Below are 57,671 nucleotides of genomic sequence, written 5' to 3' on the forward strand. Positions count from 1 at the left end.
GGGGTTTACAATAAAACAACCGGGAATTATACTTATACTAACGTAGCTGGGTATTTTGAAATTGATGACGTATCGGAAAATGACGTTATTTATTTTTACCAATTAGGTTACGAAAACAAACAACTTGTTATTAATAATTCTCATTTAAATAGTACTGTAAATATTAGTTTGTTAATATCTTCAGCATCGCTAGATCAAGTTTTAATCGTATCAAAAGTAAATACTTTAAGTACATTTTTAGATGTCGATATAAAAACAAACCCTGTAAAATCTTCGCAAGAAATTTTAAGAAAAGTGCCAGGTTTAATTATTGGGCAGCATGCTGGTGGTGGTAAAGCCGAGCAAATATTTTTAAGAGGGTTTGATATTGATCATGGTACCGATATAGCCATTAATGTAGATGGTATGCCGGTAAATATGGTATCGCATGCGCATGGTCAAGGTTATGCAGATATGCACTTTATAATACCAGAAACTATTAATAATATAGATTTTGGTAAAGGTTCTTATTATGCCGATAAAGGAAATTTTAATACGGCTGGATATGTAGATATAAATACAAAAAAAACAATCGATAATAATCTTGTATCGTTAGAAGCGGGACAATTTAATACCTTACGTGCTTTAAGTATGGTAAAATTAGTAGATCTGGAAAATAGTTCTGCTTATTTAGCTTCAGAGCTTATGCTTTCTGATGGCGTTTTTGAGTCGCCTCAAAACTTTAATCGTATTAATATTATGGGGCGATATAATTTTAATAATTATAAAGACCAAGAATTTAATATCGCTCTTTCTCATTTTCAAAGTAAATGGGATGCTTCGGGGCAAATTCCTGTGCGAGCAGTAGAAAGCGGACAAATTGGACGTTTTGGTGCTATTGATGATACCGAAGGCGGAAATACAAGCAGAACAAACCTTTGGTTAAACCATACTAAACAGTTAAATGAACATTCGGCTTTTAAATCATCAGCTTATATAACTAAATATGATTTCGAGTTGTTTTCGAATTTTACATTTTTTCTAGAAGATCCTGTAAATGCAGATCAAATTCGTCAATACGAAGATAGAACCATTATAGGCGCACAAACAGCTTTAGAGAAATCGTTTCATCTTGCAGACCACAATGCACAATTAAAATACGAATTGGGTGTTGGTTTTAGGTATGATGATGTTAATGATGTACAGCTGTCTAGAACTAAAAATAGACAAGAACTGTTAGAGCGTTTAGCTTATGGAAATGTAGATGAGTTTAATGGGTTTTCGTTTGCTAATATCATGTACAAGAAAAATAAATGGACCATTAATCCGGGGCTGCGTTTAGATTATTTTAATTTTAACTACGAAGATTTATTGACAGAGGCATACGATAATAAAAGTGAAAGTAAAGTTTTATTAAGCCCGAAATTAAATTTCATATATGCACCATCATCAAAAATACAATGGTTTGCTAAAACAGGATTAGGGTATCATTCTAACGATTCTAGAGTTGTTACAGCAAATAATGGTAAAGATATTTTACCAACAGCCTATGGTACAGATATTGGTGTAATTACAAAACCTGTAGATAGGTTAGTTATTAATGCTGCTTTATGGAGTTTATTTTTGCAACAAGAATTTGTTTATGTTGGCGATGCTGGTATTGTAGAGCCTAGCGGAAAAACAAAACGTTATGGTGTAGATTTTGGTTTGCGTTATCAATTTAACGATTGGCTATTTTTTAATACCGATGTAAATTATACCTATGCTAGAAGTAGTGAAGAGGCTAGCGGTCAAGATTACATTCCATTGGCGCCAGATTTAACATCTTCAGGGAGTTTAAACTTTAAAAATTTAAATAATTTTTCGGGCGGGATTAGTTATAGAATGATTGGTGATAGACCAGCAAATGAAGATAACTCGATAGTTGCTGAAGGCTATTTTATTACCGATTTAAATTTGAATTATACACATAAAAACTGGACGTTTGGTTTAGTTATTGAAAATTTATTTGATAGCGAATGGAAAGAAACTCAATTTGCTACAGAAAGTAGATTGTTTAACGAACCTGCATCAGTTGAAGAAATACATTTTACACCAGGAACACCTTTTTTCTTAAGAGGTAAAGTATCGGTTAATTTTTAAAAACAAATCTTTTATAAATACCAAAAAGCGCGTCTTATATTTAAGATGCGCTTTTTAGTTTATCGCTCTAAAACTTTAATCATTTTAAACGATTTTAAAAGATGAAATAAGCCTGGTAAAATAACTAAACCACCAACAATTAAAGATATGCCAAGAACATTAATAGTTTTTTCTGGAGCAACCGTATCTAATATACTTATATCGGTTATAGATGTAATTATTAAATTAGGGTAATGTGTTATTATAGCAGCTAATAGTATTAAAATAACTTGAGTGCCAGCTAAAGTTCTGCTAACAATTCGTCTTGCTTTTTTTATGCTTTTTAGTAAAGGAAAAATTAAAATAGCAGAAACTAAAACTAAACCTATGATATATGGGTTTTTTATAAAATCTGTAACAAAGGTAATATTGTAAATAAAGCCATAGCCTAAAACTAAAAAACCAATAAATACAACAGCTAGTGTAGCGTGTTTAGATTTGCTTACAAATATATAACGGTGTTTATTTTCTACTTCGCCAATTAATAATATAGATGTTAAAAAGGCACAAAGTGCAGCAAAAAAACAGCCCACTAAAATTGAAAAAACATTAAACCATGGAGTTACAAATAATTGATAAAAGTTATAATTTTCATAATTATCTGTAATAATTAATTCGCCAGATAACATAGAACCAGCTGTCATGCCTAAAAAAATAGGGGTAACTAAGCTAGAAAATCTAAACATCCAATCGTATAAAATTTGCGATTTGTCTTTATAAGCATCATAGTGCCTAAAAACAAAGGCAACACCTCTTAAGGTTATTCCTAATAAAACTAAAGTTAAAGGGATATGTAAATATATAACTAAAACATTGTAAAAATCTGGGAAACCAACCCATAGTATAACGACCATAATTATTATCCAAATATGGTTAGCTTCCCACACAGGCCCCATAACACGGTAAATAGTTTTTTTTGTTAATACTTGACTTTTTTTTGTAGCGAATAACTCAACAATACCAGCTCCAAAATCGGCACCAGCTAAAATAACATAAAGTAATAACGATACTAATAAAAATGTTAAAACAACATATAACATATTAAACTAATTCAGAATTATTAAGCGATTTAATTTGGCGTTTCATTAGCCAAGTTACAGCAATGGTTAACACGCTGTAAAGCACGACATACATATAAAAACTAAATACCATGCCAGGCATTGGTGTTACAGCATCTTTAGTGCGCATAATGTTGTGTATAATCCAGGGTTGCCTACCAACTTCGGTTACAATCCAACCAGCTTCAAGAGCTATAAAACCCATTGGGGCAAGCCAGGTAAAAAGTAACCAAAATTTGTTGTTTTGCCACCATGTTTTTTTTCTTAAACTTATAAAAAATAGAATACCTACAACTAATAATAAAGTGCCAATACCAACCATGGTTTGAAAAGCGTAATGAACAATAGCGACGTTAGGTATAACATCTTTAGGAAAATCGTTTAAACCTTTAACTTCGGCATTAAAATCGCCAAAAGCTAAAAAAGAAAGTGCTTTGGGGATTTCTATTTTATAACTAACCGCTTGTTTTTCGTTATCAACAATGCCTCCAATATATAGCGGTGCGCCTTTTTGTGTTTCGTAATGAGCTTCCATAGCTGCTAACTTAACAGGTTGTCTAACAGCAATGTCTTTAGCCGATAGGTCGCCACTAATAGGTTGTAAAATAGCAGCAAAAGCACCAAAAGTTATGGCTATTTTAAAAGCTTTTTTATGGAGTTCGGTATGTCGTTTTTTATATACTTGATAGGCATGAATTCCTGCTACAGCAAAACCAGTTGCTGTAAAAGCAGCTAATGTCATGTGTAAGGCTTGGGTAAACCAAGCAGGATTAAGTAAAGCGTCTACAGGATTGATATTTAAAAATTCGCCATTTATATAATCAAACCCAGAAGGGGCGTTCATCCAACCATTTGCAGATACTACTAAAATACCAGAAGCAACACCAGCTATGCCAACTATAACACCAGTAAACCAATGGAACTTTTCAGGTATTCTATTCCAGCCATATAAATAAAAACCTAAAGCAATGGCTTCAACAAAAAAAGCAGCACCTTCTAACGAAAAAGGCATGCCAATAATGGGGCCAGCATGCTTCATAAATTCAGGCCAAAGCAAACCCAACTCAAAAGATAACGCAGTACCAGATACAGCACCAACAACAAAAAATATAGCAACGCCTTTTTGCCAAGACTTAGTTAGTTTTAAATAAATAGGGTTTTTAGTGTTTATCCATTTTTTATGGGCTACAATCATAAAAAAAGGCATAACCATACCAATACAAGCAAAAACAATGTGAAAGATTAGCGTAAATGCCATTTGTAGTCTAGCGGCATCTAAATTGTCCATAAAAATAGGATTTTAAGTGGTTATACAAAGATAACTCATGCTGTTGATTTGGCTTGTATTAAAATCAGCATTTTTAACTTATTTTTCCTTGTTTATTAAATGCTAAAAAGGCGTTTGTAACTTTTGTTTATATTCAATTAGTAAAACTTTAACATTTTATTAGAAAGGAGCCTTTTGTTTTATTGACTCTTTAACTAAAACACAAAATCTTTCTTTATACATTTGTTTGGTATTTTTTTTGCAATACATTTAAAAAAATTAAAAATGAAAAAACACGTAATTTTTATTCTTGCCTTATTTGCGTTTACAATAGGGCATTCTCAAATATTAGAACCTGTTAAATGGTCTACATTGGTAAAAAAAATATCAAATTCAGAATATGAGCTTGTTGCAATTGCTAATATTGATGATAAATGGCATTTATATTCTCAAACTGTTCCTGAAGGTGGACCAGTTTCTACACAATTTTCGTTTGAAGGAAATAATAAATATTTAAAAAAAGGAAATACTAAAGAAGAAGAAGGGGTTATAGTACACGATGTTACTTTTAATATGAAAGTTAAATATTTTGAAAATAAAGCTAAATTTACACAGCGCATAAAACTTAAAAGTAAGCCACCATTTACAATTAATTCTGAAGTTAGTTATATGGTTTGCGACGACTCGAAATGTATTATGCCAGACCCAGCAATTTTAGTATTCAATTTACAGTAATTTAAACTAAACCACCATAAATTAAATGATAAAGCGTTACTTTATTCTTTTGGCCTTAGTAGTATGTTCTATTGGTCATTCTCAAATATTAGAACCTGTTAAATGGAAAACGTCTATAGAGAAAATTACAGAAAATGAATATAATTTAATAAGCACAGCTGTTATTGAGCCAGGATGGCACTTGTATTCCCAAGAGGTGCCACAAGACGGCCCTATACCAACAACATTTATTTTTGATGATGCTAATGGTGCATTTAAATTTATAGGAAACACAACAGAAGATGAAGGTCATATTGTTGACGACCCTGTTTTTCAAATGAAAATTAAGTTTTTCGAAAAATCGGCTGTTTTTATTCAAAAAGTTCAGCTTAAAGGTCGTGTTAAAACGGTTAATGGTTCGGTAGAATTTATGGTTTGTGATGATACGAGGTGTCTACCACCAACCGAAGTAGAATTAGTTTTTAATATAAATGGAAGTGTAGCCAAAGAAAATAAGGCTGTAGTTACCAATCAACCTGTTGATAATGCATCGGTAAATAATATGCTTTACGGTATGACACCTAAAGACATTACATTAGTTTCTGGCGAAATACAAGAAAAAAAATCTCTATGGACTATTTTCGGACTAGGTTTTTTAGGCGGTTTATTAGCCTTATTAACACCCTGTGTATTCCCAATGATACCGCTTACCGTAAGCTTTTTTACAAAAAAAGGTGGGCAAAATAAAAGCTCGGGAGTAGGAAAAGCGTTGTTATATGGCTTTTTTATACTATTAGTATACTTAATATTAAGTATACCTTTTCATTTACTAGATTCTGTAAACCCAGATATTTTAAACGAAATTTCAACTAATGTATGGCTAAATGTTATATTCTTTTTAGTTTTTATGTTTTTTTCTTTTTCTTTTTTTGGTTATTACGAGTTAACATTACCAGCTAGTTGGACCAATAAAACCACACAAGGCGAAAATGCTGGCGGTTTTATAGGTATCTTTTTTATGGCATTAACATTAGCCATTGTTTCATTTTCTTGTACCGGACCAATTTTGGGCTCCTTGCTTGCAGGATCCTTAACAGCCGATGGAGGTGCGTGGCAACTTACGGCTGGTATGGCAGGTTTTGGCGTGTCTTTAGGTTTACCATTTGCTTTATTTGCAATGTTTCCTAATATGATGAATGCTTTGCCAAAATCTGGTGGTTGGCTTAATACTACAAAAGTTATTTTAGGATTTTTAGAGTTGGCTTTAGCCTTTAAATTCCTTTCTAACGCCGATTTAGTAAAACATTGGGGACTTTTAAAAATAGAACCATTCTTGATACTATGGATTGTTATTTTTGCAGGTTTAGCCTTATATCTATTTGGAAAAATAAAATTTCCTCACGACTCTCCAATTAAAAAATTATCTTTTGCAAGAATAGCAGGAGGTATTTTAGTAGTTGCTTTTACAATATATTTAGCATCTGGGTTTAGAGTAAATAAAAATACGAATACATTTACATCTCTAACCTTATTAAGTGGTTTAGCGCCTCCTGTTGGCTATAGTTGGTTTTATCCAAGTACATCAACAAATAATTTAAAAACGTTTAAAGATTTAAAAGCAGGTATTGCTTATGCAAAACAGGTTAATAAGCCTATTATGATAGATTTTACAGGCTACGCTTGTGTTAATTGCAGAAAAATGGAAGAACATGTTTGGCCATTAGAAAAAATTGACAATTATCTAAGGAATGAGTACGTTTTAATTTCGCTTTATGTAGATGATAAAAAAGAGCTTCCAGAAGATGAGAAAGTTGAAGTAAATAGAGTTAATGGCGGTAAGCGTTTACTTAAAAATTACGGACATAAATGGGCTAATTTTCAAACTCAATTTTTTAAATCTAATTCTCAACCTTATTACGTTTTATTAAATTCTGATGGCACTCAGGTATTAAACGAACCTGTAGGTTATACGCCAAATGAAAATGATTATGCAGCATTTTTAGAAAGTGGACTAAATACTTTTAAGAATAATATAAAATAAGAATGAATAAATTAATATACATACTTTCAGTAGCACTAATTTTTGTGTCTTGTAAAAAAGACGATACCAATAATAATTATGTATCACTTTCAGGAACCATAACAAATGCAATATCAGACTCATTAGTGGTTGCTCAAAATCAAATTATCAAGTCTATAAAAGTAAACTCAGATGGTACTTTTTCCGACACACTAAAAGTAGAACCCGGAAATTACGTGTTGTTTGATGGTAAACATGAAGCCTACATATATTTAAAAAATGGTTTTAATTTAAACATTACAGTAAACACCCAAACTTTTGATGAGTCTATATCCTTTAAAGGAAAAGGAGAAGAGGTGAATAATTATTTAGCCGAAAAAGTGTTATTACAAAATGAGTTTCTTAATTACGACGAGCTTATGCGAGCAGACAAAGCCGTTTTTGATGAAAAAATAAACTCAAGTATTAATCAATTTCAAGTACTATTAAGTAAGGTGCAAAATGTAGACAGTTTATTTGTAAATAATGAAGAAAAAAATTTTGAAGCCATAATAAAACAAATACAATCTGTTTATAGTAAAAAAAACAAACTACTTGTTTTTAAAGGTAAACCATCACCAAAATTTAATAATTACGAAAATTATAAAGGCGGAACAACATCGTTAGACGATTTAAAAGGAAAATATGTATATATAGATTTATGGGCAACTTGGTGTGGGCCATGTAAAGCAGAAATTCCGTTTTTGCAAAACGTAGAAAAAGCATATCATAACAAAAATATAGCATTTGTTAGTATTTCTTTAGACCGAGAAAATGCCTACCAAAAGTGGAGAGATATGGTTAAACAAAAAGAAATGTCTGGTATACAATTGTACGCTAAAGGCGACCAGAAATTCGCGAGAGATTATAATGTTTCATCAATACCAAGATTTATTTTAATTGACCCTAAAGGGAATGTTATTGATGCCAATGCACCCAGACCATCAAGTAAAAAGCTAATAACTTTGTTTAATCAATTAAACATATAGTTTTTTTATATGTAGTTTTTAAGGTATTTGTAAGTATTTAAAAGACTTTTAATTTAACTTAGTAACATAAGTTACTTAATAATTTTTTTAATAGAATTAATATTGCTTATTATTAATTTAATTGTAAGTAACCTTATAAAATAATTAAAAAACACATGTCTAATACCAATATAAAGTTTTCTAGTTTAGAAAAGTATTTTGAGCCATATCGCAATAATATTGTTGGTGTTAACCAGTATTTTGATTCGCCTTACGGAAGAAAAAAAATTATATATGCAGATTGGACAGCAAGTGGTAGATTATATAAACCTATAGAAGAAAAGTTAATTAACAATATAGGGCCTTTTGTTGCTAATACCCACACAGAAACGTCTATAACAGGTTCTGCAATGACTTTAGCTTACCATGATGCAAGGCAAATAATTAAAAAACATGTAAATGCTTCAACCAACGATATTTTAATAACTGTTGGTACAGGAATGACTGGGGCTATAAATAAGTTTCAGCGTATTTTAGGATTAAAAATTAGCGAAAACTTAAAAGAAAACACTAAGGTTCCTGAAGAAAAACGTCCAATAATTTTCGTGTCGCATATGGAGCATCATTCTAACCAAACATCATGGTTAGAAACCATTGCTAGAGTAGAAGTAATACCATCTAATAAAGCGGGTTTACCTTGTTCAATAAAACTTAAAGCGCTTATAGAAAAACATAAAAATTGCCCTATAAAAATTGCAGCAATAACAGGATGCTCTAACGTTACAGGAATTCGTACTAATTATCATGAAATTGCAAAAATCATGCATCAAAACAATGGTTTATGTTTTGTAGATTTTGCTTGTTCTGCACCTTATGTAAATATAAATATGCATCCAGAAAATGAAGATGAATATTTAGACGCCATAACCTTTTCGCCTCATAAATTTTTAGGAGGTCCAGGAGCTTCTGGGGTATTAGTTTTTAATAAAAAATTATATAAAAACTTAGTGCCCGATAATCCAGGAGGCGGTACTGTAAGTTATACAAATCCTTGGGGAGACCACGATTATATTGATGATATTGAAACAAGAGAAGATGGCGGAACTCCAGGTTTTTTACAGGCTATAAGAATAGCACTTTCAATTCAGTTAAAAGAAGATATGGGGGTGCAAAATATTTTAGATAGAGAACACGAATTGAATACTATTATTTTTGATAGACTAGCTAAGATTGATAATCTGAAAATTTTAGCCCCAGAACATAAAGATAGGTTAGGAGTATTTTCATTCTATATAGATCATGTGCATTATAATTTAATAGTAAAGCTTTTAAATGATAGGTTTGGGGTTCAATCGCGCGGTGGTTGCTCTTGTGCAGGAACTTACGGGCATTATTTATTACATGTAGATCAATTAACTTCTAAGGCTATTGAAGAAAAAATACTAGAGGGTTGTTTAATGGAGCGACCAGGGTGGATACGAATGTCTATTCATCCAACAATGACTAATGAAGAAATAGAGTTTATTTGCCATGCTATTAAAGAAGTAGCTGTAAATTGCAAAGCATGGGGAACAGATTATGAATATAACGCCATAAAAAATGAATATATTCATAAAGAAAACCAAAATATAGAAAAAAATATAACTAAAAACTGGTTTAAATTATAAGCGAAGATTTTTATTAAATAGGTAGAATAATTGCTATTAGCTTATTAGCAGTTAATTATGGTACAGAGTTGTGTTAGTTTTTTTAGCCAATAAAATAGCTTTTTATCTAAAAAAAACTAACACTCTTTCTTTTTAGCTTAAATTTATACTGTAAAACTTCCTAAGTTATATAACCTTAAATATTTAATGAAACTATTAGAAAAATTAAGATACTATTCTTTTTGGGGACTAGATATTTTAAAAGGAGGCAAAGTTAGATCTCATTATAAAGACATAAGATATATTTTAGAAAACTATAATACTGAGGCTTCAAAGAAAAGAAGAGCACTTCACTTAAAATGTTTACTTAAACATGCAGTAGAAACAGTTCCTTATTATAAAGAAAATAAAGGGTTAAATTTAGTTGAAGACTTCCCTGTTGTTAATAAAATTTATATAAGGAATAACTATAAAAATTTTGTTTCAGAAAAATATAAAGATAAATCCAGCTTTGAAGTTAGTACGAGTGGTTCTACAGGGACACCTTTTTCTGTATACTTAAATAAAAATAAGAAAAATAGGAATACAGCTGATGCCATATACTTTGGAGAAAAGGCGGGTTATTTCATAGGGCAAAAGCTTTATTATATGAGATCTTGGGGTAATGTGTCTTCAAAAGGGAAACTATCATCATTTATTCAAAATATTAAAAAAGTAAATGTTAAGTCGGTTGAAGATGAGAATTTTTCTAATTTGGTAGACCACATGAGAACAAATAATTCAACAAAAGCTATCTTGGGTTATTCTTCTGCTTATAAGGAAATTTGTAAATACTTAGATAAGACAAATTCTGATCCAATTACAGCAAATATTACCTCTATGATTGCTAATGCAGAAGCTTTAGGAAATTATACAAAAAAATCTATAAAAAAATATTTTGATTTTGATATACTTTCTAGATATTCTAATATGGAAAACGGAATAATTTCTCAACAAATTAAAGAAGAAGGCAGTTCCTACCATATTAATTGGGCTAGTTATCATGTAGAAATATTAGATATGAAAAGTGATAAACCTGTAAAATACGGAGTGCCTGGGCGTGTTGTTATAACAGATTTATTCAATTATCATGTGCCTATGATTAGATATGATACAGGTGATATAGCGGTAATGGGAATAGATGAAAATTATTTTAATGGTGCACCATCATTTACTAAAATTGAGGGGAGAAGAATGGATGTAATTTATGACACCAAAGGGAAACCAATGACATCTGTTGTTTATGAGTTAGAGCATTTTCCGGAATTTAAACAATTCCAATTAATTCAAATAAATAAAAATACTTATCTGGTGAAATTAAATTTAGATGAAGTTTTTCAACATGAAGAAAAATTAAAGAAAATGTTACAAGTTTATTTAGGTGATGATGCTATTATAAATATTAAATATGTTGATGATATGCCTCAATTATCCTCAGGAAAACGAAAATTAACTATGAATAAATTTTTAAGTGTTTAAAAGAGTTATTATTTATCAATAATCTTAACCTCAAATAGTTTATCCCAACGTTTACCAGTTACAAAAATAGTTTTTGTTTTTGGGTTATATGCAATACCGTTTAAAACATCTAAACCATCATGTTGCTTAACTTTGTTCTTTAAAGGTTTAAAATCTATAACACCAATTACGGCTCCATTTTTTGGGTTAATTATAGCAACACCATCTTTTTGGTACCGATTTGCATATATTTTTCCGTCAATCCATTCCATTTCATTAATGCCAATAATTTTTCCTTTATTGGTAAAAACTTGAATATATTCTTGTTCTGTTAATGTTTCAGAATTTAACAACCATATTTTTTCGGTACCATCGCTTTTGTATATCGTATTGTTAAAGTTACATAAACCCCAACCTTCTTTACTGTTTCCGTATTTAAAGCTACTAAGTTTTTCAAAAGTATTAACATCGTAAACAAAACCTGTGCCTTTTTGCCAAGTAAGTTGGTATACTTTATTATTTAAAATGGTTAAACCTTCACCAAAATATTCATCAGCTAAATCGATATTTTTAATAATTTTTCCGGTTTTATAATCAACTTTTCTAAGTTTTGATTCTTTTAATTGCCCTGTACTTTCGTAAAGTGTATCATTATAAAACTCTAGCCCTTGCGTATACGATGTAATATCATGCGGATATTCATTAATAATTTTATAAGTGTATACTTTTGGTAACTCGCTATTTAAAATAGTAATAGTAGATGTTGTGGTTTGTTTTGTGTTATTAAAATAAACAGTAGCCTTAATAGTTTGTTTACCTAATTTAAAATGGTTTAAAGCAGAGTTCTCTTTAATTTTTTTTCCGTTTAATGTATATAAAACAGAGTCTATCGTGTGAGCCTTTTTATTAGTTAAAGACAGTTTTAGTGTTTTGTTGTTGGCAATATTGCCTTTTTCGGCATTGGTTTTTATAGTGAAATCACTTTTTTTTTGACTAGAGTTAGATCCGCAAGAAATAAAAAAAATGCTTAATAATATGATTGTTAGATATTTGTATTTTTTCATTTTACTTATAAATTTAAAGCAAGATATTTATTTAAAATCGGTTAAAAAAATCATTGTGAAAATTTTAAAAGTTTGTATCTTTGCAGCCGGCAAGTCCTACACAACCAGCTCCTGTTGAATCCTCCAGGTCGGGAACGAAGCAAAGGTAAATGGTCGTAGCGGTGTGATGTAGGTAGCTTGCCTTTTTTTGTACCATAAATTTAAATCTTGAAAGCTTATGCGCCTCAAGATTTTTTAGTTTATTGCGTATTTTTAATCATGCATACCTTCATGATTATTATTGTATTTTTAAAGGGTTAAATTATATAAGTAAATGTCTAAAGTTGTTTTAATTACTGGTGGTTCTTCTGGCATAGGAAAATCTATTGGCGAGTTTTTAGTAGAAAAAGGGTATATTGTATATGGTACTAGCAGGAGTCCAGAAAAATATAAAGATAGCAAATTTCCTATTTTGGCTTTAAATGTAAAGGAGGTAACTACAATTTTATATACCGTTAATACTGTTATTAAAAAGGAGGGTAGATTAGATGTTGTTATTAATAATGCCGGTGCAGGTATTACTGGACCTATAGAAGAAACCCCTAATGAGGAAATAAAAAACAATTTTGAAACTAATTTTTTTGGCCCTATTAATGTTATAAAAGCAGTTTTACCGCAAATGCGCAAACAACAAGGCGGTTTAATTATAAATGTTACATCTATTGCGGGGTATATGGGTTTGCCATATCGTGGTATTTATAGCGCCAGTAAAGGTGCGTTAGAGTTATTAACTGAAGCTTTTAGAATGGAGTTAAAAGACTTTAATATAAAAATGACCAATGTAGCGCCTGGCGATTTTGCAACAAATATAGCTGCTGGCAGATATCATGCACCGTTACTTGAAAATTCGCCATATAAGAAACCTTATGGAGACACCTTAAATTTAATGAATACGCATGTAGATAATGGTAGTAACCCTAATATTATGGCTAAAGCCATTTATAAAATAATAAATACAACTAATCCTAAAGGTCACTATAAAGTTGGAGAGTTTATGCAAAAATTCTCGATTGTTTTAAAGCGTATTTTACCAGATAAGGTTTACGAAAAAATGTTAATGAATCATTATAAATTATAAGCTTACCTGTTTATAAGTCCAAGTAATTGCTCTTCAAACTGTACAGAGAAAATATTGGTATTACTATTTACAATACTTTTGTTTTTGGCAATTAATATGGTTTTTGTCATGGGGTAAACGGCTAACAATTCGGTAGATTCTTCTGGGTTTTGAAACTTAAATTCATTTTCGCTTATAAAACCATTATCTATTAATAGTTTTTTTGATTTTTCTGAGTCATAACTATCAATGTTTATAGAGATAAATGTAACTTCAGGATATTTTCTTTTAAGTTCTTTTAGTTTATAATGACTTTCTTTGAAATGCTCGTAATAAGTGTGAGACCAAAAGCTTAATACAGTAGGAGAATTTATTTTACTACCAATTTTAAAAACATCATTATTATAGCTTACAATTTTAATATCTGGCACTTTACTGCCTTCTTTTAGTCTGTTAAATGATGTTGTATAGCGTACCATCATTTTTTTGCCTTTTTCACTTTTACTTTTTTCTAAATAAGATTTTAAAACCGTATTATTAAATTTTTCGTTTTTACTTTTGGATAAGTATCCCATTGTAAAATGGTATAATAGCTCATCTTTTAAAGCAGTATTAGAAATTAAGCTATCAATAAGTTTTAATCTGTCTAAGTTAAAGCACAGCGATTTTCTGTCAAAACATGCGTTAGCATCATGTTTATCATGCGCTTTAAGGGATAAATTACTTAAGTTGTATCTTAAAAATTTATTGTAATTATGATGATTACTTAAAAAATCGTCATTATAGTTAATTTGTTTTCTATAGTCGTAAAAATCATCGGGTAACGACTTTAATATAGCAGCTTTGTTTTCTCCATAATGAACAAACGGATAAACTTCTTTACTAGAGTAGTACGAATAATCAATATTAGCGTTGGCTATTTTTAAAAACAAAGAAGAAGGATTATATTTATCTTTAAAAAGCTGTAATGCTTTTACTTTTGATAGCTTTAAAGAATCTGCATGTTTTTGGAATGTAGCTCCGTCAAGTTGACTTAATTTAATAATATACTTTTCTTCATCTTCATTTTTAAGAAACTCATTTATAAAATAATTATTTTTTTTATCGCCTTTACCACTATAAACTAACGACTCGTCAAAATCTAAAGTGTTTAATCTAAACAATAAACTATCATTTGGTTCTAATAATATTAATTGATATTCGCCACCGTGCCTAAACGTATACAAACCTTGATTAAGACTGTCAATTTTGTATAAAAACCTGTTTTTTCTATCTAAATTTACCGTATCAATAATGGTTTCGTTTTTAGATAAAACAATATAATTTGTATTTGGGTTAATTATTTCGCCACCTAAGTAAGCATAATCTACAACTGTTTCTTTGCTGTCTTTTTTGCAACTAAATAATGATAAAATAATACAAGCAATTGTAAAATAAAACTTCATAAATCCCTCCTGAGTCGTTTATAACAACAAAAATATGGCTTGTAATTAAAAAGTCCTGTTAATGCGTTGTTAAATGTTTAACAAACAAAATAGTAATTAATACTAAAAAATAGGCTTGTTTAGTTTTCGGCATACCAATGTAATTTTTTACTTTTGCAAAAAATTAAATAATCCTTTATGTTATCAGTATCAAATCTTTCTGTTCAGTTCGGTAAACGTGTTCTTTTTGATGAAGTAAATACCACTTTTAATAATGGTAATTGTTACGGAATTATTGGCGCAAACGGATCTGGAAAGTCTACTTTTTTAAAGATTATTTCGGGCAAATTAGAGCCCACTTCTGGACACGTATCGTTAGAGTCTGGTAAGCGTATGTCTGTTTTAGAGCAAAACCATAATTTATATGATGAGCATACGGTTTTAGAAACCATATTAATGGGAAATAAACCATTATTTAAAATTAAATCTGAAATTGATGCACTTTACGCAGATTATTCTGATGAAAATGCAGAAAAAATAGGGGAGCTTCAAGTTAAATTTGAAGAAATGGATGGTTGGAATGCCGATAGTAATGCGGCCTCTATGTTATCTAATTTAGGTATAAAAGAAGAGTTTCATTATACTTTAATGTCAGATTTAGATGGTAAGCAAAAAGTACGTGTATTATTAGCTCAAGCTTTATTTGGAAACCCCGATGTGCTAATTATGGATGAGCCTACCAACGATTTAGATTATGAAACTATTTCGTGGTTAGAAAACTTTTTAGCTAATTACGATAATTGCGTAATTGTTGTATCGCACGATAGGCACTTTTTAGATGCTGTATGTACACATATTTCAGATATTGATTTTGGCAAAATAAACCATTATTCTGGTAACTATACATTTTGGTATGAGTCTTCGCAATTAGCAGCCAGACAACATGCACAGCAAAATAAAAAGGCCGAAGAAAAGAAAAAAGAATTAGAAGAATTTATACGTCGTTTTTCTGCCAACGTTGCTAAAAGTAAGCAAGCAACCAGCAGAAAGAAAATGCTAGAAAAGCTTAATATAGCAGATATTAGAAGAACAAGCAGACGTTACCCAGCTATTATTTTTGAACGCGAAAGAGAAGCTGGCGATCAAATTTTAAATATAGAAGGACTTTCTGCTTCAATTGAAGGCGAAGTTTTATTTAAAGATATCGATTTAAATTTAGCTAAAGGCGATAAAGTGGTTGTGTTTTCTAGAGATTCTAGAGCAACAACAGCTTTTTATCAAATTATCAATGGTAAAGAAAAAGCCGATGCTGGTAAGTTTATGTGGGGTGTTACAACCACACAGTCATATTTACCTTTAGATAATAGCGAATTTTTTGATAATGATTTAACACTTATAGATTGGTTACGCCAATGGGCACAAACTGAAGAAGAACGAGAAGAAGTTAATATTCGTGGCTTTTTAGGCAAAATGATTTTTAGCGGCGAGGAAGCCTTTAAAAAATCGTCGGTACTATCTGGAGGAGAAAAGGTAAGATGTATGCTATCTAGAATGATGATGATGAGGGCAAATGTTTTACAATTAGACGAACCTACTAACCATTTAGATTTAGAGAGTATTACAGCATTTAATAATTCGCTTAAAAATTTTAAAGGCACTATTTTATTTACTACACACGACCACGAGTTTGCACAAACTGTAGCTAATAGAGTTATAGAATTAACACCAAACGGAATTATAGATCGTTACACAACGTTTGATGAATATATGCAGGATAAAAAGATTAAGGAATTGCGAGATAAAATGTATACAGTAACCGCTTAATCAAGCTCTAACTCTGAAGCTAAGTTTTTAATAATAGGTGTTGCTTTTTCAAGTTCGTCTTTATGAACGTGAATTTCTTGTAACCCTTGTATTGATGAGCCAAAACCAGCTAATCGGCCAGATTCAGACTCGTCTTTAATAACAGCGCATATATTAAAATTTTGTAATTCGTTAAATATGCGTTGAACTTCTATAAAATTTCCAGAAAATACTCTTATATAGTTAGACATGGCTTAAAGTTTTAAAAAGGTTCTTCTTAAATATACAAAAAAATAAATAATTTTTATAAAAAAAAGCCAGCTAATAGCTGGCTTTTAATGTTTAATATTTTAGTTAATTATCTTAACTCTGCACCAAGTTGTTTTTCAAAACTACTTTGTAATTTGTTCATGATTTTATCAATCTGTTTATCGGTAAGTGTTTTGTTTTCATCTTGAAGCGTAAAACTAACAGCATAGCTTTTTTTACCTTTTGGTAAGTTTTTACCTTGATAAACATCAAACAAATTAATATCTCTTAATAGTTGCTTTTCACTTTGCTTCGCTATTTTGTATATAGCTTCAAAAGTTACATTTTCATCTAAAAGTAACGCAAAATCACGTTTTACTTCTGGGTATTTTGGTATGTCTTTAAATTTTACTTTATTGTGCTTCACTAAATCTAAAATGGTGTCCCATTTAAAATCTGCATAAATTACTTCTTGGCTAATATCAAAATGCTTTAGTACAGACTTTTTTACTAAACCAAAATCTACAAGCTTGTTTTTACCTAAGCCTAAGCTTAAACCTTCAGAAAATAAATCGTTTTTAATAGGCGCTTCTTTAAATCTAGATATTCCTAATCGTTCTAGAATTGAAGTTATTATACCTTTCATTAAAAAGAAATCGCTTCTTTTTGTTTTCTCGTACCAGTTTTCTAATACTTTGTTTCCTGTTATAAAAACAGATAAGTGTTTAAACTCTTCGCGTTTGTCTTCATAACCATGGTATGTTTTTCCAAATTCAAATAATTTTAAATCTGGGCGTTTTCTGTTTATATTAAACGATATAGCTTCTAACCCAGAGAATAATAATGATTGTCGTAAAACAGATAAATCATTACTTAAAGGGTTAAGCATGGTAATATTGTGCTCGTCTTTAAGCTGTTCACTTAAGGCAATATAGTTTGGTGTGGTTAAAGAATTGGTTAAAGTTTCATAAAACCCTTGAGCAACTAATTGATTTCCAATTATATTTTGAATTTTATAATCTTCAAAACGGGTTGTAGAAGAGATTGATGCGTTAAGTTTTTCGGTAGTTTTAATATTGTTATATCCGTAAACTCTTAAAATTTCTTCAATAACATCGGCTTCTCTTTCAACATCATTTCTAAAAGCTGGCACGGTTAGGCCTAATCCGGCTTCGGTAACGTTATTTACTTTAATTTCTAACGAGCTTAAAATGCGTTTAATAGTTTCTTTAGGAATTTCTTCTCCAATTAATTTTTTTGCATTTTCAAAGCTTAAACGTACTTCAAAATCTTTAATTTTATTTGGGTAAATATCAACAATATCGCTTGTTATTTCACCACCAGCAAGTTCTTGTATTAATAAAGCTGCTCGTTTTAATGCATATTCGCAAATATTTGGGTCTATACCACGCTCAAACCTAAATGAAGCATCAGTATTTAATCCGTGGCGCTTAGCAGATTTTCTAACGCTAACAGGGTTAAAGTAAGCACTTTCTAAAAATATACTAGTTGTGCTTTCTGTTACACCAGAATGTAATCCGCCAAATACACCTGCAATACACATGGGTTTATCGGCGTCGCAAATCATTAAATCATCTTCATGTAATTCGCGTTCAACACCATCTAGAGTAACAAATTTTGTTCCTTTTTCTAGAGTTTTAACTTCAATTTTATTTCCAGAAATTTTCACAGCATCAAAAGCGTGTAAAGGTTGCCCTAAATCGTGTAAAACATAATTTGTGGCATCTACTACATTATTTATTGGGGTTAAACCAATAGCTTTTAAACGGTGCTGAAGCCAAGTTGGAGATTCGGCTACTTTTAATCCTGATATGGTAACACCGCAATATCGTGGCGCTTTATCTTTATTTATTACATCTACATCTATTTTTAAAGTGCGATTTTCTACGTTAAATGCACTAACAGAAGGCGTAATTAGCTCTAGATTAATATCTTTTTGAAGTAATCCTGCTTTTAAATCGCGTGCGGTACCTAAATGGCTCATAGCGTCTGCACGGTTTGGTGTTAAACCAATTTCAAAAACTTGGTCGTTTTCAATTTCAAAAACATTAGAAGCAAGCGTTCCAACTTCAATATCGTTATCTAATACTAAAATACCGTCGTGCGATTTTCCTAAGCCTAATTCATCTTCGGCACAAATCATCCCAAAGCTTTCTTCGCCTCTAATTTTTCCTTTTTTTATGATCCAAGACTCGCCTTCCTCAGTATAAAGTGTTGTGCCTATTGTTGCTACAGGTACTTTTTGCCCAACAGCTACATTGGGTGCTCCACAAACAATTTGCAATGGTGTATCTGTACCTATATTTACTGTTGTAACTTTAAGTTTATCTGCATTAGGGTGTTTAATACAAGTTAAAACCTCGCCAATTACAACACCTTCTAATCCGCCTTTAACCGATTGGTAGGTTTCTAAACCTTCTACCTCAAGACCTAAATCTGTAAGTAACTCGCTAGTTTGCTCTGGTGTCCAATCTGTTTTTAAAAATTGCTTTAACCAGTTGTATGAAATTTTCATCTGTTGATTTTTATTTTTTTTAGGGTCAGATGCAATGCCTTTTTAAACGCTTTAATGTTTTATTTTTGTTACTAGGCATTTCATAAATTAATATCCTATTATGAATGCGCAAAGATAAAATATTGCAGTTAGCATTCAAACAAACCCTAGTTTTTTGTTAGTATATTGCTGTAATTTCGATTAATAAATTTTAAAATCATTTTATGAAACAAATTATAACATTAGTCTTGGTTCTTTTTATGTTTTCTTGTACTAGTAAAAACAAGCTAAAAACTTTAGAAAAGGGTATGTATAGGGCCGAGTTGAAGGTAGACGATACATTAAAATTACCATTCAATTTTAAAGTAGTTACTAAAGATGAATTGCATGTTTATAATGCAGAAGAAGTAATTGAGGTAACATCTATTTCGTATAAGAACGACTCCATTTATATTCAAATGCCAGTTTTCGAGGGGTATATTGCAGCTAAACTTGAAGAAGATTTTTTAAAAGGACATTTTGTAAAACCTAGTTTAAATAGAGTAATGGCTTTTAAAGCAGAGAAAAGTGAAACTAGGTTTGATACGACAACGGAGTTAACAAAATTTAATGTTTCTGGAAATTGGGAAACTACATTTAGCCCAGATTCTGATGAAGATACTTATTTCGCTAAAGGTATATTTAAACAACAGGGCGCTATAGTAACAGGAACCTTTAGAACAACAACGGGCGATTATAGGTTTCTGGAAGGTGTTATAAATAATAATAGATTACAGTTATCTACTTTTGATGGGGCACATGCCTTTTTGTTTACTGGTAGCGTTACAGATAGCACTATAACTGGTATGTTTTATTCTGGTAGCCATTGGAAAGAACCTTTTATTGCTAAACGAAATGATGCTTTTAAGTTGCCAGAAGCGAGTACGCTTACTTTTTTAAAAGAAGGTTATAATAAAGTGTCTTTTTCTTTTCCAGACACGCAAGGAAATATGGTGTCTTTAAAAGATGAACGTTTTAAGAACAAGGTTGTTTTAGTTCAAATTATGGGAACTTGGTGCCCAAATTGTTTAGATGAGAGTAAGTATTTTGCAAGGTATTATAATAACAATAAAAATAAAGATTTAGAGATTGTTGCTTTAGCCTTCGAATATGTTAAAACTGAAGAAAAGGCTTTAAATAACATTAAGCGTTTAATAGAAAATGTGGGTATAAATTATCCTGTTTTATTAGCACAGTATGGTTCTGCTAGTAAGGTGAAAGCTAATGAGAAATTACCAATGCTTAATCATGTATTATCCTATCCAACTACTATTTTTATTGATAAAAAAGGAGTGGTTAGAAAAATTCATACAGGTTTTAATGGCCCAGCAACAGGTGATGAATTTGTGAAATTTAAAGTTGATTTTGAAGGATTTGTAAACAGTTTGTTAAACGAGTAATTTTTGTTAGAGTTTTTCGAGCATTACATTAAAATCGTATTGCAAATCTTCATGTAACTTGCTAATTGTTTTTTTTGCTAGTATAATTTGTCTATTATACATGTTTTGTAATTGAGTGCTTCGTTTTATACTAGGTTTAAAATTTTTAAGTTTTGCACAAAAATAGAGTAGGAGTTCTACTTCGCTTTCTTTTTTTTGCGAATAGCGAATATATTTTTTTACGTTTTTAAGTATTTTACGCGTACTTTTTCTAATATAAAAATAGCTGTTGGTGTTTATGGTTTCAAACTCATTGTCTATGTAGTTTTTAATGGTTTCTATGTAGCCAGTTTCATTATGCGATTCAAAAAGTAAATAGGTTAGTAGCTCTTTGTTTTCTTTTTTAAAACGTGCAAGTCGTAAACATAGTTGCTGAGTTTCTTGAAGCGAAAGCATATTTAATTCTTTTTTAATTTCTGGAAGTGTAACGGCTTTCATTTAATGTTATATTTTTATTATAAATATAAAAAAACCATTACAAGTGTAATGGTTTGATTGTTTTTTATTTAAAAGCAGTGTTTATCTTAATTTTGGATAATTACTAGGGTTTAATTCGTGCATAATATCATAAACACTTTCAAAAATATCTTCAGCAGATGGTTTTGAAAAGTAATCGCCATCATTACCATAAGCGGGTCTGTGTGGTTTAGCGGTTAATGTTTTTGGGCTACCGTCTAGATATTGAAATGCATTTTGTTCATTTAATATTTTATCTAGTATATAAGCAGAAGCGCCTCCTGGTACATCTTCATCAATGATAATAACTCTATTCGTTTTAGCTATACTTTTTACAATATCGTGGTTTAAATCAAAGGGCATTAACGACTGTATGTCTATAACTTCGGCATCAATTCCAACTGCTAATAAGTCTTTTGCTACTTGCTCAACAATACGAAGCGTAGAACCGTACGAAACGATTGTTATATCTGTACCTTCTTTAATGGTTTCAACAACTCCAATTGGCGTTTTAAGGCTGCCTAAATTATTAGGCATTTTTTCTTTAAGTCTATAGCCATTTAAACATTCTACAACTATTGCAGGATCATCACCAAGTAAAAGTGTATTGTAAAATCCGGCAGCTTTAGTCATGTTTCTTGGTACTAATAAATTAACACCTTTAACTAAGTTTAAAATACCACCCATTTGAGAACCAGAATGCCAAATTCCTTCAAGTCTGTGGCCACGTGTTCTAATAATTAAAGGGGCTTTTTGTTTTCCTTTTGTTCGGTAATGAACTGTAGCTAAATCGTCGCTAATTATTTGTAAAGCGTATAAAATATAATCTAAATATTGAATTTCTGCTATAGGTCTTAACCCTCGAAGCGCCATACCAATACCTTGACCTATAATGGTTGCTTCTCTAATTCCTGCATCGGCTACACGTAGTTCTCCGTGTTTTTCTTGAAGCCCTTCTAGGCCTTGGTTAACATCTCCAATGTTACCAGTATCTTCTCCAAAAACTAAAGTTTTTGGATTGTTGCTAAATATAGCATCAAAATTATCTCGAAGAATAATTCTGCCATCAACTTGTTCTGCGTTATCGTTATAAGTTGCTTTTACTTCTTTAACTCTGGTGTTAGATTGTTGTGTTTCAGTATATAAATGCGAACTAAATTTTGGTTGTACATGTTCAAAAACAGCATTAATCCAGTTATTTAGTGTTTTTTTCTCAGGAATAGACTCACCAACAATGAATCTTAACGCTTTTCTGGCATGAGATAAAATATCTTTTCTAGTTGGTTCATCAATTTTTACTAAGCTATCTTTAAGTTTAGAAATAAAGATTCCGTTAATACTAGAAGATTCAATTTGTTTAAAAATTGATATTAATTCTTGCTGTTCTTTTTTTATAGGTTTTAAAAAGATGTTCCAAGCATTTTTTTTAGCTTCTCTTACATCTCTTTTTGCTGTTCTTTCAATTTCAATAAGTGCTTCGTTGGTGGCAATACCGCTTTCAATAATCCATTCTCGTAATTTTACATTGCAATCGTTTTTTGCTTCCCATTCCAGACGTTCTGTATTTTTATAACGTTCGTGAGAGCCCGAGGTGGAGTGTCCTTGTGGTTGTGTTAGTTCTTGTACGTGTATTAAAACAGGAACGTGTTCTTCTCTTGCTATAGCTCCAGCTTCTTGATAGGTTTCTATAAGGTTGGCGTAATCCCAGCCTTTTACACGTAAAATTTCGTAGCCTTTATTGTCTTTATCTCTTTGAAAACCTTTTAGTATTTCAGAAATATTTTCTTTAGTTGTTTGGTATTTAGCATGTACAGATATGCCGTACTCATCATCCCAAACACTTATTATCATTGGTACTTGTAATACGCCAGCAGCATTTATAGTTTCAAAAAATAGGCCTTCACTAGTACTTGCATTGCCAATAGTACCCCAAGCTACCTCGTTACCTGCTTTAGAAAAACCAGTTGTATTAATACCTTTAACGTTTCTAAAAATTTTAGATGCTTGCGCTAAACCTAATAGCCTAGGCATTTGGCCTGCAGTTGGCGATATATCTGCACTAGAGTTATACTGGTTTGATAAATCTTTCCAGCTTCCGTCGTCATTTAAACTATGGGTAGCAAAATGGCCTCCCATTTGCCTACCTGCCGACATAGGTTCTAACTCAATATCTGTGTTAGCATATAGGCCAGCAAAAAACTGTTCTGGTGTAAGTTCTCCAATAGCCATCATAAAGGTTTGATCTCTGTAATACCCAGATCTCCAATCGCCTTTTTTAAAAGATTTAGCCATGGCTAATTGTGGCACTTCTTTGCCGTCTCCAAAAATGCCAAACTTAGCTTTACCTGTAAGTACTTCACGACGCCCTAGCAAACTACACTCGCGACTTATTAAAGCAATCTTGTAGTCATTAATAACTTCTGCTTTAAAATCTTCGAATGATAAATTGTTTTCTAAGTTAGTTACGGGTTGCATAAGTTCATATGTTTAGTTTTGCAAAAGTAGTTAATTATGGCCTATTTTGCAATTAATTTTAGTGTTAAAATATTAGTGAATTCTTAATAATTCGTTAATAAAAAGGGTTTTATTAAGAAATATGTATTTATAAAAGCTGTTTTTTGATTATTTTTCAAACAAAAACACTAATACCATCGTCTTCTAAATAAGCCTAAAAGTGCTTGTGGGTCTGCTGTAAATTTAAAACGGATGCTTTGGTCGTAATTTGGCTGGCCAATTTCCCATCCTAAATTTGAATATATTGGGAGGTAAATTTCAAAGTAGTCGGTTACTAAATTAATTCGTATTCCTGAGTCGTAAACAAAATTTGGTGATCTAGATTTGTTTTTAACAAACCCTATGTCGCCATAGGCTAAAATGTATTTCCAGAGTGTTGTACTTGTGTTTAAAGAGGTCATCCATTGGTTAGCAAAAGGGGTTTCAAGTTTAGATTTAAAACCGCCTTCGGCTTCGATAAATTGTTGACTAAAAATCCCTGAGGCCTCAGAGCGTCCTAAGTAGTTGTAGTCAAATAAATAATCTGTGGGTCTGTCTAGAGCGAAACTAAAAAAATCTGAATTTGGGTTGGTTTTATTACTAAAAAAGGCTCCAGCAAAAGCTCTTATATTTAATTGTCTGTTGCTTTCAAATAATTGCCTAAATTCATAATTGAAAGATATTTTGCTGAATTTTTTACCTAATTGAAAATCGGTACTCCACTTATTAAAATGAATAAGGTTGTCGTTGGAGTTAACATATCTTATATTGAAAATATTATAGTTTGGTTCGCTTGTGGTTAATACATTGTTTATGTCTTTATCTCGATGAATGTTTACATGTCTTATGCTTAACCATTGTCTTTTGTTTGATCTAAAATCATTATTATCTCTAAAAAGAAATTGAATAGAAGGTGTTATTTGCCTAACAAATAAGTTTTCTGCATAGGAGTTGTAGCTAGCGGCAATTCCATAATGTATGGTGTATAGGTTTTTGTTTTGGATATAATGACTTTTAAATATTGAAGCTGCACCAGTTAAAGATTTTGATTTTAACGAATAACGTGGTGCTATTTTATAGTTAAACAGTTTTCTTAAAACTGTTTTATTGTAAATTTTTGCGCCTAAAGTTACACCATCATATATGTTATTAAACTCTCCAATAGGCATAAAAAATACTTGATTGTAGTAGGGGTCTTCAATGTCTTGAAATAACCTAAATTGTAAGGGTTTGTTGTTAAAAAAAAAGCCTTTTAAGGATTTCCAATTGTCTCTTAAATTAAATTCTGGAATGGTGTTGTTATAGTTAAGTACAAGCTTGTTAGCGTCTAGTTTTGGTATGGTAATGGTTTTACTGTTATTTATATTTTCAATCCATGTTTTTGATATAATACTATCGTTATTAAGCGTATACAAAGAAACAGGCATTTTGTTTGTGCTTTTGTTCTTTATAGTAAGGGTTATAGAGTCTTTGGTTTTTGTAACTTTTTTTATTTTAAAGTCTATTTTTTTTCTTGTGGTTAGATAGTCTTTAAAAAACCAATCTATATTTTTATCTGTTTTAGATTTTATAAACGTTTCAAATTCTTTCGTTGTTGTTGGTTTTAATTTATTGGCTTTTAAAAATGCTTCAATACTATTTTCAACAATATTTTGGTTTACAAAATCGTCTAAATATTTTAAACCAACTCCTGCTTTAAATTTGTTAGCAATGTTTTTATTGAATTTTAATAAAGAGTCTTTAGCCATAGATAAAGGTTGGTCTCTATTTGTTCTGGCCATTAGCATATACGATAATACATATTTATCGTTAAACTTCATATCGGCTGCATGAAAAGATCGAACGCCCCAAAAATCAGCAATTGAGCCAAGAAATTTCATGTTGGGGTAGTGTTGGTCAACATACTTCATTAGGTAATATATTTGTATACCGTCTATTAACCATTGTTCTTTTCGTGGGTTTATTAAAAGTGTATTTTCTAGATAGTTGTGTAAGGCTATCTTTAAAAATTGTAACTCGTACTGAAAATTATTAGGATAAGGTTTAATAAAACTTGGTAAAAAGTTTAAGCCATAAATAGGATCCTTATTATAATCTATTTGAGTTAGAAGTAATTTTTTATGCGGGTAATTTCCGAAGTTACTGGTAATAAATGTTTTAATTTTTTCTGTAATTAAAACTTTATCTAAAACCTCTAAACCCTGGTCGTTTATATTTGAAATTATAGAAAAATCGCCATCTTGTATGGTTTTGTAGGTTGATGATTTGTTTAAAAAAAGTTTATTAGTAACTCTGTTTTTGCCTTCTAGTTTAACTATTTGTTTGTTAGGTAGTTGTTTGTTTTTAATGACATCTAACTCTGAAGTTAAAGCATAACCATTGGGGTATTCTATTTCTAGCGTAATGTCTGATTTTGGTATAAATAAATCGTCTAGATTTTTATTACTATAATATTGCCATGAGCCATTATAAATAGCAGGTGTTATGTACCAATATCTTAAGTTAATATCTCCAATATCATCAATACCATAATTTGTAAATTTGGCATTTGGAATTTTTACCAAGTACTCTAAATTAATAGTATAAGACTCTTTTGCCTTTAAGGGTTTGTTTAATTTAATTTCAAGAATATCGGTTTGGTTTTTAAGTTGAGTAAATGTTAAATCTTTACCATTTTGTTTTATTGAAGTAATGACTGAAAAACCTCTGTCTTCGTTTTTTGCAAGATGAAAATCGTTGTTATATTCATCGGCTATTCTTATGGCTAGGGGTGTTTTTTTTGTTGAATAGCTATTATTCCAATCGTGAAGGAAAATGGTTTTTAATTCATCATCTGTTGTGTTTTGATAATGAATGGTTTGAGATATGTTTATTTGTTTTTTATCAACATTAAAAATAGCTTTAATGTCCATTTTGTTTTGCCCAAAACTAGTAAAGCAATTTAATAGAAAAATGATACAACTATAAAAACAAATTTTCAATTATATATAACATTAATGGTTAATAAATTCATGTAAGGCACCGCAATATAATAAAATATAGCGGCTTATAGCCTGACATGAAAGTTATTATGTACAGTAGATTGGCTGCGCATAAAAAATAAAATAAAAATTATTTTAAAAATTAGGACTATAGCCAGATTCTTTATAAAAATTATCTAGAATATTTATTACTTCGTCTTCGGTATCAACTAAATGTATAAGGTCTAAATCGTTTGGGCTAATGTTTTTAAACTCATTTAAAAGTGTTTTTTTTACCCAGTCTATAAGGCCTTCCCAAAAATCTTTTCCAACTAAAATGATAGGGAATTTGCCAATTTTATGTGTTTGAATTAGGGTAATAGCTTCGAAAAGTTCGTCTAGAGTTCCAAAACCACCAGGCATAACAACAAAACCTTGCGAGTATTTAACAAACATTACTTTTCTAACAAAAAAGTAATCAAAGTCTAAGCTTTTATCGTGGTCAATATACGGGTTGTCATGTTGTTCAAATGGTAATTCAATGTTTAGTCCTACCGATGTTCCGCCACCTAAATGTGCGCCTTTATTTCCGGCTTCCATAATACCTGGTCCGCCACCAGTAATAACACCATATCCGGCTTCGACAATTTTTTTAGCAACACTTTCTGCTAGTTTATAGTATTTGTGGTCTGGTTTTGTTCTTGCAGAGCCAAAAATAGAAACGCAAGGACCAATTTTACTCATTTTTTCAAAACCATTTACAAATTCGCCCATAATTTTAAATATGGCCCAAGAATCATTAGTTTTTATTTCATTCCAACCTTTATGGTGTTTTTCTTTTCTCATAATATATTTTTGTGTTTTCTTTCCGTATGATGAAAATTTTATTTGTTTAAAATGCAACAGGCTAATTTAATTCTTTTTTAAGAAATTTTGCTGTGTAACTTTTTTTATGCTTGACTACTTTTTCTGGGGTGCCTTCTACAACTACTTGTCCGCCACCTTTACCACCTTCGTAGCCTATATCTATAATGTGGTCTACTGTTTTAATAACATCAAGGTTGTGTTCTATAATTAATACCGTATTACCTTTGTTTGCTAGTTTGTTAAGTACAAGCATAAGTACTCGAATATCTTCAAAATGTAGGCCTGTTGTGGGTTCGTCTAAGATATAAAAGGTGTTTCCGGTGTCTCTTTTGGAGAGCTCTGTGGCTAATTTTATACGCTGAGCCTCTCCGCCAGAAAGGGTTGTACTTTGTTGTCCTAATGTAATGTAGCCTAAACCAACATCTTTAATGGTTTTTAGTTTTTTGTGAATTTTTGGGATGTGTTCGAAAAAATTTACGGCTTCATTTATAGTCATGTTTAAAACATCGCTTATGTTTTTGCCTTTATATCTAATTTCTAGGGTTTCTCTATTAAAACGTTTGCCTTGGCAAGTTTCGCATTCTACATATACATCTGGAAGAAAATTCATTTCAATTACTCGTAATCCTCCGCCTTGGCAGGTTTCGCAACGTCCGCCTTTAACGTTAAAACTAAACCTACCAGCTTTGTAACCTCTAATCATGGCTTCTGGTACTTTGGCAAATAGCGCTCTAATTTCGCTAAAAGTGCCTGTGTAAGTTGCAGGATTACTTCGAGGGGTTCTGCCAATAGGCGATTGGTTTATGTCTATAACTTTATCAATATATTCTAGGCCTTTAATGCCTTTGTATGGCATTGGTTTTTTTACTCCATTAAAATAATGTGCATTTAAAATAGGGTAAAGCGTTTCGTTTATTAGTGTAGATTTTCCGCTGCCAGACACTCCTGTAACACCAATCATTTTTCCAAGAGGAAATTTAACCGAAATGTTTTTTAAATTATTTCCAGTACAGCCTTTAAGTTCTAAAAACTTGCCATTTCCTTCTCTTCGAGTTTTAGGAATTTCTATTTCCTTTTTACCATTTAAATAATCAGCCGTTAGTGTATTGTGTGTTTTTAATTCGTCTGGATTTCCAATACTAATAATGTCGCCTCCATATTTACCTGCTTTAGGGCCAATATCTATAACGTAATCTGCGCGTTCTATCATGTCTTTATCGTGCTCGACTACAATTACCGAATTGCCAATATCGCGAAGCGATACTAAAGAGTTAATTAGTTTTTCATTGTCGCGCTGATGCAAACCTATACTAGGTTCGTCAAGAATATAAAGTACACCAACAAGTTGCGAGCCTATTTGTGTTGCTAACCTAATACGTTGCGCTTCGCCACCAGATAATGATTTCGAGCTTCTGTTTAGCGATAAATAATCTAAACCTACATCTAGTAAAAATTGAAGTCTGGATTTAATTTCTTTAACGACTTCTTCTGCAATTCTTAATTGTTTGTCTGAAAGGTGGTTATTTAAGTTTTTAAACCATTCTGAAAGTTCAACAATATCTGTATTTGCAAGTTCAGCAATGTTTTTATTGTTTATTTTAAAATATAGAGATTCCTTTTTTAGTCGAGAACCATGGCAAACAGGACATTTAACTTTGTCCATATAATCTTTAGCCCAACGTTTTAAGGATTTTGATTCGGCAGTTTTGTATTGGTTTTCAATAAAATTTGCAACGCCCTCGAAATCTATTTTGTAATCTCGTGTAACACCTAGGGTTTTACTCTCAACAGAGAATTTGTCATTTCCGCCGTATAAAATTATTTGCTTGGCTTCTTCTGGGATATCTTTGTAGGCATCGGTTAATTTAAAATTAAAGCGTTGGGCTATGGTTTCAAATTGTTTGAATATCCAACTATTTTTTTGAGGGCCGTGTGGCGCTAATGCACCTGCTTTAATAGATAATGTCTGGTCTGGTATTATTTTATCTGGGTTAATTTGATACAAAGTGCCTATGCCATTGCAGTTAGAGCATGCGCCTTTTGGAGAATTAAACGAAAAATTATTTGGTTCTGGGTTTGGATAAGAAATACCAGAACTAGGGCACATTAAACTTCTACTAAAATAGCGTGTTTCGTTGGTGTCTTGGTCGATTACTAATAGTACATCTTCACCATGGTACATGGCTGTGTTTATAGTTTCGGTAAGGCGTTTGTCGTTATCTGCACCATCATTAATAACTAATCTATCTATTACAATTTCTATGTCGTGAGTTTTGTAACGGTCTAGTTTCATACCTTTTACAAGGTCTCTAATTTCGCCATCGGTTCTTACTTTTACAAAACCTTGTTTAGCAATTTGCTCGAATAACTCACGATAATGCCCTTTTCTAGATCGTACAACAGGAGATAAGATATTTATACGTTTACCTTTAAAATCTTTTATAATTAAGGCTTTTATTTGCTCGTCGCTGTAGCTTACCATTTTATCTCCTGTGTTATAGCTGTAGGCATCACTTGCTCGTGCAAATAATAGGCGCATAAAATCGTAAATTTCAGTTATAGTACCTACGGTAGAACGTGGCGATTTGCTGGTTGTTTTTTGTTCTATGGCAATTACAGGTGAAAGCCCGTCGATTTTATCAACATCGGGACGTTCTAGGCCACCAAGGAATTGTCTGGCGTAAGCTGAAAAGGTTTCGATGTATCTGCGTTGGCCTTCGGCATAAATGGTATCGAATGCTAATGAAGATTTTCCACTACCAGATAAACCTGTAATCACTACAAGTTTTTCGCGCGGAATAGATACATCAATATTTTTAAGATTATGTACTCTAGCTCCTTTAACTTCTATAAAATCTGTGAATTGGCTCATAAAATCGCAAAGTTGCGAAGTTACGCTTTTTGATATTAAAAATAAAGTAGGTTTGTTTTGTTGTTTGTTAAATTCTTGATAAGTTTTTATGTTAAAATGTGTCTTGTAGAGGCTTGTGGTTATAAAAAAAATGGCAGGCTATTTAAATAGCCTGCCATTTTTTATTTGTTTATTTATTGCGGTTAGTTAACTGTTACCATTTCGCCAGATTCTAAAGACTCTGTATAATTGGCAGTAACTTGTTTTAAATAATTGAAAAACTTTTTTCCGTCTTTTCTTTCTAAAACTACATGAATGTCGCCATTTTTATCAATTACTTTTTTTACAATTACTAACTCGTTATACACACTTTTATAATTTGCTACGCCACCTCGTTTAACTATAAAATTAAGTCGAGGAAAATCTATATGTTTAAAAGCAACTGTTTTAGGAGTCTTTATTTTTAAAACATCGCCTACTTTTGGGTTTGTGTTATTGTATGTTGTTTTGGTATTAGCATTAGCAAACAAGACGCCAAAAACTAAAATAATTGTAAAAAGTAAATTTTTCATAGTATAATTTTTAAGGATTAGAGTTACTAATATATAAACTTATAGACATTTATTTTTGGCGACAATACGCTTTTTGTTTTTGTGCAAACCTGTATTTTTTTAGGTAAAAAATAGTGTTTGGTGTTATTGCGTGTATTATACCCTAAACGCAAGGTGGTATTTTGTTTTTGTTTTTATTGTTTGTGTTGTTTTACGTTAAGTTTTTATGGGTGTATTTTTGTTTGAAATTGTTTTGTTTTGATTGTTGATTTAACAAAAAATTAACAATTTTGATTAACTAGAGTGTTTGGTTGAATACTTTATTTGGCTGATAGTTGCGCAAGGGATAGTAGTGGAAAACCCACAGCGAGGTACGAGCGAGGATTTGCAACGGATAGCCCGACCCTTTTGGGTTGCGCCAAAAAAAAATTATTTACTTGTTTTAATATCGTTTATTTCTAAGCCTAAAAATAGTAGTTTGTGAAATGTTGGTAGTTGTACGCCTGTTTGTGTAACTGTCCAATGATTCCATGACGCTTCAAGTCCGTTTATGGGTAGGATAGAGGTCCACATTTTAAAGGCTATTGGTTTGCCAGAGTTGTCGAGTATCCATAGATAGGAGTCTCCAGGTGTTGATCCGCCAGAGGTGTAAGTTACTAAAAGGGCTTCGTTATTGTTTTTTGTTTTTATAAGTTGCCGCTTTACACCTGTATCGAAAACTTTGTATGGAGCAACTAGCCAAAAGGAGTCGTTATGGAAATATCTAATGGCTTTTGTTATTAACTCTTGTGCCATTTCGCTTTCGGTTTTAAAACTGTGTATGTAGGCTTTATGGTTTTTGGGGTTGTTAAAATCTAAAACGACCTTGTTTTGTTTCCAGAAAACGGTACAAATGTTGTTTGCTTTATCCCACTCGTAATGGTGTCGTTTTTTAAAAGTCCATTCTATATAATTGGTTGTTTTATAGGCTTGATGATCTAATGCATTTAGCATTTTATGGGCTAAGGCATCGGCTTGTTGGCCTTGTATTCCTGTAGGTAAACCTTCGTTGTACTTAAAGTATAAATAACCAAAAAATAAAGCGCTGGGAAGTGTTAAGAATATAATAATTCCGGCAATTATTTTTAATATTTTTTTTGGTTTAATTGCCATAAAAAACAATCGTTAGGTTAAGTTATTGCTAATTTATTAAATAAGAACGATTAAAAAAAAAGAAAAGGTTAAAAACCAATGGCTGTATCGTCTCCTCGGTAATCTGCACCGCCTTCGTAGCTGTTATCTTTTAATACAAGTATGCCATCTACTTTGCCTATAACTGGTGAGTCTTTTTGGTTTATTTTGTAGCCTAAAGTTTCTAATTGTTGTATTAGTGTATTGTTAAATTTATTTGGTTCCATTCTTATTTCGTCTGGTAGCCATTGATGATGAAAACGAGGTGCATTTACTGCTTCTTGCATAGTCATGTTGTATTCGTGTACATTTAAAATAGTTTGAAGTACAGAGGTAATTATGGTTGAGCCTCCTGGGGTTCCTAGTGTCATGTATAGCTTATTGTTTTTTTCAACAATGGTTGGTGTCATGGAGCTTAGCATACGTTTTTCGGGCTCAATTTTATTGGCTTGGGCACCAATAAGACCAAACATATTTGGTACTCCTGGTTTACTGCTAAAATCGTCCATTTCGTTATTTAAAAAGAAGCCTAATTCTGAACAATATAGCTTCGAGCCATAAGCACCATTTAATGTGGTTGTTACAGCAATAGCGTTACCAAATTGATCGATAATAGAAAAGTGTGTTGTTTCGTCGCTTTCTACAACCTGTATGTTGCCATGCGATACATGGCTTGATGGAGTTGCTTTGTTAAACGAGAAATTACGCATTCTTTTGTTTAAATAGTTATCTTGAATTAGGGTGTCTATTGGAATTTTTACAAAATCTGGATCGCCTAAATAATAGCTCCTATCGGCATAGGCACGTCGTTCGGCTTCGGTAATAACTTGTATGGCTTTTAATGAGTTATGCCCGTATTTGCTTAAATTAAATGGTTCTAGCATTTTCATAATTTGCGCTAAACATACTCCGCCACTAGAGGGTGGAGCCATAGAAATTATTTTTAAGTTATCGTAATTAAAAGTTACAGGTGTACGCCACTTTGCTTTGTAATTTGCTAGGTCTTGTTCGGTTAGTATGCCTCCGTTGTCTTGAATAAATTTAGCAAGTATTTTAGCAGTTTCTCCTAGATAAAATTCATTTTTTCCATGTTTTAAAATACGCTCTAATGTTTTAGCTAATGCAGGGTATTTTATAGTATCGTTTGCTTTCCAAGAATAATCAAAAAGCATAGAGTCTTTATTAGCTTTAGAAAAAAGAGGTTGGTATTTTTTTATTGTTTTTTCTTGCTTTTTTGTAACTATAACACCGTTTTTAGCTAGCGCAATTACAGGGGTTATAATGTCTTTAAATGGCAAAGAGCCAAGTTTTTCATGAATTTCAAAAACCCCCGAAATAGTACCTGGAACTCCCACAGCCATAGCGCCTAAAGTACTTTTGTCTGGAATTACATTGCCATTTTTGTCTAGATACATATTTGGTGTAGCTGCCATTGGTGCTTTTTCTCTAAAATCTATAGACCCTATATCTCCGTTTGCTTTTCTGTATACCATAAAACCACCTCCGCCAATATTTCCAGCAAATGGATAAGCTACGGCTAAGGCTAATTGGGTTGCACACATAGCATCAAAGGCATTTCCTCCTTTTTTTAAAATATCACTTCCTATTTTAGAGGCCTCTGCGCGAGCAGAAACTACCATAGCGTTTTTTGTAACTAACCCTTTTACAGGTGCAGGTACTTTTTCTGTTTTTTTACAAGAAACAATTAAGCAAAGTAACACCGTAATATTTAAAAAATGTTTAAGCATATATATGTTGTTTTAGTGTAATTAATTTTTGTTCTGATGATAAGATAAGCTCATCAAAAAAAAGAGAAAATTCATTTTCAAATTCGGAATAAAAAGTTTCGAGTTCAATAACCGCTTCATTCATATTAGAGCGGTTTTTGGTACGTCTGTTCATGCCTTCTAAAACCCTTGTAATACCTTCTATTGATGCATAACTTAATAACCAATTATCTGCAATCATGTAGGGCATCATTTTTTGGATTCTTAGCGGTAATATGTTATAATTTAAATTTAAGGCGTCGTAAAAATTATTAACATACTCGTTTAGAGGTGTTTTGCAGTAATGCTTCCAGTTTTTGGCTAAAAAATGGTCGTAAAGTATATCTACAATAACCCCAGAGTAATGCCCGTATTTTTTATGAAGTCTTTTAGTGCTTAATCTAAATGTTTTATGGGCATCGGTATAGGAATCGATATGCCTATGTAGCAATATACCTAATTGAATTTCTTTGGGGTATTTTTTATATTGTTTCCCTTTAATACCGTCGGCAATAAAATTTCCAATAGTAACTAAATCGTTTTCGCCAGATAAATAAATATGTGCTAAATAGTTCATTGCTGAAATTTACGAATTCTGTTTTAAGAATTCCGATTTTGAAATACTATATTTGTTTTTTAATAAAAATAATATATGACACTTATAAAATCAATTTCAGGAATTAGAGGCACTATTGGTGGGCAAGTAGGAGAAAACTTAACGCCTATAGATGCTGTAAAATTTGCATCGGCCTATGGCGTTTGGATAAAACAGCAAAGAGAAAAAGAAAACTACAAAGTGGTGGTTGGTAGAGATGCCCGTATTTCAGGAAAAATGATTCAAAGCCTGGTTATGAATACCTTAATTGGTTTAGGTATTGATGTTGTTGATGTTGGTTTATCTACAACTCCAACAGTTGAAGTTGCTGTGCCTATGGAACATGCCGATGGCGGAATTATTTTAACAGCAAGCCACAACCCAAAACAATGGAATGCATTAAAATTATTAAATGCTAAAGGCGAATTTTTAGATGCGGTTGAAGGGGCAAAAATTTTAAAAATTGCTGAAAGCGATGATATGAATTTTGCCGATGTTGATAGTTTAGGAAAAATAACAAAAAACAAAGCTTATATAGATTTACATATTATTGAGGTTTTAGATTTAGATTTAGTAAATGTAAAAGCTATTGAAGAGGCACGTTTTAAAGTTGTTGTAGATGGTGTAAACTCTACTGGAGGTATTGCTATTCCTTTGTTATTAGAGCGTTTGGGGGTAGATGTTGTTAAGTTATATTGCGAACCAAATGGGCATTTTCCGCATAATCCAGAGCCTTTAAAAGAGCATTTAACAGATTTATCGGCCGAAGTTAAGAAACATAATGCCGATTTCGGAATTGTTGTCGATCCTGATGTAGATCGTTTAGCCTTTATGGATGAAAATGGTGATATGTTTGGAGAAGAGTACACACTTGTTGCTTGCGCCGATTATGTGTTAAGCAGAACCCCAGGAAATACTGTAAGTAATATGAGTTCTACAAGAGCTTTACGCGATATTACCGAAAAGCATGGTGGTAAATATGAAGCTAGCGCAGTAGGAGAAGTTAATGTGGTTAAACTAATGAAAAAAAATAAAGTAGTAATTGGTGGCGAAGGTAATGGCGGTATTATTTATCCAGCGGCACACTATGGTCGTGATGCACTAGTAGGTGTAGCGTTATTTTTAAGTTTACTTGCCAATAAAAATATAAGTGTAAGTGCTTTAAGAAAAACTTACCCTAGCTATTTTATGAGTAAAAAGAAAATAGAACTAACCCCTGGGCTTGATGTAGATGGTATTTTAAAAACCATGGAAACACGTTACCAAAAGGAAGAGTTAACAACTATAGATGGGGTTAAAATAGATTTTTCTGAAAGTTGGGTGCATTTACGTAAAAGTAATACAGAACCAATTATTAGAATTTATACCGAAGCAAAAACCCAAGACGAAGCCAATGCTTTAGGTGATAAGTTTATAGCCGAAATTGGCGAAATAGCAGGTGTTTAATTGTCTTAGCTATGTTATAATATATTATTATCCACGCTAATCTAGTTTAGATAGCGTGGTTTTTTTTTGTTGTGCTATTTGCAATTTATAAAGCAATTAGTAATTATTAATAAATAAGAGATTAGATGTTTAAAAGAAAAATTGAGCGTTGTTTTGTGGTTTTAATCTTGATGTTTGGATTATTATCGTGTAAAAACGATAGCATAAAAAAGAACTCTAATAAAGTTACTGGAAATGTTACATCTAATTTGCAGGTCGACCATTTGAATATTTGGGTTAAAAACCCTAAAAAGGCAAAGAAAGCATTAACAGATGTAGGATTTACTTGCGTGCCAGATTCACTTTCTCAAATTCATAACGGGCAAGGTACAGCAGGAAAGTATTTTCATTTTTTAAACGGTTATCTTGAGTTAATTTTTGTTAACAATAAAAACGAATTAGAAGAAAATTGCAAAAAAAATAAAGAATTAGATTTTGTAGAAAGAGCAAATTTTAATAATAATGAAGCCTCGCCATATAGTATAGCTTTAAAGGTTAAAGATTATAATATAGATAAAATACCTTTTAAAAAAGTAGCTTATCACCAAAACTGGATGGCAGATAAAATGAATATTTATTCGGCTAAAAATTCTAAAATACAGCTAAAAGAACCATCAATTTTTGTTGTTTATCCTGAAATTGAATCAGAAACATTTAAAACATTAGCACATTTAAAAAATATACCAGAGAAATACGCATTTGCTAGAACATTTTATAAACACCCAAATGACGCAAAAAAAATTACAAAAATTGTAATAACATCTTATGGGTTGAATTTAAAATCCGAAACTATTAAAGCAGTTAACAAAATAGAAAACGTAACTGTTAAAAACGGTTCTGAACACATAATGGAGTTGTTCTTTGATGAAAATGAACAAGAAATAACAATTGATTTAAGACCAGAATTACCATTGATAGTATATTTGTAAATAGATTGAAGCGTTTGTAATTTGTTAATTATAAACGGTTAATATTAAAAATAATTTTATGAGTTTATAGGGAAAAGAGTAATTGCGTATTAATAATGAAAGATCTATTTAATCATATTTGTAATTATTGTAATTTAGAAAAAGAAGATTTTCTTGAAATAGAACCATTTTTTAAAACCAAGACAGTATCCAAAAAAGAAATAATTTATACCTCAGGAGGTAAAAACTTAAAACATTATTTTGTGTTAAGTGGTTGTTTGCAAATGTATTATATTAATAATCGTGGTTTCGAGCAAACCTTGCAATTTGCCATAAAAAACTGGTGGATTACAGATTACTTGGCATTTCAAAAAAATCAAAGTTCCGAATTTTACATACAGGCCATAGAACCTTCAGTTATACTTGAAATTTCATATGCAAAGCAAGACGCATTGCTATTAAAATTACCAAAATTAGAAACCTACTTTAGGTGTATTTATCAAATTGCCTTAGGCGCAGCGAATATGCGAATAAAATATATTTTTAGTTACTCTAAAGAAGAAGTGTATTTTAGATTTAGAGAAGCTTTTCCAGACTTTGTTAATAATGTTCCGCAATATTTAGTGGCAACTTATTTAGGATTGTCGCCAGAGTATGTTAGTAAAATTAGAAAAAAAAAGATTAATTGAACCAGTTCAATTTTATTGTAATTTATCAAGCTTAGCTTTGTTCTATTAATAAAAAATAAAAAAATGGAACAAAGAATTCAAATAGACCAATTACAACCAGAAGCTTTTAAAGCAATGTATGAGTTAGAAAACTACCTTGCTAAAAGCCAACTTACAAAAACGCATAAAGAGTTAATAAAAATTAGAGCATCGCAAATTAATGGTTGTGCGTTTTGTATAAATATGCATACTAATAGTGCTTTAAAAAATGGCGAAACTAGTACGCGTATATTTCTTTTAAATGCATGGAAAGAAACTACACTTTTTACAAAAGAAGAAAAGATAATTTTGGCAATTACTGAAGAGGTAACATTAATTCATAAATCAGGACTCTCAAGCACAACTTATAATAAAGCGCTTGATGTTTTTTCAAAAAAATATATAGCGCAAATTATTATGACTGTAACCGTTATAAATGCTTGGAACCGTATTGCAATTAGTACAAATAAACCTGTTTAGTTATGAGAAAAATAAAGCGTACACTTAGTCTATTGTTGTTTATTACTGCTTTGCTTTTAAGTTGTAATTTAGAGAAATCTAAACCTAAATTAGAGCAGCAAAACGAATTAATATCTAAAAACACACCGAATGCAGATATAAAACACATAAAACCTTTTAATAAAGCATTACCAACTATTGGACTTTTAATGTATAATGGCGTTTTGCAAAGTGAAATTATTGCAACATCAGATGTGTTTTCAAAGCCAGATGCCGTAAATGGAAAACCACTTTTTAATGTTATAACTATAGCAGAAACAGAAAACTATATTGTTACAGAAGAAGGTATGAAGTTTATTCCAGATTATACGTTTAAAAACTGTCCTAAATTAGATGCGCTTTTTATTCCTAGTGCTTATAATATGTACGCGCAGGTTAATAATAATAACATTGTAAATTTTATTAGAGAAAAAAATAACGAAACAACATATACAATAAGTAATTGTGCTGGCGCTAACTTAATTGGCGAATCTGGTATTGCTAAAGGGCATAAAATAGTTACTTGGATTGGAGGTGGCGAAGAATTACAGAAAAACTACCCAGACTTACTAGTACAAAACGATAGTTTGGTAACTTATGTAAAAGACGGTAAGTTTTTATCATCAAACGGTAATTTGGCAAGTTATATTCCTGCATTAAATTTGCTAGAAATACTAACAAGTAAAGCGCAACGAGAATTTGTTGAGAGTTACTTGTATTTAAATAGACTTCAAAATTGGAAAAAATAACTTAATGTGTTAATTATGTTAGTTTTAAAGTGTTTTATTTAACGTATTAACTTTAATTGTTTTGTTATTTTTAAGTGTGCATGTAGTTGGTTTTTTGTAATTGATTAAAGTGATTGCAATATCTTGTTATAAAAACTTTAAAAAATACTTATATTGTTCTCGACTAACAAGATTAAATAGCACATGAAAAAACTAGCATTACATTGGAAGATTATTATAGGAATGGTTTTAGGAATCATTTTTGGGTTTATAATGAATACCGTTGATGGCGGTAAAGGATTTGTAACCGATTGGATTTCGCCATTTGGAACCATATTTATTAATCTTTTAAAGTTAATAGCTGTACCATTAATTTTAGCATCGTTAATTAAAGGAATTTCAGATTTAAAGGATATCTCTAAAATTAAATCTATGGGCTTGCGTACCATAGGTATTTATATTTCTACCACGGTAGTGGCTATTGTTATTGGTTTAAGTATTGTTAACTTGGTAAAGCCAGGTAACGGAATGCCACAAGATACGATTGAAAAAATTAAGCTTAAATATGAGAATGATGCTGGCGTTACAGATAAGTTAATGAAAGCCTCGGCACAAAAAGAAGCTGGGCCTTTACAAGCCTTAGTCGATATTTTTCCGAGTAATATATTTAAAGCATTTGCCGAGGCTTCTATGCTTCAAGTTATATTCTTTGCCATTTTTGTTGGTATCTGTTTATTACTTATTGGAGATAAAAAAGCAAAGCCTTTAGTTAAGTTTTTCGATTCGTTAAACGAGGTTGTTATGAAAATGGTAGACTTAATAATGCTTTTTGCTCCATACGCTGTTTTTGCATTGTTAGCAAACGTTATTATTGCTTTTGATGATGTTGAAATTTTAATTAAACTGCTTTATTACGCGTTTTGTGTTGTTGGTGGTTTAATTTTAATGATTGGTTTTTATTTACTTTTAGTAAGTATATATGCTAAAAAATCGCCTTTATGGTTTTTGCAACAAATAAGTCCAGCGCAACTTTTAGCTTTTTCTACAAGTAGTAGTGCTGCAACGTTACCAGTTACTATGGAGCGTGTAGAAGAGCATTTAGGAGTAGATAAAGAAGTGTCTGGTTTTGTATTACCAGTTGGAGCAACAGTAAACATGGATGGTACAAGCTTGTATCAAGGTATTGCAGCGGTGTTTATTATGCAAGTTATTTGGCCCGAAGGTTTAACTTTTACCAATCAATTGGTTATTGTACTTACTGCTTTATTAGCTTCTATAGGTAGTGCTGCAGTACCAAGTGCTGGTATGGTAATGTTGGTTATTGTTCTAGAATCTATTGGGTTTCCTGCAGAATTGTTGCCTATTGGTTTGGCTTTAATTTTTGCGGTAGATAGGCCACTTGATATGTGTAGAACCGTTGTAAATGTAACTGGCGATGCTACTGTATCTATGATGGTTGCTAAGTCGTTAAACAAATTACACGACCCTAAACCTAAAGAGTGGGATGATAATTACGATGCTGTAAAATAGTATGAACTTTGGCAAATAGGTGCGTTAGGGATTGTAGCGGCATCCTTTTTTGAGGTACGAGAAAAAGATATAGCGAAAAGCCCGACCCTTGTGGTAACGCCCCCAAAAAAAGAAGCTTTATTAGAATTTTGGGATGTATTTTAAATCCTTTAAATTTATATCAACCGAAAAAATATAAATATGAACGTTTGTTTTATAATGTATCCGTGGGAAGAAATTGATCCTGAAAATGATACAACCCTTGCTTTAATTAAAGAATGTGTTAAGCGAAATCATGGTGTTGCTATGTGTGTGCCTGCCGATTTAACCATTAGAAATAGTGTAACGACTGCAAATTGTAGGGTTATTGGTAGGATGGATAAAACTCCAAGTTCGTTAAAATCGTTTTATAGAAAAGCCGAGCTGCGTGAAGAAATGCTTCCGTTGGCTGGCTTCGATGTTATTTTTTTTAGAGCCAACCCGCCTTTAGATCCTATTATGCTTAATTTTTTAGACTCTGTTAAAGACGATGTTTTTATAATGAATTCTTTACAAGGTATGAGAGAGGCAAATAATAAGCTGTATACCGCTGCCTTTGGCGATGCACATAGTAATATTATACCAGCTACGCATGTGTCGAAAAGTAAACGTTACTTAATAAAACAGATTAAGGAATCGAAATCTGATAAAATGATTTTAAAACCATTAAATGGTTTTGGTGGTTCGGGCGTTATTTTAATTGAAAAATCGGCGATGAGTAATATTAATTCGTTGCTAGATTTTTATATTACAAGTGGCGATGGATCTTCAAACTATGTAATTCTTCAAGATTATATAGAAGGGGCAAATCAAGGCGATGTGCGTATACTTATTTTAAATGGCGAACCTGTTGGTGCAATGAAGCGTGTGCCGGGTAACGAGGATCATCGTTCTAATGTTTCGGCAGGTGGTAGTGTTCAGCGCCATACGTTAACCAAAGAAGAAAAAGCGCTGTGTAAACAAATTGGTCCTAAATTGGTTAACGACGGTTTATATTTTGTAGGTATTGATGTTATTGGCGGTAAGTTAGTAGAGGTTAATGTTATGTCGCCTGGCGGTATAACTTACATTAATAAAGTGTATAAATTAAAAACTAAAATAGAAGAAAAGGTTATAGACTTTTTAGAAATGAAGGTTTTAGATAAGCTTCAGGCTTTTGATAGACGAACCAGATTGCGTAAAACAGTTCAAGATGCTTAAAGGTTAATACGTATAAAAAATAATATACTTAGGTTAACGTCTTTTTTAGGGGAATTAATTATTTATAAAATATGAGTTCGAGTATAAACTTAACATCACCAATTGTTTCGGTTAAATGGCTTAAAAATCATATAAATGAAGAAAACCTTATTGTTTTAGATGGTACAATAAATAAGGTGTTCGATGTTTTGTTAGAACAAATACCTAATGCTAGATTTTTTGATATAAAAAAGAAGTTTAGCGATGTAAGTAACCCGTTTCCAAGTGCTTTTCCTTCAACAGAACAGTTTCAAAACGAAGCCAGACAATTGGGTATAAACAACGCAAGTGCTATAGTGGTTTATGATGATAAAGGCATTTATTCAAGCGCTCGTGTTTGGTGGTTATTTAAAGCTTTTGGTTTTACAAATATAGCTGTTTTAAATGGTGGCTTTCCTGCATGGAAAAATGCTGGCTTTAATACAGAAACAATGCAAAACTATAAAGGGCATTCTGGTAATTTTGTGGCTAAACTTCAGCCTCATTTTATGAGGTTTTTTAATGATATAGAAAAGGCTTCTAAAAATGAAACACATAAAATTATAGATGCAAGGTCTACAGGAAGGTTTAATTGTATTGAGCCAGAGCCAAGGGCTGGTTTGCGTATGGGCACAATACCAAATTCGGTTAATTTACCTTTTTCAGATTTATTAACAAATGGCATTTTAAAATCTAAAAAAGAACTAGCTAAAGCTTTTTATATGGTTGCCGAAAAAGACGACCCTATAATATTTTCTTGCGGTTCTGGAATTACTGCTTGTGTTTTAGCTTTGGGCGCCGAAATTTCTGGTTATAAAAACATATCGGTTTACGATGGCTCTTGGACAGAATACGGAAGCTTAACAACAGGACATTTAGAAAAACCAAGTACTTGGACAAAAGACGAGTTATTGGCTTATATTTTAATGTATGTTTCTAATTCTGATTTGGATGAATCTAGAAAAGAAAAACAATATATTTTAAGCCGGGTTGATAAAGATGTTTATAATCGTGTTAGTAAGCAGTTTGATAAAGATAATGATTACCAGAGTATTCAAAATATTATTGAAGCTATAAAAAAGCATAATTATTACCGTAATGATTTGGCCGATTTGTTTGCCGATATAAAATTAATGGCTTTTGCAGATGGCGATTACGATCCCATAGAAAAAATGATTTATAGCCATTTAAAAAAAATACTAAACGATGGATAGGCTAACGGTTTCGCAAATAATTTCTAAAATTGAAGCAGGCCATACTTTTGAAGCTGTGGCAATAGATTATGCATTTACAATAAAAATTGATGAGTATGTGCCGTATATATGCGCAGCGGTACATGACGGACATCAATTTAGAAAAGAACTTTGGAGTAATTGCATACATACAGCTTACGAACGTTGGTATGAAGAAGATCCTGAAACTAAAAACATGATTAAATCGCATCCCATTGTTATTGCAGGTTGCGACTCGCGTTTTGAGTACGACTTAAATAGAGCACCCGAAGATGCCGTTTTTACAACAGCTTGGGGTAAACAATTATGGAGAGAGCCTCTTTCTATAAACATAAAAAAACGAAGCCTTGAAAAGCATGCTAATTTCTATAAAATAGTTTATGCATTAGTTAATACTTTAGAAACAAAATTTGGATTTTGTACCGTTTACGATATGCATAGTTATAATTGGAAACGATGGGATAGAGAAGTACCAACATGGAATTTAGGAACATCTAATATAGATAATAAACGTTTTGGTAACGTTGTTGAAAATTGGAGACAAAGTTTATCGGAAATAAAATTGCCTAATGCAATAAAATCGGACGCTTTAATAAACGATACCTTTCAGGGTCACGGATATTTTTTAAAATTTATAACACAGAATTTTAAAAATACCTTAGTTTTGGCAACCGAAATTGCTAAGGTGTACTGCGATGAATACGAGCAAATTATATTTCCAGAAGTTGTAAAAGCTGTAGAAATAGAATTATTAAAACGTATTTCTTCGCATGCCCAAAATACATACAAAATTTTTAAAGGTTGATTTATGAAGATTGATACCAATGGCACAACAAAAAATCTTTTAGAGATAGACGAAAATATTGATGCTTTAGTTAAGCAAATAGAAATGCTTAGTTATGTTAACCCAACTAATATAGAAGAAGAAAAGAAACGCTTTTTCTCGTCAAAGTATCTAACAGATCCTATTTTTACTTACCCAGAAATTAATTTTGATAGATTTAAGCTTCATCGTGCTTTATTTACACAATCATTAGAAGCAATTGATGATGCCGAGATTAAAAATTTGTACGAAGATATTATTTATGCATATTCTGGTTTAATTCAATGTATACAAACTATAGGAACAGGTAAAAAGTTTTATTACAATTGTTTACGTTGTTTTGGTACACCTACAGAAAACGATGTAGAAAATGCTAAGTTTATTCTTCATTTTGAAGATGAAAATAAAGATGTTCCTGCATTTCTACCAAAATATAATTCAACTGAAGCCGAAGTGTTTTTTAAAGATTTTTCTAAAAAATATAACTTTACTTATCATATAAAGCAATCAGATAAGCTTTCGGCTATTGCTATGGTATTAAATAATATAAAGACCTTAGTTTTAAATACAAATTATACCTATTCGGACAATGAAATAGCGGTGCTTACAAATCACGAAATAGGAGTGCATATGGTAACCACAATGAATGGTTTACTACATCCATTAAAAATATTTTCTCATGGTTTCCCTAATAATGAAGAAACGCAAGAAGGTTTAGCAGTATTCTCAGAATACATGAGTAATAATTTAACAATAACTCGTTTAAAAGAGTTGGCATATCGTGTTATTGCGGTAGATAGTTTGGCAAAAGGTTACACATTTTCTAGAACGTTTAGGCTATTGCATAATCAATACGATTTAGATAGGGAAACAGCCTTTTATATTACTGTAAGAGCGCACAGAGGCGGAGGTTTTACCAAAGATTATTTGTATTTAACAGGACTTAAAAAGGTTTACGATTATTACCATCAAGGTAAGGACTTAAGTTTATTGTTAACCGGAAAAGTATCTTTGGAGTATGTTAACGAAATAGAGTCGTTAATTAATAAAGGTTTTGCTGTGCCAGCTAAGCATATTACAGACTCTTATGCCGAAAATAAAAACACAAACAAAAAAGTAGATTTTATTTTAAGAAGTTTAAAATAATATTAAAAGTAAGTTTTTTTAATAGTATAATCTATCTTTTTGTTGTTGGAGTTTAGTATTTGTAAATATGTTTCATTACCAAATTCTTGGCTAACATATTCACAAAAATCGTTTCCGTTAGTAAAATCTAAGTTGTTAATTTTTAGAACCTTCATGTTTGGCCTTATGCCTTGGTTATAAGCATTAGAGTTTTCTATTACAGATTGAATGTAAATGCCTTTATTTATTGAGTATCCTAGTTTAAATCCTATTGTATTGTTTTTAATGGGATTGTGTTTGGGTTTAGAAAGGTAAATGTGTTTGTTGTTCCAATTAATAGTTACTTGGCTTCTAGATAATAAACCATTTCCAACAGAAACGGTATGTCCAGTTTTAAGTATGGTATTTTTAAATTGTAATTGGTTTATATTTAAAGAGTCAGAATAAGTTATTTCTCTATGCATAGGTACAGGTGTTCCAATAATTCCGCTTTGATTTACACCTTTTTCTATATAGGATTTATTAATAATATGCTTCTTTTTAAGTACAGAGTATATTTGGTTGTTTATAGATAACGAACCGTTTGATCCGTAGTCAAGCAAAACGTTTTTAATTTTAGCTTGCCCTAAGTTTAAGTCAATAAAAATATTATATTGTTGATCTGTTTTAAACGGTACAGCAATACTTTCTTTTAATAAATTAATATTAGGTTTTTTTAATAAAGTTAAAGTGTTTTGATTTTGATTAATTGTCCAATTGCTATGCCTTATTAAATTAGATCCAATAATTCCATCTATTTTTAAGCATTTTAATACTGCGTTAGCTTTAAAATCGCCAATAAAGGCTGTTTGATTTAAAAACGCCACATTACCAATATTAATAGTGTTTACTTGTACCCATTTAACTTGTTTTTTGTTGTTATCGCTATCAATTATATTGCTTTTACTAATGGTTTTAAAATTATGTTTATCCTGAAGTTTTTTTGATATGCTAAAAGGCGCTCCTGTATCAAATAAAAATCGATAGTTATGTCCGTTTATAACAATTGGTACAATTATAAGGTTGTTTTGGGTTTCAATGTTTATAACATGTTTGGGAGTATTGTAACTAATACTTCCGCGGTTAATGACTGTAGTCCATTTTGTAGAGCAGCTTAAAGCTGTATTAATTAAAATAAATAAAAAGGATAATGTTTTAAAATTAGTTTTCATTACTTTAATTTTTTTTACACTAAGTTTTAATTGTTCTTTTTTAGTCTAAAAACTTACTCTTTAACTCTGGAGTGGGTATCATACAGGTTTCTTTTTTGCCATACCATTTATAGCGATTTTTTGCTATAAAATGATATGCCCAATTACGTATAAAATTGGGAATTATAAGAAAAACAGCCATGATGCTTGTTGGGAAACCTAAATTTGAAGCTATTTTTAAAGCTGCTGTAGATTTAGATTGAATGGATTTGTTTTTAGGATTATATAATAAAATTGAATCTGTTTTTGTGCTATCTATATTAAATGTTTTAATAATTTGTTTACCTGTGTTGCTTTGTAATGGAGCAAACATAAATACATTGTTTTTATCGCGTTTAATAACAAATAAAACAGAACTATTGCACAGGTTGCAAACGCCGTCAAATAAGATTAGTTTTTTATGTTTGGGTATGTTTAAATTCACATGGTAAAGATACTATTTTACAATGTATTTAAGAATTCGTTTAAGTCGATTTCCTTGTCTAATTTAAGCTTCTTTTTAAGGCGGTATTTACTCTTTAAAACACTATCTGGTAATACGTTTAGCATTGATGCAATTTCTTTAGTAGAAAGGTTCATGCGCAAAAAAGAGGCGAGTCTTATTTCCTTTTCGCTAATATCTACTGCAATGGCTTTAATTTTGTTATCAAAGTTATTATGTACTTCAGAGAAATAGCTTTTAAAAATTTCCCAGTCTTTATCTTCGGCGCTTTCTTTTTTAAGAAGCATTACCAATCGTCTAAATTCTACTTTAAATAATTCAGGAGATTTTTTAATCTTTTCCAAGTTTTCTTTTAACTCTTGAATAAAAGTGTTCTTTTGTACTAAATGTAGGGTTTGCGACGCCAACTCTTTCTTTTTAAAAGCTATTTCTTGTTTGTAAATAGCTTCTTGTTTATCACGTTCTATTTTGTTTTTCTTGAGGCGTTGCTTGAATCCAAAATAGAGTAGACCCGCAATGGCTAATAATGAAATTATGCCAATACCATAAATTGTTTTGGTGAGTTTGTCGTTTTTGGCTTGTGCGTTTAAAGTTTTTATTTCTTCCTCTTGTAATGCTATTTCTGCTTCTTTTTTTTCGGTTTCGTATTTCGTTTTTAACTCATCTACTTGTTTAGCATTCTCAAGGTTAAAAATACTATCTTTTAGATTAATGAAATTTTTTATATCCAATAAAGCGGTTTTATGTTGCCCTAACTTATCATAAGCAATAGATCTGTTGTAAAGCCCATCACGCTTAACATCCATAGCTTTAATAGAGTCTGAAAGATGAATGGATAATGTATGATTTTTAACTGCTAATTTATATTGTTTAGTGTTATAATATGCAGAACCTAAAGCATTGTATCCAATTGAAAGATTAATTAATGAGCCTATTTGTTTTTCTATTTCTAAAGATTCTTTTAAAATTTTTATTGCTTCGGCATGATTACCAGTTTCTGAATAAATACTGGCTATGTTTGAGAGATTGATAGATATAAAATCTTCTCTTTTAATTTCTTTAGAAATAACAAGGCTTTTATTGTAATTTTTAATTGCATTATTATAATCTTCAAGATACCAATAGGCATTTCCTATTTCTATATAAGTTACAGCTGTCCAGTTTTTATTTTTTAAGCTAATTAATAAATTTAACGATTCTTTTAATGGTTTTAGTGTTAGTTGATAATTACCTCTTAGCATTTCAATTCGAGCACTTTGTCCTAAAGTTACAGCTTTAATTAATTTGTTTTCTGAAGTTAGAGTATCTAAAATTTTTAATGCTAGTATATTTTCTTTTGTTGCAGTTTCAAAATCTCCTTTATCCATATTAATAGTCGTTTTTCTATTAAGACTTTGTAACATGTATTTATTGTTTCTAGCATTTAAAGCATTTGTATAACCTATTTCTGAAATTTCTATGGCTTTATCATAATTTCCTTGTACACATTCAAATGTTGAATAATCTTCAGTTAATTCACATAATTTATTAACTGATTTTAACTGCTTTAGAATATTTAAAGATTTTTTAAAATAAAATCTAGAAGAGTCTATATTTGGCAAAAATCGATAGTAGTAAGCTAAATTATGATATGCCAATCCTATCCCTTTACTATAATCATTTTTCACAGACATGTTTAATACGTCGTTGGCATATTTGAAAGCAGTTTTTGGGTTTAGATGTTTGTAATGTTGAAATAAAAGTTGAGCAGTTTCTACTTTTTGCTCAATATTAGTTTGAAAGTTATATGAGCTTTTTAAGCTATCTGCAATTTTTTGATTCTGGGCCTCGGTATTTTGATTGTATAGAATAAATGTTAAAATAAATAAGATTAATTTTTTCATGGTTTGGTTATTTAACTCATACTAAGGTAATTAATTTAAGAATACAATAAGCTTCCTTGTCAAGACTCAAAAATGGTCTGTCCATATAAGGTCTATTTAATTCATTATGATTAAAGAAAAAAATAGAATTTAAAATATTGATTTTTAGGTAGTTGTTGTTTTGTGGTTGTTTCTGTAAAAAGCAGGGGTTATGTGTGAAATATTAAACCTGTCCATACTTTGTCCATACCAAAAATTAGTTTTCATATCCATTCATCTCTAGTTTTGAGTTGTTGAATCACAAAAAAACAAATATTATGAAAACCCAACTATTAACATTCAAAAACGTTTTTTTTACAATAGTTTTTATTGTTACTTTACTTTCATGTAATGGATGTAGTAAAGATGATGATGGAAATGACCAAGCTGCCAACATAGAAGATATTGCTGGTTACCTTAAATCTTTAAATTACAATCCTAATGAAATATTAGGTGTAGAAGACATAGGTTCTGAATCTTTAAAAAAAACAATTGAATCGGAGTCTAATTCAGATGATGATGTACATGGAACAAATACAAATACCGTATGCACTTCAATAGAGTACGATTTGAAAACTAATTTTAGTGATATCCCTATTTTAGATCCCAATAAAGGTGTTATTTGGCCTGGAGCATTGGTTTATGGTGATGCTTCATTAAAAAATGGTACGCCTACTAATATTACTATTAATCGTGCTCCCATGACTCTACGTGTAGAATTACCGGGTATAGGTGAAGCTGGTAATGTATATGTTGAAGATCCTAATAACACGACTACAGGCTCTGGTATAGATGAAGCTTTAGAGTGGTGGAATGCTAATGCTTATCAAGCAGGGTATAGAAATGCAGCAGCTTCAACATCAGAAGCAACGACATTATATTCTAAACAACAAATGAGTTTAGAGTTAGGTTTAAATGCAGAATGGGCAAAGAGTGATATATCAGCAGAATTTGATTATGAAAGTACTGTAGACAAAAGAGTTGCTATGATGGTTTATAAACAAGTGTTTTATACCATTTCTATGAATCAACCTACAAATCCTGCTGATGTATTTCATGAAAGTGTTACTCCTGATCAGGTAAAAGGATATTTTAATGAAAGTAAACCAGCTGCATACATACATAATGTAAGTTATGGCCGTATAATAATGTTTAGAATGGAATCAACTGTTGAAGCATCAGATTCAGAATTAAAATCGGCATTTGAATATGCAGCAGGTAAGAATAATGTAACTGGAAGCCTAAAAGTTAAAGTTGATAAAATATTAAAAAACTCGAGTATTAAAACCTTTGCTATTGGTGGCAATGCGGCTGTAGCGGCCGAATTGGTTTCTGCACAAAATTTTGGTGATTTAGAACCTATAATTAAAGGTGAAAATGCTCTTTATAGTAGAGATAATCCTGGAGTTCCTATTTCTTATACTGTTAGGTATTTAAAAGACAATACATTGGCTAAAATGGGTTTTACAACAAAGTATACAGCAGTAACATGCACTACTACAGGAAGAGTACACCCAGGAATGGAGTTTAATAATCATACAAAGAATGATGGATTTAGAGTTGGTCTTACTTACAAAAATAATATGCCAGGTGAATCATCACAAAGTTATGAAGATTTAGGAATAAACCAGAAATGGATGAGAAATGAAAGTTATGACAATACAATTGGTATGCAACTACCAGATGGCGCATATGATATTCGTATTTATATAGAATTACAAATTGATGATGAAAAAGGAGTAGACAGCGAAGGTAATGAAATTAATCATTGGCATATTGATGAGAATTATAAACAGCGTTATTTTAAACAAGAATTAGGTAATTATATACACAATGGTGGTAGCGGAATTTATGATAAATGTTATATAGCCGAAAAGGAATGGCTTAAGGCTGTCACCGTAAGATCACTTAAATGCCCTTGACAATAAAGAAATTATTAATACAGTCGGCACCTAAAGTTGGGATTCAGCAACTTAGTGGTGTTGGCTGTTATTTTTAATCTAAATGCTCTGTTTTTACCTTAATCAGGGTTACTTGTGCGGTTTTTACATAATCGTCATGCCAGCCAAAATAGTTGCCGGTTTTAAAGTAGTTTTCGTGTGCATAACCATTGCCAACGTAATCATAAATTAACGTGTAATCGGTGTTAATACCTTTGGTTTCACAAACTAAACCGTAATAAAATTTACCATTTTCAATTTTTATTTTAAATGTAAAAATTTCGTTATCAACAACGCCAACATCTAGTTTTTCATCAAAAGCACTTGTCCATGGTTGTCCAGTATCAGGTTTTGTATAGTAATCTAATTGTATAGTACCACTATTCCAACGAATTTTAACTGTAGCAGGAGCACCTTCTAATCCTGTTGTTTCTTTGCCGTGTATTTGGGCTACTATAGTTCTGCCATTGCCTTCAACATAATCAACTTTTAAAGTGGTTTCTAAAATGTGCGTGCCAGTATTCATTAACCAATTATCGGTTGTGGTTTGGTTGCCTTTCCAGAATTCGCGAAGCTCTGTTCGGCAATATTTGTCTCCTAGTTCAGACTGTCCGGAAGTTGTATAGCCTGTAAACTGGGTAAACAAGGTATAACTACCATCTGTATTTTTGTAAAAGTATTTAGATTGAGCACTTGTTAATGAGTTGTTTTCTATGGCTTCGTAAAAAATGGAGGTTGCTTTACCAGAACCATTATTTAGCGGAACAGATAAATACCAATTTTTCCATACAATGTTTGGAGTGTTTTCTGTAGGTAGTTCTTCTTCAACTTCTTCATCAATAACCTCAACCTCTTCTTCGGTAGATTTATTGCTAGGTTCTTCACTTGTGCTACAGTTATAGATAACTAATATGGCGCATAAAATAAAACAGGTAATTATAGGCTTTTTCATTTTAAAAACTTTTATGTAAAGATAAATGAATTATTTTTTTGCTTCAACAAGTTCTAGTAAATCTAAAGCTACATTGGTTGTAAATATGCCATAATTAACTATGGCTTTGTTTTTCTCAATGGTGTCAATGCTTCCAATAGCTCTGCCGTCTTGCATGCGAACACGGTCGCCAATTCTTAGGATGGGTTTTGGTTTGGGTTGCTCTATTGCTTTTTTCTTTTCGGCTTTTTTCTTTATTCTTATGATGTTAACTTTTTTTTCGGCTTCTTGTTTTACTTGGTTTTCTTTGGCTTTTATGGCGCGTTTTTGTTTTGCTGTTACTTTTTTTCGTTTTGAGTTTTCTATTTGTACTAATTTAAATAACTCCGACATTAATTGCCGTTTTTGTTTGTTTTCAAAGTATTTTTCAGCAATATCGTTAACTTTTTGGCCCAGATAAATTAAACGTTGGTTGCTGTCGTATAGCTCTTGGTAGCTTTCTAGTTTTTTCTGTATTTTGGTGTTTATTTCTTCAAGTTTATCGGCTTCTTCTAATTTTTTCTTTTCATTTTGCTTTAAAGATTGCCCAGTTTTTTCTAGTCTTGATCGTTCTTTTTGTAGTTTAGCAATAGTCGCATCAAACCTAACTTTACTGCGTTCTATTTTCTTTTTTGCTCTGTTTATTAAACTGTATGGTATGCCGTTTTTTTGTGCGACTTCAAAAGTAAAACTGCTTCCGGCTTGGCCAATTACAAGTTTAAAAAGCGGTTCTAAAGTACGTTCGTCAAATAACATATTGGCATTTAACATGTACGGTAACTCGTTTGCTAATATTTTTAGGTTAGAGTAGTGGGTTGTAATGATTCCAAAAGCTTCTCTGTGATAAAATTCTTCAAGAAATGTTTCGGCTAGTGCACCACCAAGTTCGGGGTCGCTTCCTGTACCAAATTCATCAATTAAAAAAAGAGTGTTTTTGTTACACTTTCTTAAAAAGTAATTCATTTGTTTTAACCGGTAACTATAGGTGCTTAAATGGTTTTCAATAGATTGATTGTCGCCAATATCGCTTAAAACTCTATCAAACAAACAAACTTTACTGCGTTCGTGTACCGGAATTAGCATGCCGCTTTGTAGCATAACTTGTAGTAATCCTACAGTTTTTAAAGTAATACTTTTACCTCCAGCGTTAGGTCCAGAAATAACAATTATTCTGCTGTCTTGTTTTAGTTCTATAGTTTGCGGAAAGGTTTTTTCTTTCTTTTCTAAATTGTTTAAATAAAGTAAAGGATGGTAAGCATCGCGAAGTAGCATGCTTTTATTTTCTGAAAATTCTGGAAGAATACCGCTCATAGATTTTGCATATTTGGCTTTAGCCGAAATAACATCTATGTTAATTAAATAGTCTTGATAATCTTTTAATAAAGGCAAAAACGGACGCATAAAATCTGTTACTTCCTTTAAAATTCGTATAACTTCTTCTTTTTCTTCGTATTCTAAATTGTTGAGTTCTCTGGTGTGTTGTAGAGTGGCTTCGGGTTCTATATAAACAATGCTTCCAGTTTTACTGCCTCCCATTATAGAGCCTTTAACTTTACGTCTGTACATTGCTTTTACAGCTAAAACACGTTTGTTTTCTACCACCGATTCTCTAATATCATCTAAATATTCAAGGTTGTGGTAGGTGTTTAATGCGCTGCTAAAACTTGCGTTAATCTTTCCTTTTATTTTGTTTATAGATTGGCGTAAATCGAAAAGTAAGTTTGATGCATTGTCTTTTATATCTCCAAAACGATCTACAATGCTATCAACTTTTTCAATTAATATTTTAGTAACTTCAATATGAGATGAAAATTGATATAAATTGGGATAATATTCTTCAAATTTTTTTAAGAATTTAACAATTTCGTTTACTGTTATAGACATGGCAACTATTTTTTTTAAGCCATGAACTTCTAAGTATGTGTTTTCTATATTTAAGAGTTGTATTTCTTTTAAAATGGTATCGAAACCATGATTGGGTATGCGGTTGTCGTTGTAAAATGAGGCTACATAATCATTAGTTAAGTTAAGCGAGTTGAGTAATTTTTCTTTGGTTTTATAAGGGGCAATTTGCAATGCTTTTTCATGACCTAGCGGTGTTATACATAGTTCACTAACTTGTTGTAATACCGTTTGAAACTCTAAATCTTGTAATGTTTTTTCGTGAATATGAATCATTCTTTTCTTTACGTTCTATAAATAACGAAATACAAAGTTAAACATTCTATTAAATGTTTTTTTTTGTTATTGTGGTTAAAGTGTTAATTAACAAGGTAATAAGGTTATTTAACAAAATGCTAACATGTTGGGAAGGCTTTTCTGTTTAATTTCATTAAATCTATTAAAAGTCATCAATCAAACTATAGTCAGTTGTTAAAAGCTCAATCTCGATTTAGATTGAGCTTTTATCCATGAATAGTTTCAGATTTGCCATAATTCTGAATTATTTTAGCTTCAAAATCAATTAATTCTTTCCAACGTTTCTCAACATCAATACCTTTTCCGTATTGGCGTGCAAACCCTATAAAGGTTGTGTAATGTCCAGCTTCGCTAACCATTAAATCGTGGTAGAATTTTGATAATTCGGGATCTTTAATGCGTTGCGATAGTAGTTTAAAACGTTCGCAACTACGTGCTTCTATCATGGCAGAAAATAGTAAACGGTCTACCATGCTTTGTTGTCTGTTGCCTCCTTTGTTCATAAACTTATAAAGTTCGTTTACATAATGGTCTTTACGTTCTCTACCTAATGTATAGCCACGTTTTTTTATAATGTCGTGTACCATTTGAAAGTGTTCTAACTCTTCTTGCGCTAGTTTTATTAATTCTGTAACTAACTTTTCGTGTTCACTATTATTGGTAATAATGGTAATGGCATTAGTTGCAGCTTTTTGTTCGCACCATGCATGATCGGTAAGTATTTCTTCAATGTTGCTTTCTACAATGTTTACCCATCGAGGGTCTGTAGCTAATTTTAAGCCAAGCATACTCATAAATTAAATTTTTAGTAAAGATAAGATATAGTTTTGATGAGGAATTTTAAATTCTAAAATATAAATTTTAAAAGAACAGAATTTTATTAATGTATGTAAAAAGTAGTTAATTTATTAATTGTTTTAAATGCATGTTTGTTTATTTGGTATTTAATTTTTTTAGAAGAACAACCCAGCTTAATGATATTGAGTTTGGTGCTTGCCCCAAGTTAATGTCTTTACCATCAGATACGTTTGTGATACTTCCGTTTTGAAGTTTACCGCCATTTCTGGGGTCAAACCATTTTATGCTATATTCGCCAGGGTTTAAAATATTTATGGTTTTAGAGCCGCCTTTGGGAAGAAAAGCGATATAGTATTTGTTAAAATCGGTTAATAAATACCCCGAGTTTATTGCAGCATTATTGCTTTCTAAATTATGTATGGGAATATGGTTGTTTTCTATAAAGTACTTTGCATGCCGCATACGCTCATAATATTTTTCGTATAACTTGTAATTATCTGTAGTTATGTCGCTTTTGTGTGAGTAATAATGAATTCCTGCACTACCCGCTGTAATAGAAGCCCAAAGGGAATTATTTGTCCATATTTCTATATCTGGTAATTTACTACTATAAGGTTCTGAATAGCGAACAATCCATTCTTTTTTGTTTTTTGTAGATAAATTTTTTGCATGTAAAAGTTGATGGTGTCCATGCGTTACGTTTTCAAAATTTGCTTGAAAAGATATAGTAGTTAAGGAGCTTTTACCTGGTAAGGCGGTTAATTCAGGAAAAATACTAAAATCGGTACTTGGACCATTATGCACGCTTACTAAATCTCTGTATGGGCTAAGTGTTTGTATGTAATTTGCAGCTTCTTCTATTTGTTTAGCATTGTATTGATCGCCTCCGCTATCCCAATTGGCCTCTTCGCCTAAATTGTAAATAATGTTAAGGTATCCAAATCGGGCTATTAATTCTCTATAATATAACTTTCTGCTATTTGAAAGCATTTGTCTAGACACACCTTCTTGATCTTCAAACCAATTGCTGTTTTCGGTTTCTGTTAATACCAATTCTTGAGCCATACCTTTGTTGTACATGTGGTCGAAAACTATTTGCCATTGGTCAAGCTTAGAAACATCATAGGTAGTGAAATCTGTTTTGTTAGGAAATGGGTAGGCTCTATCTCCATCACCAGTAATATTCATGGTTAAAAAGTAGTGTATATTAAGACCTTGGTTGGCTAAGTAATTTACAGCACCAATTATTTCTGTTCCCTTTCCATTTTGCCAACTGGGATCGCCAATTGAGTAGTAATTGGAAACCTCTGTATAGTCATGTCTCGCTGGTGTGGCATCGAAGTCATCATATTCTAAAAATGTTTCAGGACTATCTGCTCCAATTTCAAAATAGTAATCACCATTATCAAATTGAGCAAAATCTTTGCCTACATATTGTAATTTACCTTTAGCTCTAAAATCATCACCTAATTTATCTGTTACATTAATTTCAAACATTCCAGAATTTCCGTCTATAGATATGGGTTGTCCTGCTAATGGATTAGTGCTTATAGCAATATTAGCACCAGTTCTAAACGATATAGTATAATTCCATAAGCCAGTTTCATTTGGTGTAAAGTGGCAACGCCATTTGTTACCTGTATTAGCACTAGTTTCTGATGCGTTACCATCTGCTGCAAAATATGCAGGTACAACGTATGGAATGGATGATGGGGAGGTTAGGGTTACATTCATTCTGTAATTTAGAAAAGTTGCGGGTTTTTCGGTTAAATTTGGACCATCGAAAGTTAAAGTGATTTTATGGTATTGTTTTAATTCGCCAGATATTGTTTGGCTATAAATGGTGTTTTGTATTAAACTGATTAAGCATATTACATAAATTATTTTTTTAAGAATCATAATGTTATATATATTTTGGTTTCAGATAATAGAGATAGTTTTAATTAAATAGGTTGTAAATATAGCTTAACTAATATAATTCCAGATGTTTTTAAACTTACTAAGTTGTTTGTAAGTGTTTAAAAATATTTGATGTTCTGGTAAGGCTAGAGCGGGGTCTATTTTTAATACAGATTTTGCGTGGTGTCTGGCAAGTTGCAGAATGTCGTTGTCTTTAACAATGTCTGCAATTTTAAGGTTTAAAATACCACTTTGTTGTGTGCCCATAATATCGCCAGGGCCACGTAAACGCAGGTCTACTTCGGCAATTTCAAAACCATCATTGGTTTTAACCATGGTTTCTAAACGTGTTTTACTATTGGCACTAAGTTTATGGCTAGTCATTAAAATACAATAGCTTTGTTCTGCACCACGACCAACACGACCACGTAATTGGTGTAATTGCGATAAGCCAAAGCGTTCTGCGCTTTCAATAATCATTACAGAAGCATTTGGTACGTTTACACCAACCTCGATAACCGTAGTTGCTACCATAATTTGAGTTTCACCTTTAATAAAACGTTGCATTTCATATTCTTTATCGGCAGGTTTCATTTTTCCATGAACAATAGAGGTTTGGTATTTAGGCATAGGGAAGTCTCTGGAAATACTTTCATAGCCATCCATCAAATCTTTGTAATCCATTTTTTCATTTTCTTGAATAAGGGGGTATACAATGTAAATTTGTCGCCCTTTATCAATTTCATCACGAATAAATTTAAAAACATTTAGTCGGTTTTTGTCGTAACGATGTACTGTTTTTATAGCCTTTCTGCCGGGTGGTAATTCATCAATAATAGAGATGTCTAAATCGCCATAAACAGACATGGCTAAAGTTCTTGGAATTGGTGTTGCCGTCATCACTAAAATATGTGGTGGCAGCGTGTTTTTTTTCCATAATTTACTTCTTTGTTTTACTCCAAATCTGTGTTGTTCATCAATAATGGCTAGACCCAAATTTTTAAATTTAACCTTGTCTTCGAGTAGTGCATGAGTGCCAATTAATATTTGTAAATCTCCATTTTCTAAAGATTCATGAATTTTTTTTCTATTTGAAGTTTTAGTTGATCCTGTGAGTATTGAAATACTGATATTTAGTTTGTTACACCATTCTTGCAATCCGTTATAGTGCTGGACTGACAAAATTTCAGTTGGCGCCATTAAGCAGGCTTGAAAACCATTGTCAAGTGCCATGAGTATTGACATAAACGCAACTATAGTCTTGCCAGAGCCAACATCGCCCTGTAAAAGTCT

At 31.4% G+C, this 57,671-nt stretch carries 43 protein-coding genes and 1 other RNA gene (2 of these 44 cut by a window edge); 21 read left to right on the forward strand and 23 right to left on the reverse strand.

Features of this window, described 5'->3' with window-relative positions:
- A protein-coding gene (locus tag ACNG5D_RS07065; protein WP_418182797.1) for a TonB-dependent receptor crosses the window boundary here: on the forward strand, positions 1 to 2,121 show its 3' portion. It extends 117 nt beyond the left edge of the window; the window shows 2,121 of its 2,238 coding nt (coding positions 118-2,238); the start codon falls outside the window, past its left edge; the stop codon is at positions 2,119 to 2,121.
- 59 nt (positions 2,122 to 2,180) lie between these two features.
- On the opposite strand, the gene ACNG5D_RS07070 is transcribed toward ACNG5D_RS07065, so the two are convergent.
- Positions 2,181 to 3,200, reverse strand: a complete 1,020-nt coding sequence (locus tag ACNG5D_RS07070) for a cytochrome d ubiquinol oxidase subunit II (RefSeq protein ID WP_418182798.1) — start codon at positions 3,198 to 3,200, stop codon at positions 2,181 to 2,183.
- A 1-nt stretch (position 3,201) separates the two neighbouring features.
- Positions 3,202 to 4,506, reverse strand: coding sequence for a cytochrome ubiquinol oxidase subunit I (locus ACNG5D_RS07075; protein ID WP_418182799.1), 1,305 nt, complete (start codon positions 4,504 to 4,506; stop codon positions 3,202 to 3,204).
- 264 nt (positions 4,507 to 4,770) lie between these two features.
- Here ACNG5D_RS07075 and ACNG5D_RS07080 point away from each other — a divergent pair, with 264 nt between their 5' ends.
- The 5 genes from ACNG5D_RS07080 to ACNG5D_RS07100 all read left to right on the forward strand — a co-directional run bounded on the left by ACNG5D_RS07080 (position 4,771) and on the right by ACNG5D_RS07100 (position 11,390).
- Positions 4,771 to 5,220 (forward strand): protein-disulfide reductase DsbD domain-containing protein, encoded by a 450-nt coding sequence (locus tag ACNG5D_RS07080; protein ID WP_418182800.1) that lies wholly within the window; start codon positions 4,771 to 4,773, stop codon positions 5,218 to 5,220.
- A gap of 25 nt (positions 5,221 to 5,245) precedes the next feature.
- Positions 5,246 to 7,240 (forward strand): protein-disulfide reductase DsbD family protein, encoded by a 1,995-nt coding sequence (locus ACNG5D_RS07085; RefSeq protein WP_418182801.1) that lies wholly within the window; start codon positions 5,246 to 5,248, stop codon positions 7,238 to 7,240.
- Positions 7,241 to 7,242: 2 nt separating this feature from the next.
- On the forward strand, positions 7,243 to 8,247 hold the full coding sequence (locus ACNG5D_RS07090; protein ID WP_418182802.1) for a TlpA family protein disulfide reductase: 1,005 nt from the start codon (positions 7,243 to 7,245) through the stop codon (positions 8,245 to 8,247).
- Positions 8,248 to 8,402: 155 nt separating this feature from the next.
- The gene (locus ACNG5D_RS07095; protein WP_418182803.1) at positions 8,403 to 9,893 is read left to right on the forward strand and encodes an aminotransferase class V-fold PLP-dependent enzyme; all 1,491 of its coding nucleotides are present in this window, start codon (positions 8,403 to 8,405) and stop codon (positions 9,891 to 9,893) included.
- 186 nt (positions 9,894 to 10,079) lie between these two features.
- Positions 10,080 to 11,390 carry a phenylacetate--CoA ligase family protein gene (locus ACNG5D_RS07100; RefSeq protein ID WP_418182804.1) on the forward strand — a complete coding sequence of 437 codons (1,311 nt, stop codon included), beginning with the start codon at positions 10,080 to 10,082 and terminating at the stop codon, positions 11,388 to 11,390.
- 8 nt (positions 11,391 to 11,398) lie between these two features.
- Here the strand turns inward: ACNG5D_RS07100 and ACNG5D_RS07105 are convergent, their stop codons facing one another.
- The gene (locus tag ACNG5D_RS07105; RefSeq protein ID WP_418182805.1) at positions 11,399 to 12,433 is read right to left on the reverse strand and encodes a glutaminyl-peptide cyclotransferase; all 1,035 of its coding nucleotides are present in this window, start codon (positions 12,431 to 12,433) and stop codon (positions 11,399 to 11,401) included.
- A gap of 87 nt (positions 12,434 to 12,520) precedes the next feature.
- Here ACNG5D_RS07105 and ffs point away from each other — a divergent pair.
- Together ffs and ACNG5D_RS07115 are read left to right on the forward strand one after the other, a co-directional pair.
- Positions 12,521 to 12,619, forward strand: an RNA gene (gene ffs / locus ACNG5D_RS07110) — signal recognition particle sRNA small type.
- A gap of 127 nt (positions 12,620 to 12,746) precedes the next feature.
- Positions 12,747 to 13,550: an SDR family oxidoreductase gene (locus ACNG5D_RS07115; protein ID WP_418182806.1), complete on the forward strand. Its 804-nt coding sequence runs from the start codon at positions 12,747 to 12,749 to the stop codon at positions 13,548 to 13,550.
- Positions 13,551 to 13,552: 2 nt separating this feature from the next.
- On the opposite strand, the gene ACNG5D_RS07120 is transcribed toward ACNG5D_RS07115, so the two are convergent.
- Positions 13,553 to 14,974 carry a TlpA family protein disulfide reductase gene (locus ACNG5D_RS07120; RefSeq protein WP_418182807.1) on the reverse strand — a complete coding sequence of 474 codons (1,422 nt, stop codon included), beginning with the start codon at positions 14,972 to 14,974 and terminating at the stop codon, positions 13,553 to 13,555.
- A 177-nt stretch (positions 14,975 to 15,151) separates the two neighbouring features.
- On the opposite strand from ACNG5D_RS07120, the gene ACNG5D_RS07125 reads away from it, so the two are divergent.
- Positions 15,152 to 16,777 (forward strand): ABC-F family ATP-binding cassette domain-containing protein, encoded by a 1,626-nt coding sequence (locus ACNG5D_RS07125; RefSeq protein ID WP_418182808.1) that lies wholly within the window; start codon positions 15,152 to 15,154, stop codon positions 16,775 to 16,777.
- Here ACNG5D_RS07125 and ACNG5D_RS07130 read toward each other — a convergent pair.
- Together ACNG5D_RS07130 and pheT are read right to left on the reverse strand one after the other, a co-directional pair.
- The gene (locus tag ACNG5D_RS07130; RefSeq protein ID WP_418182809.1) at positions 16,774 to 17,007 is read right to left on the reverse strand and encodes a putative signal transducing protein; all 234 of its coding nucleotides are present in this window, start codon (positions 17,005 to 17,007) and stop codon (positions 16,774 to 16,776) included. The genes ACNG5D_RS07125 and ACNG5D_RS07130 overlap by 4 nt on opposite strands.
- A 107-nt stretch (positions 17,008 to 17,114) precedes the next feature.
- A complete protein-coding gene (pheT, locus tag ACNG5D_RS07135) occupies positions 17,115 to 19,541 on the reverse strand; it encodes a phenylalanine--tRNA ligase subunit beta (protein WP_418182810.1) in 2,427 nt (808 codons plus the stop codon).
- Positions 19,542 to 19,744: 203 nt separating this feature from the next.
- Between pheT and ACNG5D_RS07140 the strand changes: the two genes are divergently transcribed.
- Positions 19,745 to 20,959 (forward strand): TlpA disulfide reductase family protein, encoded by a 1,215-nt coding sequence (locus ACNG5D_RS07140; protein WP_418182811.1) that lies wholly within the window; start codon positions 19,745 to 19,747, stop codon positions 20,957 to 20,959.
- A gap of 6 nt (positions 20,960 to 20,965) precedes the next feature.
- Here the strand turns inward: ACNG5D_RS07140 and ACNG5D_RS07145 are convergent, their stop codons facing one another.
- From ACNG5D_RS07145 to ACNG5D_RS07185, 9 genes are all read right to left on the reverse strand, one after another.
- Complete coding sequence (locus tag ACNG5D_RS07145) at positions 20,966 to 21,436, reverse strand: hypothetical protein (RefSeq protein ID WP_418182812.1); 471 nt, start codon at positions 21,434 to 21,436, stop codon at positions 20,966 to 20,968.
- An 81-nt stretch (positions 21,437 to 21,517) separates the two neighbouring features.
- A complete protein-coding gene (locus ACNG5D_RS07150) occupies positions 21,518 to 23,929 on the reverse strand; it encodes an alpha-ketoacid dehydrogenase subunit alpha/beta (RefSeq protein ID WP_418182813.1) in 2,412 nt (803 codons plus the stop codon).
- A 167-nt stretch (positions 23,930 to 24,096) separates the two neighbouring features.
- Entirely contained in the window at positions 24,097 to 26,859 is a 2,763-nt protein-coding gene (locus tag ACNG5D_RS07155) for a gluzincin family metallopeptidase (protein ID WP_418182814.1), read from the reverse strand.
- Positions 26,860 to 27,063: 204 nt separating this feature from the next.
- Complete coding sequence (locus ACNG5D_RS07160) at positions 27,064 to 27,753, reverse strand: LOG family protein (RefSeq protein WP_418182815.1); 690 nt, start codon at positions 27,751 to 27,753, stop codon at positions 27,064 to 27,066.
- A gap of 61 nt (positions 27,754 to 27,814) precedes the next feature.
- The gene (uvrA, locus tag ACNG5D_RS07165; protein ID WP_418182816.1) at positions 27,815 to 30,646 is read right to left on the reverse strand and encodes an excinuclease ABC subunit UvrA; all 2,832 of its coding nucleotides are present in this window, start codon (positions 30,644 to 30,646) and stop codon (positions 27,815 to 27,817) included.
- Between the two features lie 182 nt (positions 30,647 to 30,828).
- Complete coding sequence (locus ACNG5D_RS07170; protein ID WP_418182817.1) at positions 30,829 to 31,197, reverse strand: hypothetical protein; 369 nt, start codon at positions 31,195 to 31,197, stop codon at positions 30,829 to 30,831.
- 408 nt (positions 31,198 to 31,605) lie between these two features.
- The gene (locus ACNG5D_RS07175) at positions 31,606 to 32,328 is read right to left on the reverse strand and encodes a hypothetical protein (protein WP_418182818.1); all 723 of its coding nucleotides are present in this window, start codon (positions 32,326 to 32,328) and stop codon (positions 31,606 to 31,608) included.
- A gap of 68 nt (positions 32,329 to 32,396) precedes the next feature.
- Positions 32,397 to 34,094 carry a gamma-glutamyltransferase gene (ggt, locus tag ACNG5D_RS07180; RefSeq protein WP_418182819.1) on the reverse strand — a complete coding sequence of 566 codons (1,698 nt, stop codon included), beginning with the start codon at positions 34,092 to 34,094 and terminating at the stop codon, positions 32,397 to 32,399.
- The gene (locus tag ACNG5D_RS07185) at positions 34,087 to 34,689 is read right to left on the reverse strand and encodes an acyl carrier protein phosphodiesterase (RefSeq protein ID WP_418182820.1); all 603 of its coding nucleotides are present in this window, start codon (positions 34,687 to 34,689) and stop codon (positions 34,087 to 34,089) included. Before ACNG5D_RS07185 ends, ggt begins: the two co-directional genes overlap by 8 nt.
- A 75-nt stretch (positions 34,690 to 34,764) precedes the next feature.
- Between ACNG5D_RS07185 and glmM the strand changes: the two genes are divergently transcribed.
- The 10 genes from glmM to ACNG5D_RS07235 all read left to right on the forward strand — a co-directional run bounded on the left by glmM (position 34,765) and on the right by ACNG5D_RS07235 (position 45,000).
- Positions 34,765 to 36,153, forward strand: coding sequence for a phosphoglucosamine mutase (glmM, locus tag ACNG5D_RS07190; RefSeq protein ID WP_418182821.1), 1,389 nt, complete (start codon positions 34,765 to 34,767; stop codon positions 36,151 to 36,153).
- A gap of 125 nt (positions 36,154 to 36,278) precedes the next feature.
- Positions 36,279 to 37,121 (forward strand): VOC family protein, encoded by an 843-nt coding sequence (locus tag ACNG5D_RS07195; RefSeq protein ID WP_418182822.1) that lies wholly within the window; start codon positions 36,279 to 36,281, stop codon positions 37,119 to 37,121.
- Positions 37,122 to 37,216: 95 nt separating this feature from the next.
- On the forward strand, positions 37,217 to 37,789 hold the full coding sequence (locus ACNG5D_RS07200; RefSeq protein ID WP_418182823.1) for a Crp/Fnr family transcriptional regulator: 573 nt from the start codon (positions 37,217 to 37,219) through the stop codon (positions 37,787 to 37,789).
- 63 nt (positions 37,790 to 37,852) lie between these two features.
- Positions 37,853 to 38,287, forward strand: a complete 435-nt coding sequence (locus ACNG5D_RS07205) for a carboxymuconolactone decarboxylase family protein (RefSeq protein ID WP_418182824.1) — start codon at positions 37,853 to 37,855, stop codon at positions 38,285 to 38,287.
- A 2-nt stretch (positions 38,288 to 38,289) separates the two neighbouring features.
- Complete coding sequence (locus ACNG5D_RS07210) at positions 38,290 to 39,054, forward strand: DJ-1/PfpI family protein (RefSeq protein WP_418182825.1); 765 nt, start codon at positions 38,290 to 38,292, stop codon at positions 39,052 to 39,054.
- Between the two features lie 183 nt (positions 39,055 to 39,237).
- Entirely contained in the window at positions 39,238 to 40,563 is a 1,326-nt protein-coding gene (locus tag ACNG5D_RS07215; RefSeq protein WP_418182826.1) for a dicarboxylate/amino acid:cation symporter, read from the forward strand.
- A gap of 180 nt (positions 40,564 to 40,743) precedes the next feature.
- A complete protein-coding gene (gene gshB, locus ACNG5D_RS07220; protein WP_418182827.1) occupies positions 40,744 to 41,781 on the forward strand; it encodes a glutathione synthase in 1,038 nt (345 codons plus the stop codon).
- 71 nt (positions 41,782 to 41,852) lie between these two features.
- Complete coding sequence (locus ACNG5D_RS07225) at positions 41,853 to 43,013, forward strand: sulfurtransferase (protein ID WP_418182828.1); 1,161 nt, start codon at positions 41,853 to 41,855, stop codon at positions 43,011 to 43,013.
- Positions 43,006 to 43,836, forward strand: a complete 831-nt coding sequence (locus ACNG5D_RS07230) for an N-formylglutamate amidohydrolase (RefSeq protein WP_418182829.1) — start codon at positions 43,006 to 43,008, stop codon at positions 43,834 to 43,836. Before ACNG5D_RS07225 ends, ACNG5D_RS07230 begins: the two co-directional genes overlap by 8 nt.
- A 3-nt stretch (positions 43,837 to 43,839) precedes the next feature.
- A complete protein-coding gene (locus ACNG5D_RS07235) occupies positions 43,840 to 45,000 on the forward strand; it encodes a flavohemoglobin expression-modulating QEGLA motif protein (protein ID WP_418182830.1) in 1,161 nt (386 codons plus the stop codon).
- 2 nt (positions 45,001 to 45,002) lie between these two features.
- On the opposite strand, the gene ACNG5D_RS07240 is transcribed toward ACNG5D_RS07235, so the two are convergent.
- Genes ACNG5D_RS07240 through ACNG5D_RS07250 form a run of 3 tightly spaced genes read right to left on the reverse strand, consistent with a single transcriptional unit; the run spans position 45,003 to position 48,554 of the window.
- Complete coding sequence (locus ACNG5D_RS07240) at positions 45,003 to 46,190, reverse strand: aspartyl protease family protein (RefSeq protein ID WP_418182831.1); 1,188 nt, start codon at positions 46,188 to 46,190, stop codon at positions 45,003 to 45,005.
- 40 nt (positions 46,191 to 46,230) lie between these two features.
- Positions 46,231 to 46,653: a thiol-disulfide oxidoreductase DCC family protein gene (locus tag ACNG5D_RS07245; protein WP_418182832.1), complete on the reverse strand. Its 423-nt coding sequence runs from the start codon at positions 46,651 to 46,653 to the stop codon at positions 46,231 to 46,233.
- Positions 46,654 to 46,670: 17 nt separating this feature from the next.
- Positions 46,671 to 48,554 (reverse strand): tetratricopeptide repeat protein, encoded by a 1,884-nt coding sequence (locus ACNG5D_RS07250; protein WP_418182833.1) that lies wholly within the window; start codon positions 48,552 to 48,554, stop codon positions 46,671 to 46,673.
- Between the two features lie 296 nt (positions 48,555 to 48,850).
- On the opposite strand from ACNG5D_RS07250, the gene ACNG5D_RS07255 reads away from it, so the two are divergent.
- Complete coding sequence (locus ACNG5D_RS07255; protein ID WP_418182834.1) at positions 48,851 to 50,494, forward strand: thiol-activated cytolysin family protein; 1,644 nt, start codon at positions 48,851 to 48,853, stop codon at positions 50,492 to 50,494.
- A 73-nt stretch (positions 50,495 to 50,567) separates the two neighbouring features.
- Here the strand turns inward: ACNG5D_RS07255 and ACNG5D_RS07260 are convergent, their stop codons facing one another.
- The 5 genes from ACNG5D_RS07260 to recG all read right to left on the reverse strand — a co-directional run.
- Complete coding sequence (locus tag ACNG5D_RS07260; protein ID WP_418182835.1) at positions 50,568 to 51,464, reverse strand: polysaccharide lyase family 7 protein; 897 nt, start codon at positions 51,462 to 51,464, stop codon at positions 50,568 to 50,570.
- A 30-nt stretch (positions 51,465 to 51,494) separates the two neighbouring features.
- Positions 51,495 to 53,660 (reverse strand): endonuclease MutS2, encoded by a 2,166-nt coding sequence (locus tag ACNG5D_RS07265; RefSeq protein WP_418182836.1) that lies wholly within the window; start codon positions 53,658 to 53,660, stop codon positions 51,495 to 51,497.
- A gap of 227 nt (positions 53,661 to 53,887) precedes the next feature.
- Positions 53,888 to 54,469, reverse strand: a complete 582-nt coding sequence (locus tag ACNG5D_RS07270) for a MiaE family protein (RefSeq protein WP_418183065.1) — start codon at positions 54,467 to 54,469, stop codon at positions 53,888 to 53,890.
- Positions 54,470 to 54,614: 145 nt separating this feature from the next.
- The gene (locus tag ACNG5D_RS07275; RefSeq protein ID WP_418182837.1) at positions 54,615 to 56,378 is read right to left on the reverse strand and encodes a DUF5060 domain-containing protein; all 1,764 of its coding nucleotides are present in this window, start codon (positions 56,376 to 56,378) and stop codon (positions 54,615 to 54,617) included.
- Between the two features lie 66 nt (positions 56,379 to 56,444).
- Positions 56,445 to 57,671, reverse strand: the 3' portion of a protein-coding gene (gene recG, locus ACNG5D_RS07280) for an ATP-dependent DNA helicase RecG (RefSeq protein WP_418182838.1). The gene runs 876 nt beyond the window's last position; only the last 1,227 of its 2,103 coding nucleotides appear in the window; its start codon lies off the right edge, out of view — the gene reads right to left on this strand; it ends in the stop codon at positions 56,445 to 56,447.

Source organism: Algibacter ulvanivorans, assembly GCF_048381495.1.
Classification (GTDB): Bacteria; Bacteroidota; Bacteroidia; order Flavobacteriales; family Flavobacteriaceae; genus Algibacter_B; species Algibacter_B ulvanivorans.

What these genes read in the sequence shown, in the direction of transcription:
- ACNG5D_RS07070 (WP_418182798.1), bottom strand. Translation starts at nt 3,200, where the DNA reads ATGTTATATGTTGTTTTAACATTTTTATTAGTATCGTTATTACTTTAT.
- ACNG5D_RS07075 (WP_418182799.1), bottom strand. Translation starts at nt 4,506, where the DNA reads ATGGACAATTTAGATGCCGCTAGACTACAAATGGCATTTACGCTAATC.
- ACNG5D_RS07080 (WP_418182800.1), top strand. Translation starts at nt 4,771, where the DNA reads ATGAAAAAACACGTAATTTTTATTCTTGCCTTATTTGCGTTTACAATA.
- ACNG5D_RS07085 (WP_418182801.1), top strand. Translation starts at nt 5,246, where the DNA reads ATGATAAAGCGTTACTTTATTCTTTTGGCCTTAGTAGTATGTTCTATT.
- ACNG5D_RS07090 (WP_418182802.1), top strand. Translation starts at nt 7,243, where the DNA reads ATGAATAAATTAATATACATACTTTCAGTAGCACTAATTTTTGTGTCT.
- ACNG5D_RS07095 (WP_418182803.1), top strand. Translation starts at nt 8,403, where the DNA reads ATGTCTAATACCAATATAAAGTTTTCTAGTTTAGAAAAGTATTTTGAG.
- ACNG5D_RS07100 (WP_418182804.1), top strand. Translation starts at nt 10,080, where the DNA reads ATGAAACTATTAGAAAAATTAAGATACTATTCTTTTTGGGGACTAGAT.
- ACNG5D_RS07105 (WP_418182805.1), bottom strand. Translation starts at nt 12,433, where the DNA reads ATGAAAAAATACAAATATCTAACAATCATATTATTAAGCATTTTTTTT.
- ACNG5D_RS07115 (WP_418182806.1), top strand. Translation starts at nt 12,747, where the DNA reads ATGTCTAAAGTTGTTTTAATTACTGGTGGTTCTTCTGGCATAGGAAAA.
- ACNG5D_RS07120 (WP_418182807.1), bottom strand. Translation starts at nt 14,974, where the DNA reads ATGAAGTTTTATTTTACAATTGCTTGTATTATTTTATCATTATTTAGT.
- ACNG5D_RS07125 (WP_418182808.1), top strand. Translation starts at nt 15,152, where the DNA reads ATGTTATCAGTATCAAATCTTTCTGTTCAGTTCGGTAAACGTGTTCTT.
- ACNG5D_RS07130 (WP_418182809.1), bottom strand. Translation starts at nt 17,007, where the DNA reads ATGTCTAACTATATAAGAGTATTTTCTGGAAATTTTATAGAAGTTCAA.
- pheT (WP_418182810.1), bottom strand. Translation starts at nt 19,541, where the DNA reads ATGAAAATTTCATACAACTGGTTAAAGCAATTTTTAAAAACAGATTGG.
- ACNG5D_RS07140 (WP_418182811.1), top strand. Translation starts at nt 19,745, where the DNA reads ATGAAACAAATTATAACATTAGTCTTGGTTCTTTTTATGTTTTCTTGT.
- ACNG5D_RS07145 (WP_418182812.1), bottom strand. Translation starts at nt 21,436, where the DNA reads ATGAAAGCCGTTACACTTCCAGAAATTAAAAAAGAATTAAATATGCTT.
- ACNG5D_RS07150 (WP_418182813.1), bottom strand. Translation starts at nt 23,929, where the DNA reads ATGCAACCCGTAACTAACTTAGAAAACAATTTATCATTCGAAGATTTT.
- ACNG5D_RS07155 (WP_418182814.1), bottom strand. Translation starts at nt 26,859, where the DNA reads ATGGACATTAAAGCTATTTTTAATGTTGATAAAAAACAAATAAACATA.
- ACNG5D_RS07160 (WP_418182815.1), bottom strand. Translation starts at nt 27,753, where the DNA reads ATGAGAAAAGAAAAACACCATAAAGGTTGGAATGAAATAAAAACTAAT.
- uvrA (WP_418182816.1), bottom strand. Translation starts at nt 30,646, where the DNA reads ATGAGCCAATTCACAGATTTTATAGAAGTTAAAGGAGCTAGAGTACAT.
- ACNG5D_RS07170 (WP_418182817.1), bottom strand. Translation starts at nt 31,197, where the DNA reads ATGAAAAATTTACTTTTTACAATTATTTTAGTTTTTGGCGTCTTGTTT.
- ACNG5D_RS07175 (WP_418182818.1), bottom strand. Translation starts at nt 32,328, where the DNA reads ATGGCAATTAAACCAAAAAAAATATTAAAAATAATTGCCGGAATTATT.
- ggt (WP_418182819.1), bottom strand. Translation starts at nt 34,094, where the DNA reads ATGCTTAAACATTTTTTAAATATTACGGTGTTACTTTGCTTAATTGTT.
- ACNG5D_RS07185 (WP_418182820.1), bottom strand. Translation starts at nt 34,689, where the DNA reads ATGAACTATTTAGCACATATTTATTTATCTGGCGAAAACGATTTAGTT.
- glmM (WP_418182821.1), top strand. Translation starts at nt 34,765, where the DNA reads ATGACACTTATAAAATCAATTTCAGGAATTAGAGGCACTATTGGTGGG.
- ACNG5D_RS07195 (WP_418182822.1), top strand. Translation starts at nt 36,279, where the DNA reads ATGTTTAAAAGAAAAATTGAGCGTTGTTTTGTGGTTTTAATCTTGATG.
- ACNG5D_RS07200 (WP_418182823.1), top strand. Translation starts at nt 37,217, where the DNA reads ATGAAAGATCTATTTAATCATATTTGTAATTATTGTAATTTAGAAAAA.
- ACNG5D_RS07205 (WP_418182824.1), top strand. Translation starts at nt 37,853, where the DNA reads ATGGAACAAAGAATTCAAATAGACCAATTACAACCAGAAGCTTTTAAA.
- ACNG5D_RS07210 (WP_418182825.1), top strand. Translation starts at nt 38,290, where the DNA reads ATGAGAAAAATAAAGCGTACACTTAGTCTATTGTTGTTTATTACTGCT.
- ACNG5D_RS07215 (WP_418182826.1), top strand. Translation starts at nt 39,238, where the DNA reads ATGAAAAAACTAGCATTACATTGGAAGATTATTATAGGAATGGTTTTA.
- gshB (WP_418182827.1), top strand. Translation starts at nt 40,744, where the DNA reads ATGAACGTTTGTTTTATAATGTATCCGTGGGAAGAAATTGATCCTGAA.
- ACNG5D_RS07225 (WP_418182828.1), top strand. Translation starts at nt 41,853, where the DNA reads ATGAGTTCGAGTATAAACTTAACATCACCAATTGTTTCGGTTAAATGG.
- ACNG5D_RS07230 (WP_418182829.1), top strand. Translation starts at nt 43,006, where the DNA reads ATGGATAGGCTAACGGTTTCGCAAATAATTTCTAAAATTGAAGCAGGC.
- ACNG5D_RS07235 (WP_418182830.1), top strand. Translation starts at nt 43,840, where the DNA reads ATGAAGATTGATACCAATGGCACAACAAAAAATCTTTTAGAGATAGAC.
- ACNG5D_RS07240 (WP_418182831.1), bottom strand. Translation starts at nt 46,190, where the DNA reads ATGAAAACTAATTTTAAAACATTATCCTTTTTATTTATTTTAATTAAT.
- ACNG5D_RS07250 (WP_418182833.1), bottom strand. Translation starts at nt 48,554, where the DNA reads ATGAAAAAATTAATCTTATTTATTTTAACATTTATTCTATACAATCAA.
- ACNG5D_RS07255 (WP_418182834.1), top strand. Translation starts at nt 48,851, where the DNA reads ATGAAAACCCAACTATTAACATTCAAAAACGTTTTTTTTACAATAGTT.
- ACNG5D_RS07260 (WP_418182835.1), bottom strand. Translation starts at nt 51,464, where the DNA reads ATGAAAAAGCCTATAATTACCTGTTTTATTTTATGCGCCATATTAGTT.
- ACNG5D_RS07265 (WP_418182836.1), bottom strand. Translation starts at nt 53,660, where the DNA reads ATGATTCATATTCACGAAAAAACATTACAAGATTTAGAGTTTCAAACG.
- ACNG5D_RS07270 (WP_418183065.1), bottom strand. Translation starts at nt 54,469, where the DNA reads ATGCTTGGCTTAAAATTAGCTACAGACCCTCGATGGGTAAACATTGTA.
- ACNG5D_RS07275 (WP_418182837.1), bottom strand. Translation starts at nt 56,378, where the DNA reads ATGATTCTTAAAAAAATAATTTATGTAATATGCTTAATCAGTTTAATA.